Origin of the sequence: Klebsiella sp. 4_1_44FAA, from assembly GCF_000238715.1 — a bacterium.
Taxonomy (GTDB): domain Bacteria; phylum Pseudomonadota; class Gammaproteobacteria; order Enterobacterales; family Enterobacteriaceae; genus Klebsiella; species Klebsiella pneumoniae.
On record NZ_JH414802.1, the window covers coordinates 370,205 to 426,472 of the forward strand.

The window sequence follows — 56,268 nt, forward strand, 5'->3', positions numbered from 1 at the left end:
GCTGCCCTGCGGACGAATCCCCGGGGTCACCAGCTTAAACGCCTGCCCCAGCTCATGCTTAAAGCGCACCGCCTCCTGGGCTGAACACACCACCCCATCAAGGCCGCAGCGTTGGGTCAGCGCCGCCAGCTTCGCCGCGTAGTCAGCCGGAGATAAGGTAATGCCCAGATCCTGTAGATCGCTGGACTCCATGCTGGTGAGTACCGTGACAGCGATCAGCAGCGGCGCATCTTTGCCAAACGGCAGCAGCGCTTCGCGCGCGGCGGTCATCATTCGCGCGCCGCCGGAAGCATGGACATTCACCATCCATACGCCCAGCTCAGCCGCTGCAGCCACCGCGCGGGCGGTGGTGTTGGGAATATCGTGAAACTTAAGGTCCAGGAACACCTCAAACCCACGCTGATGCAGATCGCGGACAAACTGCGGGCCCAGCAGGGTGAACATCTCTTTGCCCACCTTCAGGCGGCAGTCGCGCGGGTCGATGCGGTCGACAAATGCCAGCGCTTTATCGCGATTATCATAGTCGAGCGCAACCACAACGGGAGAGGATGTGACAGCGCGGGAAGATGGGATAGCTGTAGACGTCATGACCAGACCTTAGTGTTGATGGGCGCCGGGGTGGCGCAAAAAAGGTAAACGGGCAGCATTCTACCTGTGAAGCGAACAAAATAACAGACTGCCGTACCTGCCCTGACCGGACGATGGCGCTGCCGGGGCCGCGCCTGGAGAGGAGTGAAGCGATAAGTATGTTGTAACTAACGGAGGGCTTTTTTTTGGCTTTACTGGCCGTCGAGACCGCGAATGGGTTTAATGGTCGCCCACGAGCGGCAGGACGGACAATGCCAGTAGAGTGTATGAGCGGTAAACCCGCATTTCTGGCAGCGATAGCGTGGTTTGCTGCGCACCTGCTCACCAACCATGTTTCGCAGCACCCCAAGGCTTTCTTTCGCCCGCCCTTCTTCCGCTTCGTTGAGATGGTAGTCCATCAGCTTATGGAAGACGCGCATGGTCGGGTGGCGTTCCAGCTGCCGGGTGACGTAGTTTTGCGCCGCTTCGACGCCTTCCCGCTGCTCAAGGATCTGCGCCAGCATCAGTTCGGCGGTCGCCCCGGCGTTCTCCTCCACGCAGCGGCGCAGAAAAACTTCCCATTCATCGGTTTTGCCGAGCTGCTGGTAGCAGGTCTGCAGCATCTCCAGCGTTTCACCCACCAGCTCTTTATCCTGATCGATAACCCGCTCGAGGCTCTCCACCGCTTTGGCGTAGTCGCCCTTTTCCATCCACACCCGGCCCATCATGATCGATACCCGGGCGCTGGTGCGGTCCGCGGCGGCGCCTTTTCTCAACAACGCCATCGCTTTATCCAGATCGTTGGCTGCCATCTGCTGCAGGGCCAGTTCGCACCAGAAGTTGGCGATTTCGCCACGATGTTTCTCTTTCCCCAGCTTCACCAGCCGTTCAGCCACTTCAATAGCCGACTGCCAGTCGCTGGTCGCCTGGTAAATCTGCAGCAGTTGCTGCAGCGCGCCGAGGCGGAAATCGGTCTCATCCACCAGCTGTTTGAACATGTCTTCCGCGCGGTCATACAGTCCGGCGGCCATATAATCCCGTCCCAGCTGCTGCACCGCCAACAGGCGCTGATCGTAGGTTAACGACGCGCTTTCCATCAGGCTCTGGTGAATTCGGATCGCGCGGTCGACTTCGCCGCGCGAACGGAACAAATTACCGAGCGTCAGGTGCGCCTCAACGGTACCGGTATCCTCTTTCAGCATATCAAGGAACAGGTCGACGGCTTTATCCTGCTGGTTGCTGAGCAGGAAGTTAACCCCCGCCACGTAATCTCGCGACAGGCGGCTAGCATCGTCCTGTTTGGACTGTTGTGCACTTCTGCGCCCCATGTACCAGCCGTAAGCGGCGGCAACGGGTAAAAGCAGAAACAACAACTCCAGCATAAGAGGTTATTCCTTCACCGCAGGCACGCCTGCGTCGACAGCCGCTGGGCTGACGGGGGCAATCTGATGCTCAAGACGCTTAATTTTCCGCTCCGCGCGCGCCAGTGAGACACGCACCCGCAGCCAGAACAGGCCGCAGATCAGCCAGCCAATGGCAAAGCCCGCGGCAAACAGCACCGCCAGCAGCGTCGATATGCGGAATTCACCCTGAGCGAGTAAATAGTTGAAAGTGACCTGTTGGTCATTCTGCGCCCCCAGCGTCACTGAAATGACGAAGATTGCTAACACCAGTAAGAAAATGAGTAAATATTTCACATGACTTCCCGTTATGTGGGTTGCGCGAAAAAAGCCCGCTTTCAGCCCTATAAAGTATCATTTTCGCCGCAGCGGTGGAATGAAAAAGCATGGCAACTCTTCAGGATATGCGGTCGGATGCCGCTAAAATCAACATTATTCCGCTTCAGGCATCCGTTTTTTAATATCCTGCGCCTCTTCTCCGGGCGGCGAGAGCGGCCCACAAAGGCGCTGCGTCAGCCAGCAGGCCACCGTGACCAGCAGCCAGGAGATCAGCGTGGCGACGATGAGATCCAGCGGCCAGTGCATGCCCAGCGCCAAGCGACTGCCCATCACCGCCGTCGCCCACACCAGCAGCACCGCGATTGTGCCCCAGCGGCGACGCGGCCACAGCAGCCCCGCAGCGAGTAACGCCCAGCTGGCGGCAAACATGGTGTGACCTGACGGGAAAGCAAACCCCGTCTCCTTCTGCCAGTGTTTGCGTAAAAATGACGGAATGTCCTGCGCCTGCGCCAGCTGTTCATGCACCAGTTTAGCGCGTTCTTTACGCTTTAACGCGTAGAATTGCGTCACCGGCACCTGCCTTGTGTTTTCCAGCCAGATGACGAACGGTCTCGGCTCCTGGACCCGCGCCTTGACCCAGGATTTCGCCCCCTGTCCCGCCAGGATAGCGGCGGCAAGGATAAGGAACAGGATCAACGCCGCGCGCAGCCGAAAGCGCAGACACCAGAGGAACCAGCCGCAAAGCACGACATGAGTGATAATTCCCCACGGCTGGGTCACCGTTTCCGTCACCCACCACAGGCTTTTCAACATGGCAACCGGCAGTCCAGGCTGCCACAGCCACCCGGAAAGCCAGACCGTGAGGGGCATAACCAGCAGCAGCGCCGCCGCGAGAGCAGTTCGTCGGGCTATCAACAGCATTTTCTCTCCTTCTCCTTGTAGATGAACATCATAGCGGAAAGTAGATCGTTTGTGCGCTTTCCACACGGCTAACCGTTCGCGATTAGGAGAACGTCCAGGCGTTGTGGCAAAATAGCGGGAAACAGAAAGCACAGTCAGGTGCTGACAGAATCTGGAGAATCACATGCAGCTTAAACGTGTGGCAGAAGCCAAACTGCCAACCCCCTGGGGCGATTTCCTGATGGTGGGTTTTGAAGAACTGGCAACCGGACAGGATCATGTCGCGCTGGTGTATGGCGATATATCAGGGCAGTCGCCGGTCCTCGCCCGCGTACATTCAGAGTGTTTGACGGGCGATGCCCTGTTTAGCCTGCGCTGTGATTGCGGCTTTCAACTGGAAGCGGCTCTGTCGCATATCGCTGAAGAAGGTCGGGGGATCCTGCTCTATCACCGCCAGGAAGGACGCAACATTGGTTTATTGAATAAGATCCGCGCCTACGCGCTGCAGGATCAGGGCTACGACACTGTCGAAGCGAACCATCAGCTTGGCTTCGCCGCCGATGAGCGCGATTTCACCTTGTGCGCCGACATGTTCAAATTGCTCAACGTTGAGCAGGTGCGGTTATTAACCAATAACCCGAAAAAAGTGGAAATTCTTACCGAAGCCGGGATCAACATTGTGGAGCGGGTGCCGCTGATCGTCGGGCGTAACCCGAAAAACGCTCACTATCTGGACACCAAAGCCGCCAAGATGGGCCATCTGCTGAACAGCAAGCCGACGGAATAAACCGGTGGAATAACCGAAAAAGGGCCAGCGATGCTGGCCCTTTGTTTCACAGCATATTACGAATAACGTAGTGCAGGATGCCGTCGTTGCGGTAGTAGGTGAGTTCTGTCGCCGTGTCGATACGGCACCGACAAGGGATCGCTTCCTGCGAGCCGTCAGCGCGAGTCAGGGTCACCGGCACCGTAGCGCCAGGCTGAAGCGACTGCAGATTGCTAATATCAATCCGCTCTTCCCCGGTCAACCGCAGCGTTTTGCGGGTGACGCCCTGCGGGAACTCCAGCGGCAAAATGCCCATTCCGATCAGGTTTGAACGATGGATACGCTCGAAGGACTCGGCGATCACTACCCGAATCCCCAGCAGGCGCGGCCCCTTCGCCGCCCAGTCACGGCTGGAACCTGAGCCATACTCCTTACCGGCAATCACCGCCAGCGGTGTGCCCTCAGCCTTGTACAGCATCGCCGCATCGTAAATCGCCATCGGTTCAGGATCCGGCAGATGGCGGGTCATGCCCCCTTCCATCCCTGGGACCATTTCGTTACGAATGCGGATATTGGCGAAGGTGCCACGCATCATCACCTCATGGTTACCGCGACGGGAACCATAGGAGTTAAAGTCGCGCCGGGCAACCCCATGCTCCTGCAGATAGCGGCCTGCCGGACTATCGGCTTTGATGCTCCCCGCCGGCGAAATGTGGTCCGTGGTGACTGAGTCGCCCAGCATGGCGAGGATCCGCGCGCCGCGAATATCCTCTACCGGCAGCGGCTCGGCGCCCATCTCGTCAAAGAACGGCGACAAGCGAATATAGGTCGAGTCCTCCTGCCAGTCGTAGGTATCTGACGCCTCCACCTTGATCGCCTTCCACTCCTCAGTGCCGGAAAACAATTCCGCGTACTCTTTGCGGAACATCTCGGTGGAGACCTGTTCCACCGCGCGGGCAATCTCCTCCCCGCTCGGCCAGATATCTTTCAGATAGACCGGCTCGCCATTCTTGCTCTGTCCCAACGGCTCGCGGGTGAGGTCGATATTCATGTTCCCCGCCAGCGCATAGGCGACCACCAACGGCGGCGAGGCCAGCCAGTTGGTTTTCACCAGCGGATGAATACGCCCTTCGAAGTTACGGTTACCGGAGAGCACTGCCCCGACGGTCAGATCGCCTTTTTTGATCGCTTCTTCGATAGGTTCAGGCAATGGACCGGAGTTACCGATACAGGTGGTGCAACCATATCCCACCAGATTGAAGCCGAGCTGGTCGAGGTAAGGCGTCAGGCCGGCATGGGCCAGATAATCCGACACCACTTTCGAGCCTGGGGCCAGGGAAGCTTTCACCCACGGCTGCGGCTGCAGGCCGCGTTCGACGGCTTTTTTCGCCAGCAGGCCGGCGGCCATCAACACGCTGGGGTTAGAGGTATTGGTGCAGGAGGTAATCGCTGCAATAGCCACCGCGCCATCCGGTAGCGAATAGTGATGCCCGTTCAGCGTATAGTCAACCGGCTGACGCTGACGCTGAAGGTGGTTAACCTCCAGCTCGCCGCTGGCGGCGAAGGCTTTCGGAACATCGCCCAGCGCCACGCGATCCTGCGGTCGCTTCGGCCCGGCGAGGCTCGCTTCGACGCTGCTCATATCCAGCGCCAGGGTACTGGTAAAGACCGGCTCATCGCCAGGCTGGCGCCACATGCCCTGGGCTTTAGCGTAGGCTTCCACCAGCGCGACCTGTTCTTCGCTACGGCCGCTGAGACGCATATAGCTGAGCGTTACGTCATCGATAGGGAAAAAGCCACAGGTGGCGCCATACTCCGGCGCCATATTGGCGATGGTCGCCCTGTCGGCAAGGGGTAAGGTATCCAGGCCGTCACCGTAGAATTCAACAAACTTGCCGACGACGCCATGCTGACGCAGCATTTGGGTAACCGTCAGTACCAGGTCAGTGGCGGTGATGCCTTCGCGCAGTTTGCCGCTGAGCTTAAAGCCCACAACATCGGGGATCAGCATTGACACCGGCTGGCCCAGCATAGCGGCTTCCGCTTCAATCCCGCCCACTCCCCAGCCCAGCACGCCAAGACCATTAATCATGGTGGTATGGGAGTCGGTGCCCACCAGCGTATCCGGCCACGCCATCCACTGGCCGTTCACCTCCTCGCTCCAGACCGCCCGGCCAAGGTATTCCAGGTTCACCTGATGGCAAATACCGGTGCCCGGCGGCACCACGCTGAAGCGGCTGAAGGCCTGCTGCCCCCAGCGCAGAAAAGCGTAGCGTTCGTGGTTCCGCTCCATTTCCAGGCGGACGTTGTCTTCGAAGGCCTCGTCGTCGCCGAAGCGGTCAACGGTCACCGAGTGGTCGATCACCAGGTCAACCGGCGATAGCGGATTAACCTTCGCCGTATCGCCGCCAAGGCGTTTCACCGCCTCGCGCATGGCGGCCAGATCCACTACCGCCGGCACGCCGGTAAAGTCCTGCATCAGGACGCGTGCCGGACGGTAGGCGATTTCCCGGTCGGCATGGGCCTGTTGCAGCCAGCCGGCCAGGGCGCGAATATCTTCTTCAGTTACCGAGTCACCGTCCTGCCAGCGCAGCAGGTTCTCCATCAGCACCTTCAGCGACTTGGGCAGTCGACTGATCTCGCCCAGCTGCTTCTCCGCCAACGGCAGGCTGTAGTAATGCCAGGTTTTATCGTTGACCTGCAGCGTGTCCTTACTGGCTTCTCGTAGGGTTGACGACATAGCTCCTCCTTTATCTCAGGGATGGCATACCCTGATTCTCCTCAGGGTCTCCATTAAAGATAACACATACTGAGCATAACACTTTGATAACAACCCAAATTGCTAAATACGACGAGACAGAGAGAGAGGAAACGGGAATTATCCGAGAGCAGGCGAAATAGCACCAAAATAGTGCAAAGAGGGCGTATGCCGATATTGTATTAGTACACGAGGACAAAAAAAGAGCTAATCGGCCAGCGGGCAGTGATTAGCTCTGGTGAGTGATTTCAGGTTGGATGAATCCAGCGGCAAAATATATTCTCCCTGTATTGCCGGTCACTGATTTTATATTACAGTTTCCTTTCACTGTCATAAAAATGACATGTATCTACAACGATGACCTACAGCTTTAGCTGACAATCCAGATGTTGCAGATGGTGAGCGCGATGATGCTCCAGAACATCGCCAACCCTACCAACACTACGCCCCATACGCGACTACGCAGAACGGGATCGATTTCGGTTTTGTCATTCTCGTATGACATCGCCAGTTTCATGTAATCGATATTACTTATCATATTGTCACCACCAATTGCTCAAATCATCAGGTACAGATAAATCTTAATTATGGATAAAAGATTAATCCAGTGAATTTAGGCCTGATGGAATATATTTAACCGGTTATTTGATCGCGGCGGGCATAATGAAAAACGTGTTGCCAAAAATTATTAATTTTGTGATTGGTTCGAGGTTTAAGTTGTTAAATACAGTCCATCATAGTTAATGGCACTCCTCGCAGGGAGTGCCATTATTATTTTCAGGGTTATTTTTCCGGAAGTTTTATATCTTTGAACATCGCTTCAATATCTTCATTCGAGCGTAAAGCCACCGCGGTATCTACCACGTCCCTGGTCAAATGGGGAGCAAAACGTTGAATAAAATCATACATGTAGCTTCGTAAGAAGGTGCTACGGCGGAAACCTATCTTAGTGGTGCTGTGGCTGAAAATACCGTTCGCATCCAGCTTCACCAGATCCGGGTCAGAGACCGGATCCACCGCCATGCTGGCGATTACCCCTACCCCCAGCCCCAGGCGAACATAGGTTTTGATGACGTCGGCATCGGTGGCGGTAAAAACAATGCGCGGCGTCAGGCCCGCACGGTTAAACGCAGTATCCAGTTCGGAGCGGCCGGTAAAACCAAAGGTATAGGTTACCAATGGATACTGGGCCAGTTCCTCTATGGACACCGAGCCCTTGGTGGCCAGAGGATGCTCGGGGGTCACTACAATCGACCGGTTCCAGTGATAGCATGGCAGCATCACCAGATCGTCATACAGATGCAGCGCCTCGGTGGCGATGGCGAAATCGGCATTGCCTTTCGACACAGCCTCCGCAATCTGAGTCGGCGAGCCCTGATGCATATGCAGCGACACCCGCGGGTAGCGTTCAATAAACCCCTTGATCACTCCCGGTAACGCATAGCGCGCCTGGGTATGGGTGGTGGCGACGTAAAGAGACCCTTTGTCAGGCCAGGTATGCTCTCCGGCGACAGATTTGATGGCATCGACTTTCGACAGCACTTCGCGGGCGATGCGGATGATCTCCTGCCCGGCCGGCGTCACCTGGGTTAAGTGTTTACCGCTGCGGGCAAAGATCTGAATGCCCAGCTCATCCTCCAGCATGCGGACCTGCTTACTGATACCCGGCTGGGAGGTATAGAGCCCTTCGGCGGTGGATGAAACATTCAGGTTATGGTTAACCACCTCAACGATGTAGCGAAGCTGTTGTAGTTTCATGGCTGATATCCGTTTGCGCGTAAAATGAAGCCGCTTAATACACTTTACGTTCAGGCAACTTGTCGCCGATGAAGGCCCTGGGCTCCCGGCAGTTGGCCATAGTGGCGCCGCAATGCATCCTGAAAGCGATGATGTATAAGACGTTTTAATAATAAAAAAGGCATTAACTATAACCACTATATCATTTATATCAACACTGTATAGACGCTAACGAAAAATAATATAGGTGGTTATAAGGGGAGGAAATTAACGCAAAGAGGGGAAGACGACACGGCAGAGAAATGCACTCTCTCTGCCGGTCGCCTGAGCAGGAAAAGCGCGCTTTTCCTGCCCGAACGAACGCCATTACTTTTTGGCTTCCGTCCACTTACCGTCGATAAAGAAAGCTGACCAGCCGGTCGCTTTGCCCTCTTTTTCGGACGCCACGTACTGTTGCTTGGTTTTACGGCTAAAGCGTACCAGCGTTTTATTGCCTTCCGGATCCTGCTGCGGCGCATCGGCGAGATAACGCAGTTTTTCCGGCAGACGATCGCGGAAGCGGTACAGCTCCTCCACCAGCGGCGCACGCGTTTCCCGTGATTTCGGGAAGGTGTTGGCCGCCAGGAAGACGCCCGCCGCCCCGTCGCGCAGCACAAAGTAGGCGTCAGACTTCTCACACGGCAGCTCCGGCAGCGGCACCGGATCTTCCTTCGGCGGAGCCACTTCGCCATTGCGTAGGATCTTACGCGTGTTCTTACACTCGTCGTTGGTACAGGCCATGTATTTACCGAAACGCCCCATTTTCAGGTGCATTTCAGACCCGCACTTCTCGCACTCCACCACCGGGCCGTCATAGCCCTTGATGCGGAATTCGCCCTCTTCAATCTCGTAGCCGTCGCAGGTCGGGTTATTACCACAGACGTGCAGCTTACGCTTAGGATCGATAAGGTAGCTGTCCATCGCCGTCCCACACTTCTGGCAGCGACGTTTGGCGCGCAGCGCGTTGGTTTCCGCGTCATCGCCTTCCAGCACGTTGAGGACTTCGTTCTCCGGCACCAGGTTGATGGTGGTTTTGCACCGCTCTTTCGGCGGCAAGGCATAGCCCGAACAGCCGAGGAAAACGCCGGTGCTGGCGGTACGGATCCCCATTTTACGGCCGCAGGTCGGGCAGTCGATGCTGGTGAGCACCATCGGGTTCGGCTGCATGCCGCCCTCTTCCGGATCTTTCTCTGCCGTCGCCAGCTGGGTGGTAAAATCGCCGAAGAAGTGGTTCAGCACCTCTTTCCACTCGGCCTGGTGGTTCGCAACCTGGTCGAGGCGATCCTCCATCTGCGCGGTAAAATCGTAGTTCATCAGATCGCGGAAGTTTTCTTCCAGCCGGTCGGTAACGATCTCGCCCATTTTTTCGGCGTAAAAACGACGGTTTTCCACCCGCACGTAGCCGCGATCCTGAATGGTCGAAATGATCGACGCGTAGGTCGACGGACGGCCAATCCCGCGTTTTTCCAGCTCTTTCACCAGCGAGGCCTCGCTGAAACGCGCCGGCGGCTTGGTAAAGTGCTGCGCAGGCGTCAGCTCCACCAGGCTCAGGCGGTCGCCCTGTTTGACCAGCGGCAGCGTCCGGTCTTCATCGCCCTTGCGCAGCGCCGGCATGACTTTTGTCCAGCCGTCGAAACGTAAAGTGCGACCGCGCGCTTTCAGTTTGAAATCACCCGCAGCCACGGTCAGCGTGGTGGAGTCGTACTGCGCCGGCGTCATCTGACAGGCGACAAACTGGCGCCAGATCAGCTGATAAAGCTTCTGCGCATCCGCTTCCATATCTTTCAGCGTTTCCGCCAGCACGTTCACATCAGACGGACGAATCGCTTCGTGCGCTTCCTGCGAGTTTTCTTTGCTGGCGTACTGGTTCGCGCTATCCGGCAGATATTTTTTGCCAAATTTGTCGCTGATGTAGCCGCGAACCATGTTCAGCGCGTCCTGACTCAGGTTGGTGGAGTCGGTACGCATATAGGTGATGTGCCCTGCCTCATAGAGTCGCTGAGCCATCATCATGGTCTTTTTCACACCGAAGCCCAGACGGGTGCTGGCCGCCTGCTGCAGGGTGGAGGTGATGAACGGCGCGCCCGGCTTGCTGCTGGTCGGCTTATCTTCACGCTCCAGTACGCTGTAGCTGGCTTTTTCCAGCAGCGATACCGCCGCCATGGTCTCATCGCGGCTGACCGGACGGAACGGCTTATCGTCCTTATGGGTCACCTGCAGCGGCAGGGCGTCACCGCCCGGCGTGGTGGTGCTGGCGTCGACTTCCCAGTACTCTTCCGGGACGAACGCTTTAATTTCACGTTCACGCTCCACCACCAGGCGGACCGCGACGGACTGTACGCGCCCGGCAGAAAGACCACGGGCGATTTTTTTCCACAGCAGCGGCGAAACCATATAGCCCACCACGCGGTCCATAAAACGACGCGCCTGCTGGGCGTTAACCCGATCGATATTCAGTTCGCCCGGCTTTTCAAAGGCCTGACGAATAGCGTTTTTGGTGATCTCATTGAACACCACGCGACTGTAACGCTGTTCATCGCCGCCGATGACTTCCCGCAGGTGCCAGGCAATGGCTTCCCCTTCGCGGTCAAGGTCGGTTGCGAGATAGATGTGGTCAGCTTTTTCCGCCAACTGTTTGAGTTCTGAAACTACCTTTTCTTTACCCGGAAGTACTTCATAGTGCGCATTCCAGTCATGCCATGGGTCCACGCCCATACGGTTAACCAGAGCACTACGTTCGTCCTTTTTAGGCTTTTTAGCCCCTTTGGTGGCGGTAGAGTCGGCGCTCTTTTTGGAAGCTGATCCACTGGTCGGCAAATCGCGGATATGACCGACGCTGGATTTCACCACGTAGTCATTACCCAGATACTTATTGATCGTTTTGGCTTTTGCCGGGGACTCAACGATAACGAGAGCTTTACCCATATTCACCTTTACCTAATTTGATTCATCCAGGAATACATCGCACATTCATACACCCTCCACTGGCGACTGCCTCATATGTTGCGGCACCGTCGGTGAATATCAACCCTGAACACCCGTTTCATCTCCGTAAAACCAGGCGCTTGAGTTTGCTGACTTTTTCTCGTCAGGTGACATAGCACGAAGAATTTTTGGCCGAATGTCAAGCAAATCTGTTGCCAGATCGCCGAAAGCGTCACACTGTACCTGATAAAATTCGTTACGCAACTTTATTAGCATGCAAAAGCAAATCCCGCCAGTAAACGGCTGTTTCTCCACTGGTTACCATTACCCTTGATTTATGCATGGAAAATTTGCCCCACGCCGCCGCGCGGCGTAAACTACGCGCGGAGAAAAAGAGGAGTCCGTTATGCAAGGTACAACCCAACCAATCGATCGCCAGACGCTGCTCGAAAAAGCCAACAAACTTATTCGCGAACATGAGGATACGTTAGCCGGTATCGAAGCCACCGACGTCGTTCAGCGCAACAATGTCCTGGTGTTTAGCGGTGAGTTTTACCTTGATGAGCAGGGACTACCGACGCCGAAGAGTACAGCGGTATTTAACATGTTTAAGTATCTTGCTCACGAGCTGTCGGACAAGTACCACCTGGTCGATTAAGACCGGTGAAAACAATAACGCGAGGCCCAGGCCTCGCGTTATGTTATTTACATCAGCGGTTTCTGACCGCGCTGCCACCAGCGCAGCAGAAGCCGATCGGCGCTCTCCGCCGCGCTACCGGTAAAGCGGTCGAGCATCTTCTTACGCTGTTGATAACGCACCCCGATCACCTCGTGGCTCTCCATCAGCCCCAGCAGCAGCTCATCGCTGGTTTCAACCGCATCCACCAGACCTTTTTCCAGCGCCTGCACCCCGTACCAGTGTTCGCCGGTGGCCACCTGCTCAATATCAAGTCCCGGACGCATCCGGTGGACGAAATCCTTGAACAAATGATGTGTCTCATTGAGATCCTCGCGGAACTTGCGCCGCCCTTCCTCGGTATTTTCGCCCAGCATGGTGAGCGTTCGTTTGTACTGCCCGGCAGTGTGCAGTTCGATATCGATATCTTTATTCTTCAGGAAGCGGTGCAGGTTCGGGATCTGCGCCACCACACCAATAGATCCGAGGATCGCAAACGGCGCCGAGACAATTTTGTTCGCCACGCAGGCCATCATATAGCCGCCGCTGGCCGCCACTTTGTCGACCGCCACCGTCAGCGGGATCTGCTTGTCGCGCAAACGCTGCAGCTGAGAGGCGGCCAGACCGTAGCCGTGCACCACCCCGCCGGGGCTTTCCAGGCGAATCACCACCTGATCGCGCGCTTTCGCCGCCGCCAGTACCGCGGTGATCTCTTCCCGCAGGCTATTGACCTCATGAGCATCCATACTGCCTTTGAAATCCAGCACCCAGGCGCGCGGCTTGCCTTCCGGCTCGGCATTGCCCAGCTTCGCCCGCGCTTTGGCCGCCTTCGCCTCTTGTTTTTGTCTTTTTCTTCTGCGCCTTATGCCACTGCTTCTGCTGCGGGCCGTCCAGCAGCGCCACCGCCAGCGATTCCTTCATCTCTTTATAATGCTCGCTAAGATTGGTCACCCGCAGCTCGCCGCGCTGCTTCTTGCGCTGAGCGAGGTTGACGATAATAGCGGCAATCACCGCGATGGCGACGACAACCGTCGCGATCTTGGCTAAAAATAAGCCGTACTGAGCAAGTAATTCCACGTTTTCACCTTGTGTAAAGCACTGACGTTGCTGCACAGTGTACCTCAGCCGCTGGCGAGAAGTCTTTGTGCTTTGTGTTCTCTGCGCAGCGGATTCCGTTTTTTTTCGCGCGGCTGAAATCGTTGCAAGATATTAATTTTGTGAATACTTTCCGCTTCGCCGATTGCAATGGCGGGCGCTTTCAGGCATAACAGCGCAAAAGTGAGATACCAAAGATGAAGCGCGATCGGGAACCGATCGCCCAAGGAGTTGCCGTGCATTATCAACCACAACGTCACTTGCTGAAAGATCGCATCATCCTGGTCACCGGGGCCAGCGACGGGATTGGTCGTGAAGCGGCCCTGACCTACGCGCGCTATAGCGCCAGCGTTATCCTGCTGGGTCGCAACGACGACAAACTGCGCACCGTCGCCCAGGAAATTGAGCGTGAGGGTGGTATTCCCCCTCGCTGGTTTACCCTCGACCTGCTCACCTGTACGCCCCAGGCGTGCCAGCAGCTGGCGCAGCAGATCAGCATGCACTATCCCCGCCTTGACGGCGTGCTGCATAACGCTGGCCTGCTCGGCGACATCTGCCCAATGGAAGAGCAGAAGCCGGAGGTCTGGCAGCAGGTGATGCAGGTGAACGTTAATGGCACCTTTATGCTGACCCAGGCGCTTCTTCCTTTATTACTCCGTTCGGAATCGGGCTCGCTGGTCTTCACCTCATCCAGCGTCGGTCGTCAGGGCCGCGCCAACTGGGGCGCCTATGCCGTTTCCAAATTCGCCACCGAAGGGATGATGCAGGTGCTGGCCGACGAGTATCAAAGCCGCCACCTGCGGGTAAACTGTATCAACCCCGGCGGCACTCGCACCGGAATGCGCGCCAGCGCGTTCCCGACGGAAGATCCGCTGAAACTGAAAACCCCCGCTGACATTATGCCCGTCTATCTGTGGCTGATGGGTGACGACAGTCGTCGCAAGACGGGAATGACCTTCGACGCCCAACCGGGACGTAAACCAGGAATTGCCCAATGAGTGATGAACGCTACCGCGAACGCCAGCAGCGGCTGAAAGATAAAGTTGACGCCCGGGTGGCGGCGGCCCAGGACGAGCGCGGCATTGTGATGGTCTTTACCGGCAACGGCAAAGGCAAAACCACCGCCGCCTTTGGCACCGCGACCCGCGCCGTCGGCCATGGCAAAAAAGTCGGCGTGATCCAGTTTATCAAGGGGACCTGGCCTAACGGCGAGCGTAATCTGCTGGAGCCTCACGGCGTCGAATTTCAGGTGATGGCCACCGGCTTCACCTGGAACACCCAGGATCGCGACAGCGACACCGCCGCCTGCCTGGCGGTCTGGGAGCATGCCCGCCGTATGCTCGCTGACGACCAGCTCGATCTGGTGCTGCTGGACGAGCTGACCTACATGGTGGCGTATGATTACCTGCCGCTGGAGTCGGTGCTGAGCGCCCTGCGTGAGCGCCCTGCCCATCAGTCGGTGATCATCACCGGCCGCGGCTGTCATCGCGATATTATTGAACTGGCCGATACCGTCAGCGAACTGCGTCCGGTCAAGCATGCATTTGATGCCGGGATTAAAGCGCAGATGGGGATAGACTACTGAGGGCCTGATAGCGCGGAAGGAAGTAAGCGTTCCGGCGGCAAGTCACCGGAACGCATAACATTAACCGTTAGTCTTATTGCGAGTACTGGAACGACGGTTGCTGTTGTTACCCTGGCGCGGATTAGCGCTGGTCTGGCTGTGACGCTTCACCGCCCGACGGATCTGATTGGCTTTCAACCGCCGACGGTCTTTCTCGACGGCAACCTTAGAGCTGGTTTCCGGCGTGAGCTCCACCAGCTCGCGCAGGTAGTTGGTCTGCGCCAGGTCCAGCTCGGTATAGCCGCCGCGCGGCAGGCCTTTCGGCAGCAGAATATCGCCGTAGCGCACGCGGATCAGACGGCTGACCTGCACGCCGACCGCTTCCCACAGGCGACGCACTTCGCGGTTACGCCCTTCGGTCAGGGTAACGTTATACCACTGGTTAATCCCTTCGCCGCCGGTGAATTTGATGGTTTTAAACGCTGCCGGACCATCTTCTAACTGTACGCCGCGCGACAGCTGGCGCAGCTTATCATCATCCACCTGGCCGAAAACGCGAACGGCGTACTCACGCTCGACTTCACGGCTCGGGTGCATCAGGCGGTTGGCCAGTTCGCCATCGGTGGTGAACAGCAGCAGGCCGCAGGTATTCACGTCCAGACGACCAACGGCAATCCAGCGCGCGCCGCGCAGTTTAGGCAGACGATCAAACACCGTCGGGCGTCCTTCCGGATCGTTACGGGTGCACAGCTCGCCTTCCGGCTTATAGTAAGCCAGCACGCGGCAGATCTGCTCGGCAGACTCTTTCACCGAGATCAGATGACCATCGATACGAATTTTTAAACCAGGGACAATTTCCACACGATCGCCGAGGGTGGCGATTTTGCCGTCGACGCTGACGCGGCCAGCTTCGATTTTCGCTTCAATTTCACGGCGGGAGCCGTGGCCGGCGCGGGCCAGCACTTTTTGCAGTTTCTCGCTCATTGAGCTTCCTTAAGGTGTCGCCTTCCCAGGCGTCTGGTATGCTTTATGAAACAATGAGGCCAAAAGCACAACTCATTGTTACGTATATACTTTTAACGTAAAGTCTCGTCGGCGCGTTCAGGATATCCACCGCGAGCCCGTATTCGTGGCCGAACATACTACACTAACTTCGTCGGGAAAGCTTCTGTTCGCCGCGCCCCGTCTTTAGTATGGAACAGATTTTCCTCATTCTCCTGTGCCCATTCACGCATACAGATCTTTATCGGACAGCGCCCCCCTCACTACGCGCGCTCCTCAGCAACGGCCGGGCGCTGGCCAAGCAGCCAGTCGCGAAAACAGCGGTTGGCAGGCGCCAGCAGCGCGGTCTCGTGGTAAACCAGATGATAGGCCAGCGGACAGGCGATGGGCTGCGCCAGAGGATTAACCAGCCGCCCCTGCGTCAGCGCAGGCGCTATGAATGAGCGTCGCAGCAATGCCATCCCCATACCGGCGAACGCCGCCTCCGTCACGCCGTTGGAATCAGTGAACACCGGCCCACGCCGCGCGATGTGCGGCGCCAGCCCCACGGCCTCACACCACAGCGCCCAGTCTTCACGATGTTCATCGTGCAGCAGCGGATACTGCAGTAGATCGCTCGCATCGGTGAGCGTCCGGCGCGGAGCGATCAGCTGCGGGCTACAGACCGGCATCAGGTCGTCATCCAGCAGGCGGTAAGCCTGCAGTTCCGGCCAGCCGCCGACACCATGACGCACGGCAAAATCGATCCCTTCACTCAGCAAATCCACTCGCCGGTTGGTGGTGCCGATCTGGATCTCTATCTGCGGATAGCGTCGTTCAAAATCAGCCAGCCGCGGCAGCAGCCACTGAATGGCGAAGCCGCTGGTACAGCTGATAGCCACCTTTTCTGGTCCCGGGGGCACCTGCAGACGCTGGGTGGCGGCGGCTATCTGATGAAACGCCGGCTGAACGGCCCGCAGGTAGATCTCTCCCACCGCCGTTAACTGTAACCGTCGCGGAGTACGGATAAATAGCGGGACATTCAGCGTCTCCTCAAGGCGGGCAATCTGCTGGCTGACGGCGCTGGGCGTGACGCAAAGCTCACTGGCGGCCAGCTTCAGGCTGAGCAGCCGTGCCGCCGCCTCAAAGCAGCGCAACGCATTCAGCGGCGGGAGTTTCATGGGTATGGAACCTCAGTTAAGAAAAACTTAATCATGTAAGCATAACGCGTTTGTCGCACGCTGCACGTGGGTTCTACAGTTGACTTCCTTCGTGACTACAAGGAGTCAATCATGCGTGTTATCGACTATGGCCGCCTGCTGCTGCTCGCCGCCCTCTGGGGCGCCAGCTTTTTGTTTATGCGCATCACCACCCCGGCCTTCGGGGCGTTGAACAGCGCTTTTCTTCGCGTACTGTTCGCCGCTATCGCGCTCGGTCTGTTACTCGGCGTGCAGGGTAAATGGAGCGGGTATCAGGGAAAATTCACATCCACTCTGCAGCTGGGGGTCATTAATTCAGGCCTTCCTTTTCTCATGTACTGCCTTGCCGCGCAATGGCTGCCGGCAGGGTACTCCGCCACGCTTAACGCCACGGCGCCGATGATGGGGGTGCTGATCGGCGCGTTATGCTTTGCAGAACCGTTAACCCTGCGCAAAGGCGGCGGCGCGATACTGGGCGCCATTGGCGTGGCGGTGATCGCGCGCCCGACGTCTGGCCTTAGCGCCGCCCTGCTGCTGCCGGGGATTGGCGCCTGCCTGACCGCGACCGCCTGTTACGGTCTGGCCGGCTTTCTGACCCGCCGCTGGATCCAGCAGCGAGGCGGCCTCGAGGCTGAACGCGTCGCGCTGGGTAGCCAGGTCGGCGCCACGCTGTTTCTGTTTCCTTTCTTTCTCTGGTCCTGCTGGCATGGGCCTGCCATAGACTGGCGGCAGAGTCTGCCGTGGATAGCGATAGTCATGCTGGGCGTGGTCTGCACGGCGGCAGGGTATATTCTCTACTTCCGCTTGATTGCAGATATAGGGCCGCTGCGTTCGCTGTCGGTGACCTTTTTGATCCCACCTTTTGCGGCGCTGTGGGGCTATCTCTGCCTCGGAGAGACGGTGGAGAAAGGATTGATTCTCGGCGCGCTGCTAGTTTGTGTAGCGCTATGGATGATTATCGTGCCGTCGGGGCGAAAACGCGGGGTACCGGACGGCGCATGATGCACCGCCCGGCAGATAGCCTTAGAGAAACGGCCTCACGTCGCCGACGCCTTCGCGCAGCACCACCGGGGTGTCTTCAGTGAGATCGATAACCGTGGTCGGCTGCTGCCCAAGGAAACCGCCGTGAATGATGAGGTCCACCACTTTCTCCAGACGATCTTTGATCTCTTCCGGGTCGGATTCGGTAAAGTCGCTGCCGGGCAGCATCAGCGACGTGGAGAGCATCGGCTCGCCTAAGGTCTCGAGCAACGCCTGAGCGATGGGGTTAGACGGGACGCGCATGCCGATGGTTTTACGCTTCTCCTGCAGCAGCCGACGCGGCACCTCTTTGGTCCCCTTAAGGATAAAGGTATAGTTGCCCGGCGTGTTGTTTTTCATCAGGCGAAACGCCACATTATCCACAAAAGCGTAGGTTGACAGCTCGGACAGATCGCGGCACATCAGGGTAAAGTTGTGGCCGTCCGGCAGCTGACGAATGCGGCAGATCCGCTCCATCGCCCCCTTGTCTTCAATTTTGCAGCCCAGCGCGTAGCCGGAGTCGGTAGGATAAACGATCACCCCGCCCTTACGCACAATCTCCACCGCCTGGTTAATCAACCGCGCCTGCGGGTTATCCGGATGGATATAAAAAAACTGGCTCATACTTCCCTCTCAATTTTTATTCGGCGGCCGCTTCCCAACTGTGCCAGACGCCTTCCACGCCGGCAGGAAGCCAGAGCTTACGGCCAAGTTCGATCCACGCGCAGGGCTGATGAAAATCGGATCCCTGCGACGCCAGAAGACCAAACTGCACGGCCAGGGTGGCCAGCTGGGCGCGTTCATGGGGCGCCTGCTGACACTGGGCCACTTCCATGGCATCACCGCCCTGCTCGCTAAAGTGGGCCAACAGCCGCTTCAACCACTTGGCGGAGAGATCGTAGCGCCCGGGATGGGCAATCACCGCCTTGCCGCCAGAATGATGAATCACATCAATCGCTTGTTTTATTGTACACCACTGCGGCGGCACGTAACCGGTTTTCCCGCGGGCAAGGTATTTTTTGAAGACTTCCGCCATGTTTTTCGCATGGCCGGCCTCCACCAGAAAACGGGCAAAATGGCCGCGGGTGACGGCGCCACCGTCCGCCAGTCGCAGCGCCCCTTCCCAGGCGCCGGGGATCCGCGCCTTCTCCAGGCGCTCGGCAATCATCTGACCGCGCTGCTGGCGCCGCGCTTTCTGCTCCTCCAGCAGGGCGGTCATCGTTGGGTGCGCAATATCAATATTCAGACCCACAATATGAATCTCGTGATTCTCCCAAAGGGTGGAAATCTCGACGCCGTTCACCAGGGTCAAGGGTAATCCGGCGCGGGCGATCTCCTCCCGGGCCGCCGGGATCGCCGCCACGCTGTCATGGTCGGTGATCGCCAGGGTGCCGACGCGCATCTCATGGGCGCGATGGACCAGTTCCTGCGGAGTCAGCCGCCCGTCAGAGGCGGTGGTATGGCTGTGCAGATCGTAAATCACTGCGTATTGGCTGTCGCTCAAAAGGACTCCTGCTGGACATCAACGTAAATAAGCGCATTATCATACCGACAGGCAGAGAAAATCTGCAAACAAGGGTTGACTTTATTCCATCGAACTAGTTAACTAGTACGCAAGTTCACATGAAGGGGTATCACGATGAAAATGCACTTTATCACTCTGCACAGCTGGTGGCGCACCTCCTGACGACGGGCGGCGTGATCGCGTTTTGCATTCAGCATACAGATACCCGGCCCGCCAATGAGCGGGCTTTTTATTGGACAAAAATAATACGAACAGGCGAGAACAATAATGCAAACATCCAAACCGGCACTCGAGCTTCTCACCAGCGACGCCATCTACCGGGAGAACCCGACGGCGTTATTCCACCAACTGTGCGGCGCCCGTCCGGCGACGCTGCTGCTGGAATCCGCTGACATCGACAGCAAAGATGACTTAAAAAGCCTGCTGCTGGTCGATAGCGCGCTGCGCATTACGGCCCTTGGTGACACTGTCACTATTCAGGCCCTCTCCGCCAACGGCGCGGCGCTGCTGGAACTACTGGACGGCGCGCTGCCCTCCGGGATCAACAATCAGCGCCAGCCCAACGGCCGCATCCTGACCTTCCCGGCCGTCAGCGCCCTGCTCGATGAAGACGCCCGTCTCTGCTCACTGTCGGTGTTTGACGCCTTCCGTCTCCTGCAGGAGCTGGTGAGCGTTCCGGACAACGAGCGCGAAGCGATGTTCTTCGGCGGCCTGTTCGCCTATGACCTGGTGGCCGGTTTTGAAGATCTTCCCCAGTTGCAAAGCGACACCGCCTGCCCGGACTACTGCTTCTATCTGGCGGAAACCCTGCTGGTCATCGACCATCAGACCAAGCATACCCGCATTCAGGCCAGCCTGTTCACCCCGCTGGAGAGTGAAAAACAGCGCCTGGAGCAGCGCCTGAGCCAGCTGCGTCAGCAGCTGAACGAGCCGCCGGCGCCGCTACCGGTTACCACCGTGGCCGAAATGCGCTGCGACGTTGACCAGAGCGATGAAGAGTACGGCGCGGTGGTGCGCAAAATGCAGCGCGCGATCCGCGCCGGGGAAATCTTCCAGGTGGTTCCTTCCCGCCGCTTCTCTCTGCCCTGCCCATCGCCGCTGGCCGCTTATGATGTGCTGAAGAAGAGCAACCCCAGCCCGTACATGTTCTTTATGCAGGACAATGATTTCACCCTGTTCGGCGCCTCGCCGGAAAGCTCGCTGAAGTATGATGCCGTCAGCCGTCAGATTGAGATCTACCCCATCGCCGGCACCCGGCCACGCGGCCGCCGCGCCGACGGCTCGCTGGATCGCGACCTCGACAGCCGCATCGAGCTGGAAATGCGCACCGATCATAAAGAGCTTTCCGAACACCTGATGCTGGTGGACCTGGCGCGTAATGACCTGGCGCGCATCTGCACCCCGGGCAGCCGCTATGTCGCTGATTTAACCAAGGTTGACCGCTACTCCTTCGTGATGCATCTGGTCTCCCGTGTAGTAGGCGAATTGCGTCAGGATCTCGACGTCCTCCACGCCTATCGCGCCTGCATGAATATGGGCACCCTCAGCGGCGCGCCGAAGGTCCGCGCCATGCAGCTGATTGCCGCCGCCGAAGGTAAACGCCGCGGCAGCTACGGCGGCGCGGTGGGCTATTTCACCGCCCACGGCGACCTCGACACCTGCATCGTCATCCGTTCCGCCTACGTGCAGGAAGGTATCGCTACCGTCCAGGCCGGAGCCGGCATTGTGCTCGACTCGGTTCCCCAGTCGGAAGCGGATGAGACCCGAAATAAAGCCCGCGCGGTGCTGCGCGCCATTGCCCAGGCCCATCACGCGAAGGAGATTTTCTGATGGCTGACATTCTGCTGCTCGATAATATCGATTCCTTTACCTATAACCTGGCAGACCAGCTGCGCGCCAACGGCCATAACGTAGTGATTTATCGCAACTCCGTTCCGGCGCAGGCGCTGATTGAGCGTCTGGGCACCATGGACAACCCGGTGCTGATGCTCTCCCCGGGCCCGGGTACGCCAAGCGAAGCCGGCTGCATGCCGGAGCTGCTGACCCGTATGCGCGGCAAGCTGCCGATCATCGGCATCTGCCTCGGCCACCAGGCCATTGTCGAAGCCTACGGCGGCTATGTCGGCCAGGCGGGCGAGATCCTCCATGGCAAAGCCTCCAGCATTGAGCACGACGGCCAGGCGATGTTTGCCGGTCTGGCTAACCCGCTGCCGGTGGCGCGCTACCACTCGCTGGTCGGCAGCAATATTCCCGCCGGGCTGACGATTAACGCCAATTTCAACGGTATGGTGATGGCGGTGCGTCACGATGCGGACCGGGTGTGCGGCTTCCAGTTCCATCCGGAATCGATCCTTACCACTCAGGGCGCGCGGCTGCTGGAGCAGACCCTGGCCTGGGCGCTGCAGAAGCTGGAGCATACCAACACCCTCCAGCCGATCCTTGAGAAACTGTACCAGGCGGAAACCCTGAGCCAGCAGGAGAGCCACCAGCTGTTCTCCGCCGTCGTGCGCGGCGAAGTGAAGCCTGAGCAACTGGCCGCCGCGCTGGTCAGCATGAAAGTGCGCGGCGAGCAGCCGCAGGAAATTGCCGGCGCCGCTACCGCGCTGCTGGAAAACGCCGCGCCGTTCCCGCGCCCGGACTACCTGTTTGCCGACATCGTTGGCACCGGTGGCGACGGCAGCAACAGCATCAATATCTCCACCGCCAGCGCCTTTGTCGCTGCGGCCTGCGGGTTAAAAGTGGCGAAACACGGCAACCGCAGCGTCTCCAGTAAATCAGGCTCTTCTGACCTGCTGGCGGCCTTCGGCATTAATCTCGATATGAACGCCGATAAATCCCGCGCCGCGCTTGATGAGCTGGGCGTCTGCTTCCTGTTCGCGCCGAAGTACCACACCGGTTTCCGCCACGCGATGCCGGTCCGTCAGCAGCTGAAGACTCGCACCCTGTTCAACGTGCTGGGCCCGCTGATCAACCCGGCGCATCCGCCGCTGGCGCTGATTGGCGTCTACAGCCCGGAACTGGTGCTGCCGATCGCCGAGACCCTGCGCGTGCTGGGTTATCAGCGCGCGGCGGTGGTGCACAGCGGTGGGATGGATGAAGTTTCACTGCATGCGCCTACGGTGGTGGCCGAACTGCATAACGGGGAAATTAAAAGCTATCAGCTGACTGCCGACGACTTCGGCCTGACGCCTTACCATCAGGCGCAGCTGGCGGGCGGCACCCCGGAAGAAAACCGTGACATTCTGACGCGCTTGCTACAAGGTAAAGGTGAAGCCGCTCACGAAGCCGCCGTCGCCGCCAACGTCGCCATGTTGATGCGTTTACACGGGCATGAAGATCTGAAAGCTAACGCTCAGCAGGTACTGGATGTGCTGCACAGCGGCGCGGCCTATGACAGAGTGACCGCCTTAGCGGCAAGAGGGTAAATAATGCAAACCGTTTTAGCAAAAATCGTTGCCGACAAAGCGATTTGGGTGGAAGCCCGCAAACAACAACAACCGTTAGCCAGTTTTCAGAATGAGATCGTCCCGACGCAGCGCAATTTCTATGACGCGCTGGCCGGCACCCGCACCGCGTTTATTCTCGAGTGCAAGAAGGCCTCGCCGTCGAAGGGGTTGATTCGCGAGGATTTCGATCCGGCAGCGATCGCCAGCATCTACAAGCACTACGCCTCGGCGATCTCGGTGCTGTGTGATGAGAAATATTTCCAGGGCAGCTTCGATTTCCTGCCGATCGTCAGCCAGGTCGCGCCGCAGCCGATCCTGTGTAAGGACTTCACCATCGACCCTTACCAGATCTACCTGGCGCGCTACTATCAGGCCGACGCCTGCCTGCTGATGCTCTCGGTGCTCGACGATGAACAGTATCGTCAGCTCTCGGCGGTGGCTCACAGCCTGAATATGGGCGTGCTCACCGAAGTCAGCAATGAAGAGGAACTGGAGCGCGCCATCGCCCTGAAGGCGAAGGTGGTGGGCATTAACAACCGCGACCTGCGCGATATGTCGATTGACCTTAACCGCACCCGTCAGCTGGCGTCGCGTCTCGGCCCGGATGTCACGGTGATCAGCGAATCCGGCATCCATACCTATGCCGAAGTGCGCGAGCTGAGCCACTTCGCCAACGGCTTCCTGATCGGCTCCGCCCTGATGGAGCAGGCGGATCTGGAAGCGGCGGTTAAACGCGTGCTGCTCGGCGAGAACAAAGTGTGCGGCCTGACGCGCCCGCAGGATGCCCAGGTGGCCTGGGAGTCCGGCGCCATTTACGGTGGGCTGATCTTCGTCCCGACCTCGCCGCGAGCGGTGAATGACGCCCAGGCCAAAGCGGTGATCGCCGCTGCGCCGCTGCAGTACGTCGGCGTCTTCCGCAATGCGCCGCTGGAGGAGGTGGTCGTCCGCGCGCAGGCTCTGGGGCTGGCCGCCGTGCAGCTGCACGGTGATGAAGACCAGGCCTATATCGACGCGCTGCGCGACGCCCTCGCGGACAAAGTCCGCATCTGGAAAGCGCTTAGCGTCGGCGAAACCTTCCCGGCCCGTACGCTCCACCATGTCGACAAGTACCTGCTCGACAACGGCCAGGGCGGCAGCGGCCAGCGCTTTGACTGGAGCCTGCTGCAGGGCCAGGATCTGCGCAACGTCATGCTGGCGGGCGGCCTCGGCGCCGATAACTGTGTGGAAGCGGCCAAAAGCGGCTGTGCCGGACTCGATTTCAATTCAGGCGTAGAGTCGCAACCCGGGATTAAAGACGCCAGCAAGCTGGCCTCGGTATTCCAGACGCTGCGCGCATATTAAGGAGCAATAATGAGCACTTTACTGAACCCCTACTTCGGCGAATTCGGCGGCATGTATGTGCCGCAGATCCTGATGCCCGCCCTGCGCCAGCTGGAAGAAGCCTTTGTCAGCGCGCAGAAGGACCCGGCCTTTCAGGCGGAATTCACCGACCTGCTGAAAAACTCGCCGGTCGTCCGACGGCCCTGACCAAATGCCGGAATCTGACCGAAGGCACCCGCACCACCCTGTATCTGAAACGCGAAGATCTGCTGCACGGCGGCGCGCACAAAACCAACCAGGTGCTGGGCCAGGCTCTGCTGGCCAAACGGATGGGCAAAACTGAAATTATCGCCGAGACCGGCGCCGGTCAGCACGGCGTCGCCTCAGCGCTGGCCAGCGCCCTGCTCGGCCTGAAATGCCGTATCTACATGGGTGCCAAGGACGTCGAGCGCCAGTCGCCGAACGTGTTCCGTATGCGCCTGATGGGCGCCGAGGTGATCCCGGTGCACAGCGGCTCCGCCACGCTGAAAGATGCCTGTAACGAGGCGCTGCGCGACTGGTCCGGCAGCTACGAAAAGGCGCACTATATGCTGGGCACCGCCGCCGGTCCGCACCCGTTCCCGACGATTGTGCGTGAATTCCAGCGCATGATTGGCGAAGAGACCAAAGCGCAGATCCTTGAAAAAGAGGGCCGCCTGCCGGACGCGGTGATCGCCTGCGTCGGCGGCGGATCAAACGCCATCGGCATGTTCGCTGATTTTATCGAGGAAACCAACGTCGGCCTGATCGGCGTGGAGCCCGCCGGACACGGTATCGAGAGCGGCGAGCACGGCGCGCCGCTGAAGCATGGCCGCGTTGGGATCTACTTCGGTATGAAGTCGCCGATGATGCAGACCGCCGACGGCCAGATCGAAGAGTCTTACTCCATTTCCGCCGGGCTGGACTTCCCGTCCGTTGGGCCGCAGCACGCGTTTCTGAACAGCACCGGTCGCGCTGACTATGTGTCGATCACCGACGACGAAGCGCTGGACGCGTTTAAAGCGCTTTCCCGCCACGAAGGGATTATCCCGGCGCTGGAGTCCTCTCACGCTCTGGCCCACGCGCTGAAGATGATGCGCGAGAACCCGGAAAAAGAGCAGCTGCTGGTGGTTAATCTCTCCGGCCGCGGCGACAAAGACATTTTCACCGTACATGACATCCTGAAAGCGCGAGGGGAAATCTGATGGAACGCTATGAGACGCTGTTTGCCCAACTGAAAAATCGCCAGGAAGGCGCCTTCGTCCCCTTTGTCACCCTTGGCGATCCGGGACCGGAGCAGTCGCTGAAAATTATCGATGCGCTGATCGAAGGCGGCGCCGATGCCCTTGAACTGGGGATCCCTTTCTCCGACCCGCTGGCGGACGGCCCGACCATCCAGGGCGCGGCCCTGCGCGCCTTCGCCGCGGGAGTGACCCCGGCGCAGTGCTTTGAGATGCTGGCGGCGATCCGCCAGAAGCATCCGACCATCCCAATCGGCCTGCTGATATATGCCAACCTCGTCTTCAGCCCGGGCATCGATGCGTTCTATGCCCAGTGCGCCCGCGTCGGCGTCGACTCGGTGCTGGTGGCCGACGTGCCGGTGGAAGAGTCCGCCCCGTTCCGCCAGGCGGCGATGCGCCATAACATCGCGCCGATTTTCATCTGCCCGCCCAATGCGGATGACGATTTACTGCGCCAGATTGCCTCTTATGGCCGCGGCTACACCTATCTGCTGTCGCGCGCCGGAGTGACGGGTGCGGAAAATCGCGCCGCGCTTCCGCTGCACCACCTGGTGGAGAAGCTGGCGGAATATCACGCCGCGCCGCCGCTGCAGGGCTTTGGTATCTCCGCGCCGGAGCAGGTGAGCGCCGCTATTGACGCCGGAGCCGCCGGGGCTATCTCCGGTTCCGCCATCGTCAAAATCATCGAACGCCACCTCGATGAGCCGCAGACCATGCTCGACGAGCTGAAAGCCTTCGTCCAGAGCCTGAAGGCAGCGACCAAAACCGCCTGACCATCAGCCGCCTGGCATCGCGCCAGGCGGCGATTTCCACGCGTTACCTTCCTTTCCATGTCATCTTGCACGCCAACACATCAGACGGACCGATGATCGACACCTTGACGCCAGGCGATGCGCTTTAGCGTGGAAATGGATGGCGGGCGGATACCGAAGATTTGAACTATGTTGAAAGGGAAAAATATCGCTCTCCCTGGCACAGGAGAGCGATACAGTCAGGCAATCAATATTGCCCGAATATCATTGACGTTGGTTAACGTCGGGCCGGTGATCAGCAAATCATTAAGCGCGTGAAAATAGCAGTAACTATCATGGCCATCCAGATATTGCACTGCATTAAGACCGCTCAGCTTGCCGCGCGCAAGCGTATCCGGGAAGACGATCGCACCTGCGGCATCTTCTGTGCCATCAATACCATCGCTATCTCCCGCCATGGCCCAGATACCGTGTTCCCCCTGGAGCGCACAGGCCAGACTGAGTAAAAACTCGGTATTGCGGCCCCCTTTTCCAGGCTGAGTGTTGTTTACTGTCACCGTGGTTTCGCCACCTGACAACAGCACAGCAGGCCCTGAAATCGGGTGACCATACTGCTTCGCCGATCTCGCCATACCGGCCATGACCACCGCCACTTCCCTGCTTTCACCTTCTATAGCATCCCCCAAAATAAGGGGGGTGAACCCATGTTGTCGTGCGGCCAGAGCCGCCGCCGCTAACGCCATCGCCGGCGTGGCGATAAGCCTGACCTCGCCTGTCGCGGCGTTTTCCACCGGGCCGGCCGGCTGGTTTAGCCGTTCGCTAACGGGCTTCGGTATCGCAATGCCATACCGCTGCAGTACCCGGAGCGCATCACGTGGTGCGCTGTTATCGGCAACGGTGGGGCCAGACGCTACGTCCGTCGGATTATCGCCAGGCACATCGCTGATAATCAGTGATACGATGCGCGCCGGTTGCGCCATGGTCGCCAGCTTTCCGCCTTTCACCGCTGAGAGATGACGACGTACCAGATTCATCTCTTTGATGCTGGCCCCGCTATGGAGCAGGGCCCGGGTGATGGTCTGCTTATCTGCCAACGTTAACCCCGGGGCGGGCAGCGCCATCAGCGCCGACCCTCCCCCTGAAATCAATGCCAGCACCAGATCATCGGCAGTTAAACCGCGCAGCGTCTCCACAATCAGCATTGCGGCAACCTCGCTCATGGCATCTGATACGGGATGAGCCGCCTCAATAATGCGGATGCGGCCCGCAGGAACCGCGTAACCGTAACGCGTCACCACCACGCCCGACACCGCCACATCCGGCCAGGCCGCATCCACGGCAGCCGCCATTGCCGCGGACGCTTTACCCGCACCGATCACCACACAACGGCCGCGAGGTTTTTCCGGCAGGTTAGCCAGGGTCACCGGCCCGGCGCGGGCACTGTTGACCGCATGTTGAAAGATATCCTGCAGGATCTCTGCAGCCTGTTCGTTATTCATGTTTATGCGGTCTCGGCAATGTCAGCTTTAGCGTCAATGTAGTGCACCACGGCGCGTGTCACCTCCGCGGTATTGGCTGAGCCACCGACATCTGGCGTCAGAATGCCTTTTTCACACACATACTCAATGCTTTCCATAATCAGCGCAGCGGCATGGCGTTCGCCCAGATGTTCAAGCATCTGTACCGCGGTCCAGAAAGTGGCAATGGGGTTCGCAATCCCTTTGCCGGTGATATCGAATGCGGAACCATGGATCGGTTCGAACATGGAAGGGAAGCGGCGTTCAGGATCAATATTCGCGGTCGGCGCTACGCCCAGACTACCCGCCAGCGCGCCAGCCAGATCGGAAAGGATATCGGCGTGCAGATTGGTGGCAACGATGGTATCCAGGGTTTGGGGATGCAACGTCATACGGTGCGTCATGGCATCGACCAACATTTTGTCCCACTGCACATCCGGGAATTCCTGCGCCACTTCAGCGGCAATCTCATCCCACATCACCATACCATGGCGCTGGGCGTTGGATTTGGTCACCACGGTCAGCAGTTTACGTGGACGAGACTGTGCCAGTCTGAAGGCATAGCGCATAATGCGTGTCACCCCAACACGGGTAAAGATTGCCACTTCGGTACCGACTTCTTCAGGTAAACCACGGTGGGTACGGCCGCCGTTACCAGAATATTCACCTTCGGAGTTTTCGCGCACGATGACCCAGTCAAGATCGCCAGGCCCGCGGTTGCGCAGCGGTGAAGTGACGCCCGGCAGAATTTTGGTGGGTCGCACATTGGCGTACTGGTCAAAGCCCTGGCAAATAGGCAGCCGCAGGCCCCAGAGTGTGATGTGGTCAGGGACATCCGGGGCCCCCACCGCGCCGAAGTAAATGGCATCAAATGCTTTCAGCATGTTCAGCCCTTCTTCCGGCATCATCACGCCATGTTTTTTGTAATAGTCTGACCCCCAGTCAAAGGTCTCTATATCAAATTTCAGTTGCGGATCGTGGCGCGTCAGCGCGTGCAAGACTTCAATACCTGCCGAAATGACTTCCGGTCCGATACCGTCCGCAGGGATGGCAGCAATTTTGTAGTGACGCATCGTTACTTCTCCAGTTAATGAGTATGAGGATGTGGAAGCTCTGCCGTCGGCGATTTGTTCGCTCTGGCAGAAAGAATCATGACCACGAGGGCCGAGAGCGCCAGCAATCCGGCGACAAAGTACAGGCCCCAGCTGTAGCTACCGGTTTGCTCGCGGATCACGCCAATCATCATCGGGCCAACGAAACCGCCGAGGTTGCCGATGGAGTTGATAGCGGCAATGCCAGCGGCCGCAGCCGGGCCGCTGAGGAACAGGGTTGGCATGCTCCACAAAGGGGGTTTTGATGCGCTAATCCCCACGGTGACCAGCGTTAAGGCGACCATTACGGTAAACAATGTGCTGACATTACCGGCGTATATCAGCCCGGCAACCGCCAGCAGGCAGGCGCCAATGACGTGCCAGCTGCGCTCTTTGGTTCGATCGGAATGACGCGCCCAGAGGATCATGGCGATGACGCCGATCACCGCCGGAAAGGCGTTCAGGAAACCAATCTCCAGCGAGGAAGCACCGAAACTGCGAATGATTTGCGGGGACCAGATGCCAAGCGTATACAGCCCGGCTGAGGTACCGAAATAGACCAGCGCCAGCGCCAGGACGCGTATATCCGCTAGCCCTCGCCATGCGCTGGAATGGCTCTGTTTTGCCGCCCGTGCCCGCTCCTCGTCTTGCATGGCGTTTTCCAGCCAGGCACGCTCTTGATCAGTCAGCCATTTGGCCTTGGCCGGACGATCCGTCAGGAAGAACAGAACCACAACACCGAGCACCAGCGCCGGCAAAGCTTCCAGTACAAACATCCACTGCCAGCCGGCGTAGCCAAGGAAGCCATGCATCTCCAGCAGTGCGGCCGAAACCGGCGATCCCAGTGCTGTCGACAGGGGAGCTGCGGCCATAAAGATGGCAGTGACCTGCGCACGCCTGGCGGCAGGAAACCAGTAGCTGAGATAGAGAATGATCCCCGGGAAGAAACCGGCTTCCGCCACGCCGAGCAGAAAACGCAGAATGTAGAAGCTCGTCGTGCCCTGCACAAAAGCCATGCAGCCAGAGACGAATCCCCAGGTAATCATGACGCGGGCGATCCAGATGCGGGCGCCCACTTTATGAAGAATTAAGTTTGACGGTACCTCAAACAGAAAATAACCCAGGAAGAAAATTCCAGCGCCCAGACCAAAAACGGTGGGTGAAAATCCCAGATCCTGATTCATGGTCAGGGCGGCAAAGCCAATGTTGACGCGGTCAAGGAAGGCAATGAAGTACAGCAGCATGATGAAAGGAATAATGCGCAGGGTAACCTTACGCATCACCTTCTTTTCGAGGTCGTTTTTCATGACGGGATGCTCCATAGTGATGTAGGGTTGTTATCGTTTTGTAATAATCCCAGTATGAAGTTTTGAACCGCTTTATCATCGGCTCGGCTTTATATAAATAATTTGTATAATCAGGTTTTGGTGAAAAAATGGATATAAATCAGCTACGTTGCTTTGTGGTGTTAGGTGATGAGCTTCACTTTGGCCGGGCTGCCCGTAAACTCGAAATGATGCCTGCGTCACTGAGTCGCTTTATTAAGCTACTGGAAGATGATTTGGGGATCAGGCTACTGAATCGATCGACCCGCAACGTGTCGCTAACACCTGAAGGCGCCGCCTTTTTAAATGAGGCCAAAACGGTCATTGCTGATTTCGATGCGCTACGGCAGCGATTCCGGAAAAATAGCCTGTTGCAGAAAAGAACGTTGCGGATCGGGGCTATCGACAGCGCAGCCAAAGGATTACTTCCTGAATTGCTTAATCTTTTCGTCAGGCGTTTTCCTGAAGCAGATATTCATCTTACAGAAGATAAATCTCACAAACTTATCCCCCGACTCATTTCAGGGTGGCTGGATGTGGTTTTTGTGCGCCCGCCGGAACACATTGATGCCATGCTGACAACGCGATTTATTGCCAATGAAACTTGCGTGCTCGCCGTGCCCACTAACCACCGGCTGGTCAGTTATGATGAAGTCAGTATCGATGACTTTCGGCACGAGCCTGTTATCTTGCCGGAAAGACGCACCCGGCGTCACAGCCATGACCTGACAATGAATATTTTCAAAGAGGGGGGCAGCATGCCTGTCATCGCGCAGTATGCTGAAGAGAAGCAGACTATCCTGAGTTTTGTTGCCGCAGGACTCGGCATTGCTCTGGTGCCAGCGTCCTATAAAGACATGAATGCCGACGGCGTGAAATACCTTGCGCTCACGCCGAAAAAGCATGTCGAAGGGCTCCCCCTCAGCGCGATGTGGCATCAGGGAAACAACACTCTCTATGTGAGATCCCTGCTGGAGATACTTTCCGACAACATCGACGAACTGACCCGTGAGTTGTGACGCAAAAGCTAATTGTTGCGCCAGGCGGCAACACACGAGAATTTAGCCTGGTTGCTGCAAACTGTCGGCGTATTTGCGCGTTAAGCGAAACAGCGCCTGCACTTCATCTTCCGGCCACTGCGCCAGCACCTGATTCATTAACCGCCGCCGCGCTACCGCAATACTGTCGATCATCTGTTGTCCGCTGGCGCTAAGCGTCACTTCGCTGATCCGTCGATCATGACGGTTCGGTTGCTTACAGGCGAGTCCCTGGGCTTCCAGTTTTTTCACCTGGCGGCTGACGGTGGTGTAATCGCGCCCTAAATGATCCGCCAGTTCAACCACCCCCACCGGGCCATGGCGCCCTACCGCCACAAGCAGCGGAAACAGCATCTGTTCCAGCTGGACGCCGGCTGCCTGCAGGATCTGCTCATCGCGCAGCGGCTGGTTCATTACGCTGATGATATCCAGCAGCGCGCCGTGAAAGTCGGTAATGTCGTAGTCATTATGTGCATCTTGCATGTATTAATTTTCCGCGTATAGTGCTGCAAAACAATATGTGTATTTTACACATAATTCCCGACAGGAGATAATTTATGAAAGCAGCCGTGGTTTTTGACCTCGCAGAAGGCCCGGTTTGGGCCGATTTTATCGACCCGCAGCCCGCGCCCGGCCAGACGCTCATTGACGTCCGCGCCGCCGCGATAAGCCATGTGGTTAAGGCCCGGGCATCCGGACGCCATTACAGCTTCGACGGCAATCTGCCCTTTGTGCCCGGTATCGATGGCGTCGGCACCACACCTCAGGGCCAGCGCGTCTACTTCGCCTTCCCCACCGCCCCCTTCGGCAGTATGGCGCAGCGGGCGCCGGTCGCCCTGCAGAATTGTCTGCCGCTGCCGGATGCGCTCGATGATATCCAGGCGGCGGCGATGGCCAACCCCGGTATGTCCGCGTGGGCAATCGCTGGTGACACGCGCCCAGCTTCAGGCCGGCGAAACGGTGCTGATTAATGGCGCCACCGGCAGCGCCGGTCAGTTGGCGGTGCAGATTGCCCGCTATCTGGGGGCGAAAAAAATCATTGCAACCGGGCGCAATGCGCAGTCGCTCGCGGCGCTGGACGCCGATGAGTGTATTCAGTTAACCGCTGATGATAAAACCTTGAGCGGGCAATTTTCAGCGGTCAGCGCCGCGCAGATCGATGTGGTCATCGATTACCTGTGGGGACATAGCGCGGAATTATTATTGCCGGCACTGGCGAAATATACCCCTGCCGGCAGTCCGGTGCGCTATGTGCAGGTGGGTTCCCTGGCTGGCGCCGATATCGCGTTAAATGGCGCAGTGCTGCGTTCCGCCCCGCTCCTGCTGATGGGCAGCGGGATCGGTAGCCTGTCGGTATCGCAGCTGCTGGCGGCGACCGGCGAAATGCTGCAGGCGGCGGTGCCGGGGAAATTGACCATCGCCACCACCCCGCGGCCACTGCAGGAGATCGCGGCGGCCTGGCCGCAGGACGACAGCCAGAAGCGCACGGTTTTCACCCTAGGATAAAAAATCGCTTCCGCACAAAAGATGGGGTTGATATCTTAAATGAGAAATATTATCTTTCTCATCACTGAATAGTTGAGTAAATCACTCGGGTATTCAGTACGACATTGCTCACATTGCTTCCAGTATTTTTGCCCGCACTTGTGCGGGCTTTTTTTTACTCGCGACACACCTCACGCACCCGCTGCCGCAGCCAGCGGTGGCCGGGGCCTGCTCCAGACGCGGATGCCACGCCTGCGAAACCGTAATCACCTCGGTACTGACCGGCAGCGGATCGAGGGCCGCCAGCAAATTAAAATCGGGATCGTTCATTATCGCTCCAGTCGCCAGACAGGGCGTTTGCTGCAAGATATGAGTGCACTGGCGGCGTCTTCCGCCCGATCTCGGGCCTGATTATAGTGAAGACCTCCTTTCTGCAGCGAGAGACATCATGAAATCCGATCAGCACAACACTATCCTCATCGTCGGCGCCTCGCGCGGCCTTGGCCATGCTATGGCGACGACGTTCCTGCAGCACGGCTGGGAGGTCATCGGCACCGTGCGCGATTTATCATCCCACACGCCGCTCCACGACCTGGCCAAGACGCATCCCCTGCGGCTACGCCTGGCGACGCTCGACATCCGCGATGAAGCCCAGCTGGCCGCGCTGCAGGCGACGCTTCCCCCGGCAAGCCTCGATATGCTGTTTGTCAATGCTGGCACCACCAATCGTGACCCATCGCAGACCATTGGCGACGTCTCCACCGAGGAGTTTTACCAGGTGATGCTCACAAACGCCCTGGCGCCGATGCGGGTTATCGAGCGCCTGCAGCAGGCAGTTAAACCGCAGGGGCTGCTCGGCGTGATGTCCTCCGGCCAGGGGAGTCTGACCAATAACCTTACCGGCCAGCGGGAACTCTATCGCGGGAGTAAAGCTGCGCTGAATATGTTCATGCGCAGCTTCGCCGCTCGCCCCTCCTCGGCCTCCCATCCGCTGGTGGTGATGGCCCCGGGATGGATCCGCACCGAGCTCGGCGGGGCAGATGCCCCGCTGACCATCGAAGAGACGATCCCACGCCTGGTGAACGTCCTGCTCGACAAACGGCAACGTCCGGGACTGGAGTATCTCGATTACCAGGGCCGTACCGTGCCCTGGTGATCCGTGCCGGAACAACCATCATATGGCCGCCCGGAAGTTAACCCCGCCCGGCGCGGCTTGCTACCGACCTTATTCTGCAGCACATTCCCTATATTTCCGCTTTATCGTTCAAAAAATGTGAATTATGTAAATCGAAGTGAAGAAAGTTGTTTTAAGGTTAACTTTTCTATGTAAATATTAAGGCAAATGATAACTATTCTTTTTATCATTTATAGAATCACACCGGGTCAGCGCAAGCCAGACGACGAATAACGTCGCTTTTGCGCGGTGTGATATGTGCTCATAACAAAAAATAAGCCTGCATTTATCATGGAAAAAAACGCTTCTCTGCCTTTCGGCAGTTTCAACTCATTGGCATTGTTTACAGGTCTGTGTCTGGGAGCCTCGCCGGCAGCAGGCATCGCAGCGGAAAATTCGGTCAAAAATAGTGAAGAGACGCTGGTAGTGGAAGCCGCTCCGCCTTCACTCTACTCCCCCGGCGCTTCCGCCGATCCCAAGTTCAATAAACCGCTGGTCGATACCACCCGCACCATCACCGTGATCCCGGAACAGGTGATTAAAGATCAGGGCGTCACCAACCTGACTGACGCCCTCAAAAACGTTCCCGGCGTGGGGGCGTTTTATGCCGGGGAGAATGGCAGCTCAACCACCGGGGATGCCATCTTTATGCGCGGCGTGGATACCTCTAACAGCATCTATGTGGACGGCATTCGCGACATCGGCAGCGTGACGCGCGATACCTTCAATAGCCAGCAGGTGGAAGTCATCAAAGGGCCCGCCGGCACGGACTATGGCCGCAGCGCGCCCTCCGGCTCGATCAATATGATCAGCAAGCAGCCGCGCCTTGACTCCGGGATCGACGGCTCGGCCAGCATCGGCAGCGCCTGGTCGCGCCGGGGCACTCTCGACCTGAACCAGGCGTTTAGCGACAACGCTGCGTTCCGTCTGAACCTGATGGGGGAAAAAACCCATGACGCTGGTCGGGACCGCATTGAAAACGAACGCTATGGCATCGCACCGTCGCTAGCCTTCGGCCTTGATACCCCAACTCGTCTGTATCTGAACTATCTGCACGTCCGGCAGAACAACACCCCGGATGGCGGGATCCCTACCGTCGGCCTGCCGGGCTATTCGGCGCCTTCGCCGAAGTATGCCGCACTCAACTCCACCGGGAAGGTCGATACCAGCAATTTCTATGGCACCGACTCCGATTACGATAAATCTACTACCGACAGCGGTACCCTGCGCTTCGAACACGATCTGACGGAGAATACCACCGTGCGCAATACCACCCGCTGGTCGCGAGTGAAACAGGAGTATCTTTTGACCGCGGTGATGGGCGGCGCGAACAATATCACCGCCCCCGATATCAATGACGTCAACACCTGGAGCTGGTCGCGTCTGGTTAATACCAAAGATGTCAGCAACCGCATTCTGACCAACCAGACCAATATCACCTCGACCTTCGATACTGGCTCGATAGGCCATGACGTCAGCGCCGGCGTGGAGTTTACCCGGGAAAACCAGACCAACTATGGCGTTAACGCCAGGACCGCGCCGGCGGTGAATCTCTACCATCCGGTGAGCAACCTGTCGATTGGCGGGCTGGACAGAAACGGGGCGAACGCCAACGGCCAGACCGATACCTTCGGGATTTATGCCTTTGATACGCTGACGCTGACCGAGCGGATTGAGATCAACGGCGGGCTGCGTCTCGACAATTACCATACCAAATATGACAGCGCCACCGCCTGCGGCGGCAGCGGACGCGGGGCTATCGCCTGCCCGCCCGGACAGTCGACCGGCAGCCCGGTCACCACTGTCGATACCGCTAAATCCGGCAATCTGGTTAACTGGAAAGCCGGGGCGCTGTACCGCTTAACCGAGCAGGGCAATGTCTACGTCAACTACGCCATCTCACAGCAGCCGCCGGGAGGCAGCAGCTTCGCCCTGGCCGCCAGCGGCAGCGGCAACAGCGCTAACCGAACCGACTTTAAGCCGCAGAAGGCAAAATCCAGCGAGCTGGGCACCAAGTGGCAAATCTTCGACAACCGTCTGCTGCTCAGCGCGGCATTATTCCGCACCGATATTGAAAACGAAGTGGCCGCCAACGATGACGGAACCTGGTCGCAGTACGGCAAAAAGCGCGTGGAGGGGTATGAACTCTCCGCGACCGGAAACCTGACCCCGGACTGGACGATTATCGCCGGCTACACTCAGCAGCATGCGACAGTGACGGAGGGACAGAACGTTGCACAGGATGGATCTTCCGCCCTGGCCTACACCCCGAAACATGCCTTTACGCTGTGGACGCAGTATCAGGCCACCAGCGATCTGTCCGTCGGCGGCGGTGTGCGCTATGTCGGAAGCCTGCGCCGGGGCAGCGATGGTGCGGTCGGTACCCCGGATCACACCGAGGGCTACTGGGTTGCCGACGCCAAACTGGGCTATCGGGTCAACAGCAACCTCGATCTGCAGCTCAATATGTATAACCTGTTTGATACCGATTACGTGGCCTCCATCAACAAGAGCGGCTATCGCTATCATCCGGGCGAACCCCGGACCTTTATGCTGACGGCGAACGTCCATTTCTGAGTCTGCGCGTGGGGCCGTTGCGCCCCACCTTTTAGAGAGAACACCGCGATGATGTATCACATTCCTGACGTGCTATCGACAGACCAGGTGGCGGAATTTACCCGGCAGCTGGCGCAGGCCGAGTGGGTCGACGGGCGGGTTACGGTGGGTAGCCAGGGGGCGGCCGTCAAACAGAACCAGCAGATCGATACCCGAACGCCGCTGTATGCCCGCCTGCAGGCCGCTGTGCTCGATATGCTGCGCGGCCATCCGCAGTTTTTTTCCGCCGCGCTGCCGCGGACGATTTCCGCGCCGTTGTTTAACCGCTATGGGCCAGGGGAGACCTATGGTTTTCACGTCGATGGCGCCGTTCGCCAGAACGGCGAGGCGGGCTGGATGCGCACTGATCTGTCAGCGACGCTGTTCCTTTGCGATCCGGAGAGCTATGAGGGTGGCGAACTGGTGATTGAAGACACCTATGGCCAACATCGGGTGAAGCTCCCGGCCGGGCATCTGGTGCTCTATCCCGCCAGCAGCCTGCACTGCGTCACCCCGGTCACCCGCGGCGTCCGCCAGGCCTCTTTCCTGTGGATCCAGTCGATGGTCCGCGACGATAAGCAGCGTGCGATGCTTTACGACCTGGACCGCACCATCCAGTCTCTGAAGGCCCGCTTTGGCGACGGAGAAGAGGTCCTCTCCCTGCTCAACATGTATCACAACCTGCTGCGCCAGTGGACGGAAGTGTGATCCGCTGTTGATGACAGAGGCTTGCGGCAGACAGGTGTGACGAGACAATGAACTGGCCATCCGTTGGCCAGTTTACAGAAGAATTTAGAACCGATAGCCTGCGGAGAACATAAACACCCACGGATCCAGACGGGTGCTGACTTTCTGGTCCACGCCGCCGGCTTTGAATTTCACATCGGTATCGATATCCATGTACCACACCGACATATTCAGCAGCCAGTCGCGGTTTATCAGATAATCGAGGCCGACCTGCCCCGCCGCGCCCCAGGAGTCCTTCAGGCTCAGATCGGAAAGCCCGGCCGCCTTGCCGGTATCGTTAAAGTCTTCATTAAAGAAGGTGGTGTAGTTGATACCGGCCCCCACGTACGGGCGCACCTTGCTTTGCGCATCGCCAAAGTACCACTGCGCCATCAGGGTGGGCGGCAGCTGATGGACGGTGGCGATAGTCCCGGTTGGCCCGGTGCCGACCTTATGGCGGAATGGCGTCGCGGCAAGCAACTCCACGCCAATGTTATCGGTCGCCATATAGGTAAAGGTTAAACCCAGCTGGGTATTGTTACTGACGTTGAAACTGCCAAGGCTGCCTAACACATTGTCAGAGCCCTCCGTCGGTCGGACGGTGGCGGTCCCGGCACGAATGAAAAACTCCCCCGCCTCATGCGCCCAGACGCTGCCGGTAGAAAGCGTGCCAAGAATCAATGCCGCCGCTGCTAACTTCTTCATATCCACTTCCTCATTATGGTTTTTCAGCGCGGCCAAATATACCTATAACGAGTTACGTTTGATCTGTTTTAGATCACACTAAGTCCTCAGATTTAACATTTATTGATCCAGATTAATTTTTGCTACCGATCGCAATGCCTTGAATTGTTCGCACATCAATTTTCACTTTTCGCGCAAAAATTTATTTCTGCCCCTCTTGCCGTCGCTGAGGCGGCTGGATAAGTTAACTGCCGACAATCTGTGTTGATGCGTTTTTTTCAGGTGTAATTATGAGTGAAATCAACCCGTGCATGACGTGCGGTGCCTGTTGTGCGTATTTTCGAGTCTCTTTCTACTGGGCGGAAGCCGACGATGCGGGCGGCCTGGTGCCCTCCGCGCTGACCGAACCGCTGACCCCTTTCCTGCGCTGCATGAGCGGCACCAACCAGCGCCAGAGTCGCTGCGCGGCCCTGTCTGGCGATATCGGCGACGCCGTTCACTGCACTATTTATGAAAACCGGCCTTCGCCGTGTCGCGAATTCGCCATGTCCGGGGAAAATGGCGAGGAAAACGATGCCTGCAACCGGGCGCGGGCGCGCTACGGCCTGCCACCATTGCGGCCTCTTTACAAAGATATACCTGCCCTGACCGGCGCAGAGAGTGCTACGACGGAACGATTTGCGGTACAATCGCCGGCTAGTTAACACCTGCGACACTCAAGGAGAATGCATGTCTATCACGGCGAAGTCCGTCTACCGTGACACCGGGAATTTTTTTCGTAATCAGTTCATTACTATTTTACTGATTGCGCTGTTGTGCGCGTTTATTACGGTAGTACTTGGCCATGCCTTTTCACCCAGCGACGAGCAGCTGTCGATACTCAGCGAAGGCGATAACCTCGCCGGTAGCGCCGGGCTGTTCGAGCTGGTGCAGAACATGACGCCGGAGCAGCAGCAGGTTCTGCTGCGCGCCTCGGCGGCATCAACCTTCTCGGGTCTGGTAGGTAATGCGATCCTCGTCGGCGGCATCCTGCTGCTGATCCAGCTGGTCTCCGCCGGTCATCGCGTTAGCGCCCTGCGCGCCATCGGCGCCTCGGCGCCGGTGCTGCCCAAGCTGCTGCTGCTGATCCTGTTCACCACCTTCCTGGTGCAGATGGGGATGATGCTGGTGCTGGTGCCCGGCGTGCTGCTGGCCATCGTGCTGGCCTTTGCGCCGATCATGCTGGTACAGGACAAAATGGGCATCCTCGGCGCCATGCGCAGCAGCATGCGCCTGGCGTGGGCCAATCTGCGGCTGGTGGCGCCGGCTATTATCGGTTGGCTGGTGGCGAAAACCCTGCTGTTACTGTTTGCTTCCAGCTTTGCCGCCCTGACGCCAAACGTCGGCGCGGTGGTGATTAATACCATCAGCAACCTGATTTCCGCCCTGTTGCTGATCTATTTATTCCGCGTGTATATGCTTATCCGCAGCTAATTTTAACCAGGACCGGGGCCTTCCCCGGTCCGTCCTGAAAGACGGGATCGATGTATGAAGCAGTTTCTGGATTTTTTACCGCTGGTGGTCTTCTTTGCCTTTTATAAGCTTTACGATATCTACGCCGCCACCACGGCGCTGATTGTGGCGACCGCCGTCGTGCTGATCTACAGCTGGGTGCGCTACCGGAAAGTGGAAAAAATGGCGCTGATCACCTTCGTGCTGGTGGCCGTCTTCGGCGGGTTAACCATCTTCTTCCATAATGATGAGTTTATTAAATGGAAGGTGACGGTGATCTATGCCCTGTTCGCCGGCGCGCTGCTGTTCAGCCAGTGGGTGATGAAAAAGCCGCTGATCCAGCGCATGCTGGGTAAAGAGCTGAGCCTGCCGCAGCAGGTCTGGTCGCGACTTAACCTGGCCTGGGCGGTGTTCTTTATTCTCTGCGGGCTGGCCAATATCTATATCGCCTTCTGGCTGCCGCAGAATATCTGGGTTAACTTTAAGGTCTTTGGTTTAACCGCCCTCACGCTGGTCTTTACCTTGCTGAGCGGGATCTACATCTACCGTCATATGCCGCAGGACGACCACCACTAACCCCTCCGCCGGCGCGCCATCGCGCGCCGCGCTCGCCCCCTATAAGCTTACTGCACTGGCAAACATTCCCTGCAACCACACAACCTCAGCGCATACGCTGACAGCTTCCCGGCCACACTGTGTAGGCTCTCTTCACGATTTCTCTCAACTGCATAAAAAGTTGCGGTAATTGTGAGGATTTTATGGAGATTCATCTCGTTACACTGTAATGATAATTGTTATCATTAATATTCTCGATCTCATTTTGCATTGTTTTGAAAAGGATATTTACATGAGATCGCCGCAATATTCTGTGCCCACGACCCTGGCGCTGGTCATATCCAGTCTCCTCGCCCCTAACGCCTTTGCTGAAGAATCAGAACAAGATACCGAAACGATGATTGTGCGCAGTACGGCGGAAGAGGCGCTTAAGCAACAGCCCGGGGTGTCGATTATCACGGCTGAGGATATTGCTAAGCAGCCGCCGGTCAACGATCTCTCAGACATCATCCGTAAAATGCCCGGGGTGAACTTGACCGGCAACAGCGCCAGCGGCAGTCGGGGCAACAACCGCCAGATTGATATCCGCGGCATGGGGCCGGAGAACACCCTGATCCTGATAGATGGGGTACCGGTCACGTCACGTAACGCGGTTCGCTATAGCTGGCGCGGCGAACGCGATACCCGGGGCGACAGCAACTGGGTACCTGCCGAAATGGTCGAACGGATTGAAGTTCTCCGCGGTCCGGCAGCCGCGCGCTATGGTTCCGGCGCGGCGGGCGGAGTGGTCAATATCATTACCAAACGTCCGACCAACACCTGGCACGGTTCGCTGTCTTTCTTCACCAACCAGCCGGAAAACAACAAAGAAGGCACAACCAATCGCGCTAACTTCAATCTCAGCGGCCCACTGGCCGGCGAGGCGCTGACGATGCGCCTGTATGGCAATATCAATAAAACGGAACCCGACGCCTGGGATATTAACCATGCGCAAAACGGCTCTTACGCTGCGGGGCGCGAAGGGGTCCGCAATAAAGACATTAACGCGCTACTGTCATGGAAAATGACCCCGCAACAGATCCTCGATTTCAGCTACGCCTATAGCCGTCAGGGGAATATCTATGCTGGTGATACCCAGTACAGCAACGGCAATCTTAGCCCGAACGGGCTGGTGGACTCCCTGTACGGCCACGAAACAAATCGCCTCTATCGCCAGTCCTGGGGACTCACCTACAACGGTCTATGGGATTGGGGTCAGTCCAAAGCCGGTGTTTACTACGAGAAAACCAACAATACCCGCCTGCAGGAAGGCTCTACCGGCCGCGTCGAAGGCATGATCAACAGTGAAGATTATGCCACCAGCCGTCTGGAATCCTGGCGTACTACCTCGGAATTCAATGTGCCTTTCTTCTGGCTGGCGGACCAGACGCTGACGCTGGGAATGGAATGGAACCATGATCAGCTCGACGACCCGGCATCGATGCAGGCCACTAACAGCAACGGCGAGACTATCCCTGGGACCTCGGGCGACCCTACGCAACGCAGTACCAAAAACAGCGCCACCCTCACCGGTATCTATCTGGAAGATAATATCGAAGCCGTGCCCGGCACCAACCTGATCCCCGGCATTCGCTTCGATTATCATAATCAGTTTGGCAGTAACTGGAGCCCTAGCCTCAATCTGTCCCAGGAGCTCGGCGATATGTTCACGCTGAAGGCCGGTATCGCGCGCGTGTTTAAAGCGCCAAACCTCTATCAATCCAGTAAAGGCTATTTGCTCTCCACCCGCGGCAACGGTTGTCCAAACACGATCGCTGAAGGCAGCTGCTACCTGCTGGGTAACCCTGACCTCGACCCGGAGATCAGTATCAACAAAGAGATCGGTATCGAATTTAACCTTAATGGTTACGCTGCCGGAGTCACCTGGTTTCGCAACGATTACAAAAACAAAATCGTCTCCGGAACAGAGGTACTGGGCTATACCTCCAGCGGCAATAATATTTTGCAATGGCAGAACGGCGGCAAAGCCGTGGTCGAGGGGCTGGAAGGAAATCTGCTGATCCCGGTGCTGAGAGATGTCCTCAGCTGGCGGACCAATGCCACCTGGATGCTCAAATCTGAAAGTAAAGAGACTGGCAACCCGCTGTCGGTTATCCCGAAATATACCGTTAACACGATGCTCGACTGGCAGGTAAACGACGCCCTGTCTGCGAATGTGAACTGGACGCTTTATGGCCGTCAGAAGCCGCGTCAGTATGCGGAGATCCGCAACGAAACCGGAACCCTTGCCACCACCGAGGTTGGCGCCTATTCCATCGTGGGTATTGGTACTCAGTATCAGCTAAACCGGGATATTCGCCTGAATGCCGGAATAAGTAATCTATTTGATAAACAACTGTATCGCGAAAATGCCGGCGCCTCGACCTACAATGAGCCTGGCCGCGCGTATTACGCCGGCGTTACCCTCTCCTTCTGAACCACCGCGCCCGCGCCAGCGGGCGTATTCCCCTATTCTCACTGCGCTATTTTCATAGTAGCATCCCGCTGATCGTCTTTGACCACAGCAGAGTAGAGCATGACAACAACAGATCTCGCCCCAAAGGGCGAAATGGTTTTACGCACCCTGGCAATGCCGGCGGATACCAATGCCAACGGGGATATTTTTGGCGGCTGGCTGATGTCGCAGATGGATATTGGCGGCGCCATTATGGCCAAAGAGATCGCCCAGGGTCGCGTGGTGACCGTGCGGGTGGATGGGATGACCTTTTTACGTCCGGTCGCCGTTGGCGACGTGGTGTGCTGCTACGCCCGCTGCGTGAAGCGCGGCAACACCTCGGTGACAATCAATATCGAAGTGTGGGTGAAAAAAGTTTCTTCAGAACCGATTGGCCAGCGCTACAAGGCGACGGAAGCGCTGTTTATCTACGTTGCCGTTGATAATCAGGGAAAACCACGTCCTCTGCCAGCGGAATAAGAAGGTGCCCGGCTTGCCGGGCACCTGACTTACAGAAAGCCCAGCAGCGAAAAGAAGAAGTAACCGATGACAATCACGATCACCGGCAGCACGTACAGTGGGAAATACTGCACCAGGATCGTATGGCGCGGTACCACAATGCGTTCAGCGAGCTGCTCGCGGGTTAACCCATCTGCGCCTTTAGCCTGTTCGAGGATCAGCTGATCCTCAATCCCCTCGCGGAGAAATTTCGCCTGCCGCGCCATTCGCGCGCCGGAAGCCTGCAGGGCCATGCCGACAAACACCAGAATGAAGATGATCCAGAAGCCGATGTTCAGGCTATGGTGAAAATCCGGCAGCGGCGAGTTGTACCAGAAAAAGTTCAGGAACGGCGTGTTAAAGCGCATCATCTCAATCATCACGTGCGCAAAATCCATCATTACCGCATCAATGCCGGGTTTCTTTTCACTGTGCTCATACATAAATTTGAGCACAGAAATCAGCGTCGACAGCACGGCGGGAATAAAGATAACCCATCCTAAAATGCGTTTGATAACCGCTATGCGTCCAGCTTGTTGGTACGTCATGAGTTCCCCTTGTTAAAGACGCGTTGGTGGTTCGCCTGCTGCCTGTTGCGTGGCGCTGGCTTCCCTCGCTCCCCCGAGTATGTCGGGTATAAGTCTATCTGCCACGGCGAATTTCGCCCAATAATGCGCGGTATGATATACCATGATTGCCGATTCGTTTATCTGATTACGCAACAGGAGAAGGACATATGTCAGCGAAGCGCCGCATTGAGGCCGCGATATTTGATATGGACGGGTTGCTGATTGACTCGGAGCCGCTCTGGGATCAGGCGGAGGTCGAGGTCATGGAGAGCCTGGGAGTGGATACCCGTCGCCGCGATGAACTGCCCGACCTGCTCGGTCTGCGAATCGACCTGGTGGTGGATCTGTGGTACGCGCAGCAGCCGTGGCACGGCGTAGACCGGGCGGAAGCTACCGCGCGCATCATTCGTCGCGCCATTGAGCTGGTGGAAGCCTCACGCCCGCTGCTGCCGGGCGTACGCGAGGCAGTGGCCCTGTGTAAAGCTCAGGGCTTAAAGGTGGGCCTGGCCTCGGCCTCGCCGCTGATGATGCTGGAGAAAGTGCTCGATATGTTTGAACTGCGCGACCAGTTTGATGCTCTCGCCTCCGCGGAGCATTTACCCTGGAGCAAACCGCACCCGCAGGTCTACCTCAACTGCGCCGCTGCCCTGGGAGTCGACCCGCAGCGCTGCGTCGCGCTGGAGGATTCGGTCAACGGCATGATCGCCAGCAAAGCCGCGCGCATGCGGTCTATCGTGGTGCCGGAAGCGGAGAACAGCCGCGACCCGCGCTTTGCGCTGGCGGACGTCAAGCTTCCGTCACTGCTGGCACTCACTGCTGAGAACTTGCTCGGCTAAGACCGCTGGCGGGTGTAACAATCGCTGTCACGCCGCTGGCAACAAAATCAAAACATTGTTTCATTTTAATTGTAATTTTGTTTTCCTCCCTCTATGCTGGTCACAGGTGGCGTCATCGTACGCCAGTAGATCAGCTGACAGAGGTGAATATGGTACTGAACGCCTTCGACCTGACGGGTAAGGTCGCCATCGTGACCGGTTGCGATACCGGCCTGGGACAGGGAATGACGCTGGGCCTGGCGCAGGCCGGGTGCGATATCGTCGGCATCAACCGTAAAATTCCCCATGATACGGCCGCCCAGGTGCTGGCGCTGGGCCGCCGCTTTCACGCCATTCAGGCGGATCTCAGCCAAGAGAATGATATGAGCGGTCTGGTCGACCAGGCGGTGGCGGCGATGGGCCGGGTCGATATTCTGGTCAACAACGCCGGAATTATCCGCCGCCATGATGCCCTGACCTTCACGGAAAGCGACTGGGACGCGGTGATCGACCTGAATCTCAAAGCGGTTTTCTTTCTCAGCCAGGCGGTCGCCAGGCAGTTCATTCGCCAGGGGGAAGGCGGGAAAATCATTAACATCGCCTCGATGCTCTCGTTTCAGGGCGGGATCCGCGTCCCCTCCTATACCGCTTCGAAAACCGGCGTGCTGGGTTTGACCCGTCTGCTGGCCAACGAATGGGCTGGCCAGGGTATCAACGTCAACGCCATAGCGCCCGGGTATATGGCCACCAACAACACCCAGGCGCTGCGCGAAGATGAAGAGCGTAACCAGGCGATCCTCGAGCGCATTCCCGCTGGTCGCTGGGGAGCGCCGAAAGACCTGCAGGGGCCGGTGGTGTTTCTCGCCTCATCAGCAGCTGACTATATTAACGGCTATACGCTGGCCGTCGATGGCGGATGGCTGGCGCGCTGAGAGTTTGTGACAAAGAGTTACACCGTCACCTCTTCCGTACACTGTATAAAAACCCTATACTGTATGAATCGACAGTTTAGGGTGTGTTATCATGACGGCGGAAGGCCATCTCTTCTTTTCAATCGCCTGCGCAGTATTTGCCAAAAACGCAGAGTTAACGCCGGTGCTGGCGCAGGGCGACTGGTGGCATATTGTGCCCTCGGCGGTATTGACCTGCCTGCTGCCGGACATCGATCACCCCAAGTCGTTTCTTGGCCAGCGGCTGAGCTGGATCTCAAAGCCCGTGGCGCGGGCCTTTGGCCACCGCGGCTTCACCCACAGCCTGCTGGCCGTCTTTGGCGCGCTGACGCTGTTCTATCTGAAAGTGCCTGACAGCTGGATTGTCCCGGCAGACGCTCTCCAGGGCCTGGTGCTGGGCTATCTCAGCCACATTCTCGCCGATATGCTCACCCCCGCCGGTGTGCCGCTGCTGTGGCCCTGTCGCTGGCGCTTTCGGCTGCCGATCCTTGCGCCGCGCAAGGGCAATCAGCTCGAACGCGCCTTGTGTATGGCGCTGTTCGTCTATGCCGTCTGGATGCCGCAGACGCTGGCGGATAACAGCGCGATACGCTGGTCATCCGGGGTGATCAATTCCCTGCAGATCACCTTCAATCGCTTTATAAGTCACCAGAGTGGGCGATAAAGCGGCGGAAAACGCCATTTGGTTATAACCCATTCCATTTGAATATAAGTCCTTGATAACGCCTTCTGCTAACCTTGCCGTCATAAGAGCTGGTTATCCACCAGCCCAGGTTATAAAAATATCAGGAGAACGGGGATGAACTTTCCATTAATAGCGAACGTAGTCGTGTTCGCCGTATTACTGTTTGCGCTGGGGCAAACACGCCATAAACAGTGGAGCCTGGCCAGAAAAGTGCTGGTCGGTCTGGCGACTGGCGTGGTATTTGGTCTGGCGCTGCAGCTGATCTACGGGTCTGACAGCCAGGTGCTGAAGGATTCCATCCAGTGGTTCAATATCGTCGGCAACGGTTACGTCCAGCTGCTGCAAATGATTGTTATGCCGCTGGTCTTCGCCTCCATCCTTAGCGCGGTGGCCCGCCTGCACAATGCCTCGCAGCTGGGGAAAATTAGCTTCCTGAGCATCGGTACTCTGTTGTTCACCACCCTGATCGCCGCCCTGGTTGGCGTGCTGGTGACCAATATGTTCGGCCTCACCGCCGAGGGTCTGGTCCAGGGCAGCGCGGAGACCGCCCGTCTGAACGCCATCCAGAGCAACTATGTGGGGAAAGTAGCGGATCTCAGCGTCCCGCAGCTGATCCTTTCCTTCGTGCCGAAGAACCCGTTTGCTGACCTGACCGGGGCTAACCCAACCTCCATCATCAGCATCGTCATTTTCTCGGCGTTCCTCGGCGTCGCAGCGCTTAAGTTACTGAAAGAGGATGTGGAAAAAGGCCAGCGCGTGCTGACCGCGATCGATACCCTGCAGGGCTGGGTAATGAAGCTGGTTCGTCTGGTCATGCAGCTGACCCCTTACGGTGTGCTGGCCCTGATGACCAAAGTGGTTGCCGGGTCGAATTTGCAGGACATCATCAAGCTTGGCGGCTTCGTGGTAGCCTCGTACATTGCGCTGGGTATTATGTTTGTCGTCCACGGCCTGCTGCTGGCGATTAACGGCGTCAGCCCGCTGAAGTACTTCCGTAAAGTCTGGCCGGTGATCACCTTCGCCTTTACCAGCCGCTCCAGCGCCGCCTCCATTCCGCTGAACGTTGAGGCGCAAACCCGTCGTCTCGGCGTACCGGAGTCGATTGCCAGCTTCTCCGCCTCCTTTGGCGCCACCATCGGCCAGAACGGCTGCGCCGGTATCTATCCGGCAATGTTGGCGGTGATGGTCGCGCCGACCGTGGGCATCAACCCGCTGGATCCGATGTGGATTGCCACCCTCGTGGGCATCGTCACCGTCAGCTCGGCGGGCGTCGCCGGGGTGGGCGGCGGCGCGACCTTCGCCGCGCTGATCGTCCTGCCGGCGATGGGCCTGCCGGTGACCCTGGTAGCCCTGCTCATCTCCGTCGAACCGCTGATCGATATGGGGCGTACCGCGCTGAACGTTAACGGCTCAATGACCGCCGGGACGCTGACCAGCCAGTGGCTGCGCCAGACCGACAAATCGATCTTCGATAGCGAGGAAGAAGCCGAACTGGCGCATCGCTAAACGGCAAGCACAAAAAAAACCGCTGATCATTCAGCGGTTTTTTATTTCTGCAGCCGACTCAGGCTTCAATCTCACCTTCCTGACGCACCTGGTTAGCCCAGCGCTGCGCCGACTCCGGCACGCTGAATGCCGGTGAGCGACGGAAATGCTCCCCCATCAGCAGAAAAGCGACATACTTCCCGCGCAAAATCCAGACATCGCGAAAATGGTCCATTTTCACGGCATGTTCCGGGGGCGCAGGCTCCACGCGCGGCACGTAGCTAATGACAGGGCGATTTTGTTGGCGCAATGGTTTCATAACAAATGGATTCACTAAACATAGCGGGAAACAGAAACCTCTATCATAGCCGATTGTGGCCCCGTTCGTCGCCCCTTCGCCGCCGATGCGCATTTTAGGATAACTCCCTGCCCCCTCGCCGGGCGCAGACAGCGTAATGTTCTATAGTTAGAAGGGTTTTGGTCTATCAACGACCACTTTTAGCAATGAAAGCAGGAGACGAGTAATGTCTGATAAGCACCCGAACCCTCACCAACAGCAGGCACCGGTCCACGACAGCGAGGAAGCGCAGCCGGGTCTCGATTCGCTGGCGCCGGACGATCGGGAGTGGCGCCCCACGCCGAAACCTACCGCTCCGGGCGTCGAACCCACCGCCCCAGGCAGCCTGAAAGCGCCCGATACTCATAACAGCAAACTGGATTCCCTGGAGGCGCAACGCAAAGGGGGGGAAGATTTTCCGCTGACCACCAACCAGGGCGTGCGCATTGCTGACGATCAGAATTCGCTGCGCGCCGGTAGCCGCGGCCCAACGCTGCTGGAAGATTTTATCCTGCGGGAGAAGATCACCCACTTTGACCACGAGCGTATTCCGGAGCGTATCGTTCATGCCCGCGGCTCTGCCGCCCACGGCTACTTCCAGCCCTACAAAAGCCTGGCTGCGTTAACTAAAGCCGATTTTCTTTCGTCAGCCGATAAAATCACCCCGGTGTTTGTACGCTTTTCCACCGTGCAGGGCGGCGCGGGGTCGGCGGACACCGTCCGTGATATTCGCGGCTTCGCTACCAAGTTTTACACTGACGAAGGGATTTTTGACCTGGTGGGCAACAACACACCGGTCTTCTTCATCCAGGACGCGATGAAGTTCCCCGACTTTGTCCACGCCGTGAAGCCTGAACCCCACTGGGCCATCCCACAGGGGCAGAGCGCCCACGATACTTTCTGGGACTATGTTTCCCTGCAGCCGGAAACGCTGCACAACGTGATGTGGGCGATGTCGGATCGCGGCATCCCGCGCAGCTATCGCACCATGGAAGGCTTCGGGATCCACACCTTCCGTCTGATTAATGCCGAGGGCAAAGCCACCTTCGTTCGCTTTCACTGGAAACCGGTCGCCGGCAAGGCGTCGCTGGTGTGGGATGAAGCGCAGAAGCTGACCGGCCGCGACCCCGATTTTCATCGCCGCGATTTATGGGAGGCCATCGAAGCCGGGGACTACCCGGAATTTGAGCTTGGCCTGCAATTGATCCCCGAAGAGAATGAATTTGCTTTTGACTTCGACCTGCTCGATCCCACCAAGCTGATCCCCGAGGCGCTGGTGCCAGTGCAGCGGGTTGGCAGAATGGTCCTCAACCGCAACCCGGATAACTTCTTTGCCGAAAATGAACAGGCGGCCTTCCATCCCGGACATATCGTCCCGGGCATTGATTTCAGCAACGATCCGCTGCTGCAGGGGCGTCTCTTCTCTTACACCGATACGCAAATTAGCCGCCTGGGTGGGCCGAACTTCCATGAAATCCCCATCAACCGTCCGACCTGCCCGTATCATAATTTCCAGCGTGACGGGATGCACCGGATGGACATTGACACCAATCCGGCCAACTACGAGCCCAACTCGATTAACGACAACTGGCCGCGCGAGACGCCGCCTGCCGCCAAACGCGGTGGCTTTGAGTCCCTCGCCGAGCGCGTCGACGGCGAAAAAATCCGCCAGCGCAGCCCTTCGTTCGGCGAATATTACGCCCAGCCGCGTCTGTTCTGGCTGAGCCAGACGCCGATTGAACAGCAGCATATTATCGATGGTTTCAGCTTCGAACTCAGCAAAGTGGTCCGCACCTGGATCCGCGAGCGGGTGGTCGATCATCTGGCCCACATTGATACTAAGCTTGCGGAAGCGGTTGGGGCGAACTTAGGGATCGAACTGAGCGACGATCAGCGCAACATTACCCTGCCCGCCCCGGTCAATGGCGTGGAGAAAGACCCCAGCCTCAGCCTCTACGCCGATGCCGAAGGAGATGTGAAAGGTCGCGTGGTGGCAGTCCTGCTCAACGAACGCACCTCAGCGCAGGATCTGGTTCAGCTCCTGCAGGCGCTGCAGGCCCAGGGCGTGCACAGCAAGCTGCTCTACTCGCGAATGGGCGAAGTCATTGCCGACGATGGTTCTCCGCTGCCGATCGCCGGCACCTTCGCCGGTTCCCCTTCGCTGACGGTGGATGCGGTGGTGGTGCCCGGCGGCGACCTCAGCGCCCTGAGTCAGAGCGGTGACGCGCGCTATTACCTGCTGGAAGCCTATAAACATCTGAAGCCGATCCTGCTGGCAGGGGATGCGCGGCAGCTGACGTCCGTTCTGCATGTTCCGACCCAGGGTGAAGAGGGGGTCATCGTCACCGATGCGCTCGACACGCCAGCGGCGGACAAACTGCTCGCCCTGATGACGGCCCACCGCGTGTGGTCGAGAAGCCCGAAAATCGCCGCTATTCCGGCGTAGTAAAAAGCCCGGCACGCTGTGCCGGGCTTGATTCACTTTCCCTTTCCCCCGTCGGGCTTACACGTCGCGGTAGGTTCCCAGACGATAACCCCGGTCGGCCACCGCCGCTTTCAGCGAGGCAGATGTCAGCACATCAAGCTCATCCAGTCGCGGATAGCAGTAGGCGCTGCCCATAATGATCCGATCGACATAAGCCGGATGACACATCACCTCCAGGGAGCGCTCCCCGCGGGCGATGGAGGCATCCAGCGTCTGCAGAAACAGTTCCTCAGAGACCGCTTCGCCGTAAAACTCGCTGCTGAAGCCGGCGCTGCTGCGCGCCGCCTGCTGGTCGAGCCCACTCTGCGCCGCCACCTGGCGGTCAATGCGTAACGCAATGCCCTTCTCGCGGGCAAAGGCCGCGACGATGGGATAAATCTGGGCGAACATATGCACATGGTGATGGCTGTCGATATGCGTCGGCTCATGGCCGAAGAGTTCGACAAAACGACGGTACTGACACGCCAGCTCGTGGGCGATCTCTTCCAGCGGCAGGCTATCTTCTTCCGCCTGCTGCCAGATCCATTTGCCCAGACGGCCATCGCGGGTTAATCCCGGCATGGCCGACAACGGCTCGCCCAGCGTCAGCACAAAGTGCATACCGACCGCCAGCTCCGGAGTACTGCGGCTCAGCTGGGCGGCGTGGTCAATGGCCGCGCCGTTGACCAGCGCGGTGGTCGATGTCACCACGCCGTTGCGACAGGCCTCGATAATGCCGTAGTTCTGCCCTTTACTGAGGCCGAAGTCGTCGGCATTGACGATCAATACGCGTTCCATTTGCTACTCCCGTTACGATTTTAGTTTTTCGATCGTCGCCGCAAAGTTCGGCAGCCATTTTTCATGCGCCAGAATCATCTCCCGCGCCAGCTGTTCGGCGTCACGATCGGAATGGATCAGCGGGCTTAAGTTCAGCGCCAACAGGACATCGTTCAGCTCACCGCTGATCGCCGCCTGGCTGGCCGCTACTTCGAACCCCTTGATGGTGTAGATAAGCCCTAACACCTTCTCATCGAAATGAGTAATGCGCGGCGTCGGCTTCGCGCCGTCGCGGCCTAAGGTGCAGCTCATCTCTACCGCCCAGTCCGCCGGGATATTATCGACATGGCCATGATGCGGGATATTCACATAGTGCTCAGTCTGCTTGTCGTTATAGATGGCATTGATTACTTCGCAAGCGGCATCAGAGTAATAGGCCCCGCCGCGCTGCTCCAGCTCCTTCGGCTTAACGTTAAGATCCGGGTTTTTATACAGCTCGAACAGCTGTTTCTCCACCTTCTGCACCACCTGGGCGCGCGCACCGCCTTTGTAGTACTCGCCCATCTCAATCGCCAGCATCTCTTTTGGCTTAAAGTAGTAGAGCAGGTAAGAGCATGGGATCAGCCGCAGGGAGCGGATCAGCCCTTCGCTAAACGGCAGGTCGAAGATGTTTTTCACCGAGTTCGCGGTCAGACGGCCGGAGGCCACGCCGTCCAGCAGTTCATCGAAGCGCGAGACGCCGTTAACCAGCACGTCGCGGACGAACACCAGGTGGTTCAGACCAAACAGGTCGATATTCAGCTCATCGCTCGGGCTCAGCTGCAGCACGTCGGTGATGAACATCTTCATGCCGATAGGAATGTTGCACACGCCAATAAAGCGTTTGAAATTGGTGTGGCGATAGACCGCCTCGGTGACCATGCCCGCCGGGTTGGTGAAGTTGATGATCCATGCGTCGGGGCAAATTTCCTGCACATCTTTCACGATGTCGAAAATCACCGGGATGGTGCGCAGTCCTTTAAACAACCCGCCCGCCCCGTTGGTCTCCTGACCCAGGTAGCCGTGACTCAGCGGGATGCGCTCATCTTTTTCACGCGCCTTCAGCTGGCCCACGCGCAGCTGGGTGGTGACGAAATCTGCGCCCTGCAGCGCTGCGCGGCGATCCAGCGTTTTATAGACTTTCATCGGCACGCCGGCCTTTTCCACCATCCGCTCGCACAGCGCGTGGATAATATCGAGCTTCTCCTGTCCCTCTTCGACGTCTACCAACCACAGTTCGCTTACCGGCAGTTCATGATAACGTTTCAGAAATCCTTCCAGTAATTCCGGGGTATAGCTGCTGCCGCCGCCAATAGTGACTACTTTTAATTTCTGGCTCATCTTTTTCTCCCTTAGGCGCTGCGCCTGGACGCAGGCCGCTCTCCGCAACAATGCGGACAGTTAACTTGAATGATTTTCGGTATAAACCTGGCGGCGAACGCCGCGCGGGTTTAATTAATACTGGTCAAATGTTTGCGATAACTGCTCGGCGTAAACGACGTCAGTTTTTTAAAGGTTTTAATAAACAAACTCGGGCTGCTGTACCCTGATTCATATGCAATATCCGTCACTGAATAATTGGTAATTTCCAGCTGTTTTTTGGCAAAGTTGATACGGATATCATTAATTATCTGCATCGGCGTTTTACCATAATAGCGCTGGGTCGCCCGGGTTAAATATTCCTGCGTTTTTTCCGGATAAGCGAACCATATTTTCGAGAGCGCCTTCACCGAATTTCAGCTTATCATGCATGGCTTCCACGGTATTTTTTAACCATTGCGGCGTCACGTCGGCAACCGGCTCTTCACGATAGTGGCGTAAACGGTTAATGACATAAAAGGAGACCAGCTCGATAAATTCGTCAAATTCCGTTTCGCGAAAATTGAGTGAGGCGATGACCGACTCAACGTAGCCGAGAAAAGCGCTCTGCACGGCGTAGACTTGCGAAGCCACCAGACCAAACGGCAGCAGCGGCAGGTAGTGTTTCTCAAAGAAGCGTCTGCTGATGCCGACGTTAAGGATGCGCGTCGCCCCGAACTCGTAAAAGCTCTGGTGGTGCGAGCCCATCGGGATAAAGACGAAATCCCCGCGCTCCAGCAGCACCCGTTTGCCATTGATCTCCTGGTAATAGCGCCCGGTTAACACCACGGTAAATTCGTAGTAATCATGCTGGTGAAGCCCGCTCACGCTTTCCGTTTTATTATAGATGACCACATGAAAGTTCTTCCCGTTGAACAGCTGTTGTTCTCTGGCGGTACTGATCTCGGTGGTCATCATTCTGGGCTGCCTCATCGTCGCGATGGCCTATTGTACCTTCTCGTGCAGCTCAATCAATTCGGCCACCAGCTCACGAGCCAGCATGGAGGTCATCAGATGGTCCTGGGCATGCACCAGCACCAGGCTGACCTTCATTTTCCCTTCGCCCTCGTCGCTTTCGATAAGCTGGGTCTGCACGCGATGCGCCTCGCTCAGCGCCTGGCGCGACTGCTCCATCATCGCTTTCGCTGCGGCAAAGTCGCCCTGCTTCGCCTGCTTCAGCGCGCCATAGGCCAGGCTACGGGCTTGTCCGGAGTTGATAATCAGCCCCATCACTACCTCTTCGAGGTCATTTTCCGGGGTCTCTACCGCGTCGATGTTGTCCAGATCAAACATAATATTTCCCTCATTTATCAGGCGGTACGGGACGCTGCCCGTACCGCGCGGTATCAGAATTTCAGTGCGTTAGCGATGTCTTCTTCGCTCTCTTCCTGCTCGATAACGGTCTGCGCTTTATTCGACAGCACCACAAACGGCAGGTAGACCAGGGTAGCGACGCCAAGGTTGAACAGGGCCACCAGCAGGGCGGCAACGCTGCCGTTACTGTTAAAGAACGCTCCCAAACCGGTCGGCATAGTCCACGGCGCCAGGTTTGTCACCGGTGGGATAATCCCCAGGCTGTAGGCCGCCAGCGTAATGGCCGCCAGAATCGGCTGAACCAGCACGAACGGGATGAACATCACCGGGTTCATGATGATCGGCAGACCAAACAGAATCGGTTCGTTAATCTGGAAGATGCCTGACGGCAGCGCCAGCTTAGCAACCTGACGATGGTCAGCGCGGCGAGAAGCGATAAAGATGGCGATAATCAGACCCAGCGTCGCCCCGGAGCCACCCAGCAGGATGTAGGAGTCGAGCATCGGCTTAGCCCAGAAGTGGAACTGTTTGCCCGCTTCGATGGCCGCATCAACAGAGCCGTACTGGTTGTACAGCGCGATGTTTTCCAGCGCCCACGGCGTCATGATGCCGTTATCCAGGGCGGTAAGCGCCAGAGAACCGTGCACACCGAAGAACCACAGCAGAGAGTTAAAGATAACGTATGCCCAGCCAACCACGCTGCCCATCGCCGCCAGCGGCGTCGAGATAGAGTCCATGATGATCTGGTGGAAGTTGCTGCCATAGCTCGCCAGGGCCCACGAGATAATGCCGAAGATGGAGAGGATCAAGAAGCCCGGGATCAGCGCTGAGAAAGAGCGTGATACCGACCCCGGCACGCTGTCCGGCAGTCTAATCACCCAGTTGCGACGGATCACGAAGGTGAACAGTTCCGCAACGACCAGACCGATAATCATCCCGGAGATGATGTTCTGCCCGCCCAACCAGTTGGCGCCCACCGCATAGGCTTCGCCCACGCTATACGGGGTCACGGTCATGAAGGCCGCCACCGCCAGCAGGCCAGCTGCCATCGGGTCAACTTTGCGCTCTTCCGCCAGCGCGGAGCCGATAAAGAACGGCGCCATTAGCGACATAATCCCGAGGGTGCCGTTATAGACGTTTCCGCCGATAGCCTTAAAGCCGTTTAAGGTTTCAATGGTGGAGGCATCCAGGCGAATGCCCATGGAATAAAAGAAAGAGCCTTCGCCGAAGCTCAGAAAAACGTTGTTAATTAACACAAACATGGCCCCGGCGAGGGTCAACGGCATTAATTTAATAAATCCATTTTTTATTGCATTAATATGCGGCTGCTTTCCTATTTTCACTGCAAAAGGAAGGAGTACCTTTTCAAGCGAATCGATCACTTTACTCATAGTCAATACCCTTAAAAGCCGCAATAAACTATTACGGCGATGATGTATGAAATTACTCTTTGACGGGAAAATAAACTCATTATTTTTTGACGTCCGGCAACAGTCAGCCGCCAGGCGTCAAAATACACCGAGTTTTAAAAGTTAAAATTATTGTGCTGCAGCTTTCTTAATAGCCGCGACGGCGGCTTTCAATACCCCTAAACCATCAACTTTGCCATAGAGAAGGGAGTCGATAACTTCAACCGGTTTATTCGGCAGCAGGCGCTGAATTTCCGGTAACATATACGCAATTTGTGGCCCTAATAATACTACGTCGGCTTCCGGCCCTTTTTCGCCCGCGAGGGTTTCGGGATAGGCTTCAATAATGACCGGGACTTCATATTTTTCCGCCTGCGCCCGCATTTTGGAGACCAGCAGTGACGTGGACATGCCTGCCGAGCAGAAGAGATAAATGTGTTTCTTTTCCATGAACGCTTCCTCAATGTGTGAGACCAGGGCCTTCAGTAACCGCTGAGAGCCGGTAAGACTGGTAACATCCGGTTAATTCTGTTTATGAGTTGAGTATACGGCAAGCTGAGCCGCCAGGATAATTCGCTGTTGAACAGAATTGTCTCTCATTGACCTCCGGTTTTGACTACCCTCACATTTTCATCCAAATAATTCGCGCAATTAAATAAGTATCATGACTCACAAAAAAGCCCGACCAGTGGTCGGGCTTACGTAGAAGTCAGTAAACAGTAGGAAGCTTACCTGGCGTTGCGCGGGTCGGTATCATACTCGGCGCAGGTCTGGTAGCCGGAGTTCATGACGTGACCCGTTTCGTCGAGGGCCACAAAGTAGGTTTCAACTTTACCATCTCGTTGACCGAGGATATAGGTCTGGCAGGTGCCGCGGGCATGGACCATGGTGACTTCCGTTGAAGGTTTGCCGGCGATCTGCATCACCTGCTGACGCGACATCCCTTTCTTCACATCTTTCACCACCGGCTGGGTAAACTGGTCTTTGGTACGATCGTAAGCGGTACAGCCCGCCAGTAAGGTTAACGCGACGGTGACGCCCAGTATTCCTGCTAAGCTTTTGTTCATTTTGGTTCCTCTTTTCTACTGTGTAACGATAAGCCTGGAATAAATAGTGTTATTTTTCAAGCCGAACAGCGAAATCATGTCAGGTTATGTTATTGCGTAAACAGGATTGTTCTGCCGA

51 protein-coding genes, 4 pseudogenes and 1 other annotated feature are annotated in these 56,268 nt (G+C 57.6%); of the genes and pseudogenes, 25 read left to right on the forward strand and 30 right to left on the reverse strand.

The genetic code is table 11. The annotated features are described in order from the left end of the window. The 4 genes from pyrF to pgpB form a co-directional block, all read right to left on the reverse strand. Positions 1-588: orotidine-5'-phosphate decarboxylase (gene pyrF / locus HMPREF1024_RS0126945; RefSeq protein ID WP_009309097.1), on the reverse strand; the 588-nt coding region annotated here is incomplete at its 3' end. A 191-nt stretch (positions 589-779) separates the two neighbouring features. Next, positions 780-1,949, reverse strand: coding sequence for a lipopolysaccharide assembly protein LapB (gene lapB / locus HMPREF1024_RS08740; protein WP_002901781.1), 1,170 nt, complete (start codon positions 1,947-1,949; stop codon positions 780-782). Between the two features lie 6 nt (positions 1,950-1,955). Then, positions 1,956-2,264: a LapA family protein gene (locus HMPREF1024_RS08735; RefSeq protein ID WP_002901780.1), complete on the reverse strand. Its 309-nt coding sequence runs from the start codon at positions 2,262-2,264 to the stop codon at positions 1,956-1,958. A gap of 135 nt (positions 2,265-2,399) precedes the next feature. Next, positions 2,400-3,167, reverse strand: a complete 768-nt coding sequence (gene pgpB / locus HMPREF1024_RS08730) for a phosphatidylglycerophosphatase B (protein ID WP_002901779.1) — start codon at positions 3,165-3,167, stop codon at positions 2,400-2,402. 163 nt (positions 3,168-3,330) lie between these two features. On the opposite strand from pgpB, the gene ribA reads away from it, so the two are divergent. Beyond that, positions 3,331-3,933: a GTP cyclohydrolase II gene (gene ribA / locus HMPREF1024_RS08725; protein WP_002901778.1), complete on the forward strand. Its 603-nt coding sequence runs from the start codon at positions 3,331-3,333 to the stop codon at positions 3,931-3,933. Positions 3,934-3,979: 46 nt separating this feature from the next. Here the strand turns inward: ribA and acnA are convergent, their stop codons facing one another. The 4 genes from acnA to topA all read right to left on the reverse strand — a co-directional run bounded on the left by acnA (position 3,980) and on the right by topA (position 11,371). Beyond that, positions 3,980-6,652 carry an aconitate hydratase AcnA gene (gene acnA, locus HMPREF1024_RS08720; RefSeq protein ID WP_009309098.1) on the reverse strand — a complete coding sequence of 891 codons (2,673 nt, stop codon included), beginning with the start codon at positions 6,650-6,652 and terminating at the stop codon, positions 3,980-3,982. A gap of 388 nt (positions 6,653-7,040) precedes the next feature. Further along, positions 7,041-7,208, reverse strand: a complete 168-nt coding sequence (locus HMPREF1024_RS08715; RefSeq protein WP_002901776.1) for a YmiA family putative membrane protein — start codon at positions 7,206-7,208, stop codon at positions 7,041-7,043. 245 nt (positions 7,209-7,453) lie between these two features. Then, on the reverse strand, positions 7,454-8,428 hold the full coding sequence (gene cysB, locus HMPREF1024_RS08710; protein ID WP_002901772.1) for an HTH-type transcriptional regulator CysB: 975 nt from the start codon (positions 8,426-8,428) through the stop codon (positions 7,454-7,456). Between the two features lie 345 nt (positions 8,429-8,773). Next, on the reverse strand, positions 8,774-11,371 hold the full coding sequence (topA, locus tag HMPREF1024_RS08705) for a type I DNA topoisomerase (protein WP_002901763.1): 2,598 nt from the start codon (positions 11,369-11,371) through the stop codon (positions 8,774-8,776). Between the two features lie 406 nt (positions 11,372-11,777). On the opposite strand from topA, the gene HMPREF1024_RS08700 reads away from it, so the two are divergent. Next, on the forward strand, positions 11,778-12,029 hold the full coding sequence (locus HMPREF1024_RS08700) for a YciN family protein (RefSeq protein ID WP_002901761.1): 252 nt from the start codon (positions 11,778-11,780) through the stop codon (positions 12,027-12,029). 47 nt (positions 12,030-12,076) lie between these two features. Here HMPREF1024_RS08700 and sohB read toward each other — a convergent pair. Both sohB and HMPREF1024_RS0126965 read right to left on the reverse strand, forming a co-directional pair. After that, positions 12,077-13,124 (reverse strand): annotated as a pseudogene (gene sohB / locus HMPREF1024_RS0126960) (protease SohB). Positions 13,125-13,168: 44 nt separating this feature from the next. Beyond that, on the reverse strand, positions 13,169-13,384 hold the full coding sequence (locus tag HMPREF1024_RS0126965) for a hypothetical protein (RefSeq protein ID WP_004148112.1): 216 nt from the start codon (positions 13,382-13,384) through the stop codon (positions 13,169-13,171). Between HMPREF1024_RS0126965 and HMPREF1024_RS08695 the strand changes: the two genes are divergently transcribed. Continuing rightward, on the forward strand, positions 13,379-14,140 hold the full coding sequence (locus HMPREF1024_RS08695; RefSeq protein ID WP_004196459.1) for a YciK family oxidoreductase: 762 nt from the start codon (positions 13,379-13,381) through the stop codon (positions 14,138-14,140). The two genes, HMPREF1024_RS0126965 and HMPREF1024_RS08695, sit on opposite strands and share 6 nt — an antisense overlap. Then, entirely contained in the window at positions 14,137-14,727 is a 591-nt protein-coding gene (gene cobO, locus HMPREF1024_RS08690; protein WP_002901749.1) for a cob(I)yrinic acid a,c-diamide adenosyltransferase, read from the forward strand. The genes HMPREF1024_RS08695 and cobO overlap by 4 nt, the downstream gene beginning before the upstream one ends. A 60-nt stretch (positions 14,728-14,787) precedes the next feature. On the opposite strand, the gene rluB is transcribed toward cobO, so the two are convergent. Next, the gene (rluB, locus tag HMPREF1024_RS08685; RefSeq protein ID WP_002901746.1) at positions 14,788-15,690 is read right to left on the reverse strand and encodes a 23S rRNA pseudouridine(2605) synthase RluB; all 903 of its coding nucleotides are present in this window, start codon (positions 15,688-15,690) and stop codon (positions 14,788-14,790) included. 281 nt (positions 15,691-15,971) lie between these two features. Continuing rightward, the gene (gcvA, locus tag HMPREF1024_RS08680) at positions 15,972-16,868 is read right to left on the reverse strand and encodes a transcriptional regulator GcvA (protein ID WP_004224275.1); all 897 of its coding nucleotides are present in this window, start codon (positions 16,866-16,868) and stop codon (positions 15,972-15,974) included. Between the two features lie 111 nt (positions 16,869-16,979). Here gcvA and HMPREF1024_RS08675 point away from each other — a divergent pair, with 111 nt between their 5' ends. Then, positions 16,980-17,888 carry a DMT family transporter gene (locus HMPREF1024_RS08675; RefSeq protein ID WP_009309101.1) on the forward strand — a complete coding sequence of 303 codons (909 nt, stop codon included), beginning with the start codon at positions 16,980-16,982 and terminating at the stop codon, positions 17,886-17,888. Positions 17,889-17,909: 21 nt separating this feature from the next. Here the strand turns inward: HMPREF1024_RS08675 and HMPREF1024_RS08670 are convergent, their stop codons facing one another. Together HMPREF1024_RS08670 and rnm are read right to left on the reverse strand one after the other, a co-directional pair. Then, positions 17,910-18,530: an L-threonylcarbamoyladenylate synthase gene (locus HMPREF1024_RS08670; RefSeq protein WP_002901738.1), complete on the reverse strand. Its 621-nt coding sequence runs from the start codon at positions 18,528-18,530 to the stop codon at positions 17,910-17,912. Between the two features lie 16 nt (positions 18,531-18,546). Beyond that, entirely contained in the window at positions 18,547-19,410 is an 864-nt protein-coding gene (gene rnm, locus HMPREF1024_RS08665; RefSeq protein ID WP_002901735.1) for an RNase AM, read from the reverse strand. Between the two features lie 159 nt (positions 19,411-19,569). After that, positions 19,570-19,665, forward strand: a sequence feature (Trp leader region). A gap of 33 nt (positions 19,666-19,698) precedes the next feature. Here rnm and HMPREF1024_RS08660 point away from each other — a divergent pair. The 5 genes and pseudogenes from HMPREF1024_RS08660 to trpA all read left to right on the forward strand — a co-directional run bounded on the left by HMPREF1024_RS08660 (position 19,699) and on the right by trpA (position 26,229). Further along, positions 19,699-21,261 carry an anthranilate synthase component 1 gene (locus tag HMPREF1024_RS08660; protein WP_004176488.1) on the forward strand — a complete coding sequence of 521 codons (1,563 nt, stop codon included), beginning with the start codon at positions 19,699-19,701 and terminating at the stop codon, positions 21,259-21,261. Further along, entirely contained in the window at positions 21,261-22,856 is a 1,596-nt protein-coding gene (gene trpD / locus HMPREF1024_RS08655; RefSeq protein WP_004148109.1) for a bifunctional anthranilate synthase glutamate amidotransferase component TrpG/anthranilate phosphoribosyltransferase TrpD, read from the forward strand. Before HMPREF1024_RS08660 ends, trpD begins: the two co-directional genes overlap by 1 nt. Before the next feature lie 3 nt (positions 22,857-22,859). Next, positions 22,860-24,218 carry a bifunctional indole-3-glycerol-phosphate synthase TrpC/phosphoribosylanthranilate isomerase TrpF gene (trpCF, locus tag HMPREF1024_RS08650; protein ID WP_009309102.1) on the forward strand — a complete coding sequence of 453 codons (1,359 nt, stop codon included), beginning with the start codon at positions 22,860-22,862 and terminating at the stop codon, positions 24,216-24,218. Between the two features lie 9 nt (positions 24,219-24,227). Beyond that, positions 24,228-25,420 (forward strand): annotated as a pseudogene (trpB, locus tag HMPREF1024_RS0126970) (tryptophan synthase subunit beta). Next, positions 25,420-26,229: a tryptophan synthase subunit alpha gene (gene trpA, locus HMPREF1024_RS08645; protein WP_009309105.1), complete on the forward strand. Its 810-nt coding sequence runs from the start codon at positions 25,420-25,422 to the stop codon at positions 26,227-26,229. Before trpB ends, trpA begins: the two are co-directional and overlap by 1 nt. Before the next feature lie 218 nt (positions 26,230-26,447). Here trpA and HMPREF1024_RS08640 read toward each other — a convergent pair whose 3' ends face one another. Genes HMPREF1024_RS08640 through HMPREF1024_RS08630 form a run of 3 tightly spaced genes read right to left on the reverse strand, consistent with a single transcriptional unit; the run spans position 26,448 to position 30,123 of the window. Beyond that, complete coding sequence (locus tag HMPREF1024_RS08640; protein ID WP_004179454.1) at positions 26,448-27,707, reverse strand: glycerate kinase; 1,260 nt, start codon at positions 27,705-27,707, stop codon at positions 26,448-26,450. Positions 27,708-27,709: 2 nt separating this feature from the next. Beyond that, a complete protein-coding gene (locus HMPREF1024_RS08635) occupies positions 27,710-28,798 on the reverse strand; it encodes a tartrate dehydrogenase (protein WP_002901724.1) in 1,089 nt (362 codons plus the stop codon). 14 nt (positions 28,799-28,812) lie between these two features. Further along, positions 28,813-30,123 carry an MFS transporter gene (locus HMPREF1024_RS08630; RefSeq protein WP_009309106.1) on the reverse strand — a complete coding sequence of 437 codons (1,311 nt, stop codon included), beginning with the start codon at positions 30,121-30,123 and terminating at the stop codon, positions 28,813-28,815. A gap of 128 nt (positions 30,124-30,251) precedes the next feature. Here HMPREF1024_RS08630 and HMPREF1024_RS08625 point away from each other — a divergent pair, with 128 nt between their 5' ends. Next, positions 30,252-31,160, forward strand: coding sequence for a LysR family transcriptional regulator (locus HMPREF1024_RS08625; RefSeq protein ID WP_004183698.1), 909 nt, complete (start codon positions 30,252-30,254; stop codon positions 31,158-31,160). A gap of 42 nt (positions 31,161-31,202) precedes the next feature. Here HMPREF1024_RS08625 and HMPREF1024_RS08620 read toward each other — a convergent pair whose 3' ends face one another. Continuing rightward, positions 31,203-31,661, reverse strand: a complete 459-nt coding sequence (locus HMPREF1024_RS08620; RefSeq protein WP_004210757.1) for a MarR family winged helix-turn-helix transcriptional regulator — start codon at positions 31,659-31,661, stop codon at positions 31,203-31,205. Between the two features lie 74 nt (positions 31,662-31,735). Between HMPREF1024_RS08620 and HMPREF1024_RS0126975 the strand changes: the two are divergent. Continuing rightward, a pseudogene (locus HMPREF1024_RS0126975) lies at positions 31,736-32,684 on the forward strand (zinc-binding alcohol dehydrogenase family protein). A gap of 108 nt (positions 32,685-32,792) precedes the next feature. On the opposite strand, the gene HMPREF1024_RS08615 reads toward HMPREF1024_RS0126975, so the two are convergent. After that, on the reverse strand, positions 32,793-32,993 hold the full coding sequence (locus HMPREF1024_RS08615) for a hypothetical protein (protein WP_004151911.1): 201 nt from the start codon (positions 32,991-32,993) through the stop codon (positions 32,793-32,795). Between the two features lie 118 nt (positions 32,994-33,111). Between HMPREF1024_RS08615 and HMPREF1024_RS08610 the strand changes: the two genes are divergently transcribed. The 3 genes from HMPREF1024_RS08610 (at position 33,112) to ybiX (ending at position 37,140) form a co-directional block, all read left to right on the forward strand. Then, on the forward strand, positions 33,112-33,819 hold the full coding sequence (locus HMPREF1024_RS08610; protein ID WP_004176498.1) for an SDR family NAD(P)-dependent oxidoreductase: 708 nt from the start codon (positions 33,112-33,114) through the stop codon (positions 33,817-33,819). 309 nt (positions 33,820-34,128) lie between these two features. Further along, positions 34,129-36,414, forward strand: coding sequence for a catecholate siderophore receptor Fiu (locus HMPREF1024_RS08605; protein WP_009309109.1), 2,286 nt, complete (start codon positions 34,129-34,131; stop codon positions 36,412-36,414). Positions 36,415-36,462: 48 nt separating this feature from the next. Beyond that, positions 36,463-37,140 (forward strand): PKHD-type hydroxylase YbiX, encoded by a 678-nt coding sequence (gene ybiX / locus HMPREF1024_RS08600; RefSeq protein ID WP_004140326.1) that lies wholly within the window; start codon positions 36,463-36,465, stop codon positions 37,138-37,140. Between the two features lie 84 nt (positions 37,141-37,224). Here the strand turns inward: ybiX and ompW are convergent, their stop codons facing one another. Beyond that, positions 37,225-37,863 (reverse strand): outer membrane protein OmpW, encoded by a 639-nt coding sequence (gene ompW, locus HMPREF1024_RS08595; protein ID WP_002901634.1) that lies wholly within the window; start codon positions 37,861-37,863, stop codon positions 37,225-37,227. A 269-nt stretch (positions 37,864-38,132) separates the two neighbouring features. On the opposite strand from ompW, the gene HMPREF1024_RS08590 reads away from it, so the two are divergent. The 5 genes from HMPREF1024_RS08590 to yciA all read left to right on the forward strand — a co-directional run bounded on the left by HMPREF1024_RS08590 (position 38,133) and on the right by yciA (position 42,862). Beyond that, positions 38,133-38,546, forward strand: coding sequence for a YkgJ family cysteine cluster protein (locus tag HMPREF1024_RS08590; RefSeq protein WP_002901633.1), 414 nt, complete (start codon positions 38,133-38,135; stop codon positions 38,544-38,546). Between the two features lie 25 nt (positions 38,547-38,571). Next, positions 38,572-39,315, forward strand: coding sequence for a YciC family protein (locus HMPREF1024_RS08585; protein WP_009309110.1), 744 nt, complete (start codon positions 38,572-38,574; stop codon positions 39,313-39,315). 54 nt (positions 39,316-39,369) lie between these two features. Further along, positions 39,370-39,909 (forward strand): septation protein A, encoded by a 540-nt coding sequence (locus HMPREF1024_RS08580; RefSeq protein ID WP_002901631.1) that lies wholly within the window; start codon positions 39,370-39,372, stop codon positions 39,907-39,909. A 271-nt stretch (positions 39,910-40,180) separates the two neighbouring features. Next, on the forward strand, positions 40,181-42,364 hold the full coding sequence (locus HMPREF1024_RS08575) for a TonB-dependent siderophore receptor (RefSeq protein WP_004179434.1): 2,184 nt from the start codon (positions 40,181-40,183) through the stop codon (positions 42,362-42,364). Positions 42,365-42,463: 99 nt separating this feature from the next. Next, the gene (gene yciA, locus HMPREF1024_RS08570; protein ID WP_002901629.1) at positions 42,464-42,862 is read left to right on the forward strand and encodes an acyl-CoA thioester hydrolase YciA; all 399 of its coding nucleotides are present in this window, start codon (positions 42,464-42,466) and stop codon (positions 42,860-42,862) included. Positions 42,863-42,891: 29 nt separating this feature from the next. On the opposite strand, the gene HMPREF1024_RS08565 is transcribed toward yciA, so the two are convergent. Next, entirely contained in the window at positions 42,892-43,428 is a 537-nt protein-coding gene (locus HMPREF1024_RS08565; RefSeq protein WP_002901627.1) for a YniB family protein, read from the reverse strand. Positions 43,429-43,616: 188 nt separating this feature from the next. On the opposite strand from HMPREF1024_RS08565, the gene hxpB reads away from it, so the two are divergent. The 4 genes from hxpB (at position 43,617) to HMPREF1024_RS08545 (ending at position 47,405) form a co-directional block, all read left to right on the forward strand. Next, positions 43,617-44,285, forward strand: coding sequence for a hexitol phosphatase HxpB (hxpB, locus tag HMPREF1024_RS08560; RefSeq protein WP_004140335.1), 669 nt, complete (start codon positions 43,617-43,619; stop codon positions 44,283-44,285). Positions 44,286-44,434: 149 nt separating this feature from the next. Next, positions 44,435-45,196: a 2-dehydro-3-deoxy-D-gluconate 5-dehydrogenase KduD gene (kduD, locus tag HMPREF1024_RS08555; protein WP_009309111.1), complete on the forward strand. Its 762-nt coding sequence runs from the start codon at positions 44,435-44,437 to the stop codon at positions 45,194-45,196. A gap of 91 nt (positions 45,197-45,287) precedes the next feature. Next, complete coding sequence (locus HMPREF1024_RS08550; protein WP_002901611.1) at positions 45,288-45,878, forward strand: metal-dependent hydrolase; 591 nt, start codon at positions 45,288-45,290, stop codon at positions 45,876-45,878. Between the two features lie 135 nt (positions 45,879-46,013). Further along, positions 46,014-47,405, forward strand: a complete 1,392-nt coding sequence (locus HMPREF1024_RS08545; RefSeq protein ID WP_004151918.1) for an L-cystine transporter — start codon at positions 46,014-46,016, stop codon at positions 47,403-47,405. 58 nt (positions 47,406-47,463) lie between these two features. On the opposite strand, the gene cedA is transcribed toward HMPREF1024_RS08545, so the two are convergent. Beyond that, on the reverse strand, positions 47,464-47,718 hold the full coding sequence (gene cedA, locus HMPREF1024_RS0126980; protein ID WP_008807754.1) for a cell division activator CedA: 255 nt from the start codon (positions 47,716-47,718) through the stop codon (positions 47,464-47,466). Positions 47,719-47,908: 190 nt separating this feature from the next. Between cedA and katE the strand changes: the two genes are divergently transcribed. Continuing rightward, positions 47,909-50,167 (forward strand): catalase HPII, encoded by a 2,259-nt coding sequence (gene katE / locus HMPREF1024_RS08540; RefSeq protein ID WP_002901554.1) that lies wholly within the window; start codon positions 47,909-47,911, stop codon positions 50,165-50,167. A 57-nt stretch (positions 50,168-50,224) separates the two neighbouring features. Here katE and chbG read toward each other — a convergent pair whose 3' ends face one another. The 8 genes and pseudogenes from chbG to osmE form a co-directional block, all read right to left on the reverse strand. Beyond that, a complete protein-coding gene (gene chbG, locus HMPREF1024_RS08535) occupies positions 50,225-50,983 on the reverse strand; it encodes a chitin disaccharide deacetylase (RefSeq protein WP_004176512.1) in 759 nt (252 codons plus the stop codon). 12 nt (positions 50,984-50,995) lie between these two features. Continuing rightward, entirely contained in the window at positions 50,996-52,342 is a 1,347-nt protein-coding gene (locus tag HMPREF1024_RS08530; RefSeq protein WP_004209901.1) for a 6-phospho-beta-glucosidase, read from the reverse strand. Positions 52,343-52,452: 110 nt separating this feature from the next. Further along, positions 52,453-53,278, reverse strand: a pseudogene (gene chbR, locus HMPREF1024_RS0126985) (transcriptional regulator ChbR). Between the two features lie 27 nt (positions 53,279-53,305). Continuing rightward, the gene (chbA, locus tag HMPREF1024_RS08525) at positions 53,306-53,653 is read right to left on the reverse strand and encodes a PTS N,N'-diacetylchitobiose transporter subunit IIA (RefSeq protein WP_004140356.1); all 348 of its coding nucleotides are present in this window, start codon (positions 53,651-53,653) and stop codon (positions 53,306-53,308) included. Between the two features lie 53 nt (positions 53,654-53,706). Then, positions 53,707-55,065: a PTS N,N'-diacetylchitobiose transporter subunit IIC gene (chbC, locus tag HMPREF1024_RS08520; protein ID WP_004148091.1), complete on the reverse strand. Its 1,359-nt coding sequence runs from the start codon at positions 55,063-55,065 to the stop codon at positions 53,707-53,709. Between the two features lie 11 nt (positions 55,066-55,076). Continuing rightward, positions 55,077-55,193: a hypothetical protein gene (locus tag HMPREF1024_RS31380; protein WP_004217133.1), complete on the reverse strand. Its 117-nt coding sequence runs from the start codon at positions 55,191-55,193 to the stop codon at positions 55,077-55,079. 19 nt (positions 55,194-55,212) lie between these two features. Further along, the gene (gene chbB, locus HMPREF1024_RS08515) at positions 55,213-55,533 is read right to left on the reverse strand and encodes a PTS N,N'-diacetylchitobiose transporter subunit IIB (protein WP_002901547.1); all 321 of its coding nucleotides are present in this window, start codon (positions 55,531-55,533) and stop codon (positions 55,213-55,215) included. Positions 55,534-55,811: 278 nt separating this feature from the next. Next, entirely contained in the window at positions 55,812-56,150 is a 339-nt protein-coding gene (osmE, locus tag HMPREF1024_RS08510; RefSeq protein WP_002901544.1) for an osmotically-inducible lipoprotein OsmE, read from the reverse strand. Between the last annotated feature and the right edge of the window lie 118 nt (positions 56,151-56,268).

What these genes read in the sequence shown, in the direction of transcription:
- lapB (WP_002901781.1), bottom strand. Translation starts at nt 1,949, where the DNA reads ATGCTGGAGTTGTTGTTTCTGCTTTTACCCGTTGCCGCCGCTTACGGC.
- pgpB (WP_002901779.1), bottom strand. Translation starts at nt 3,167, where the DNA reads ATGCTGTTGATAGCCCGACGAACTGCTCTCGCGGCGGCGCTGCTGCTG.
- ribA (WP_002901778.1), top strand. Translation starts at nt 3,331, where the DNA reads ATGCAGCTTAAACGTGTGGCAGAAGCCAAACTGCCAACCCCCTGGGGC.
- acnA (WP_009309098.1), bottom strand. Translation starts at nt 6,652, where the DNA reads ATGTCGTCAACCCTACGAGAAGCCAGTAAGGACACGCTGCAGGTCAAC.
- HMPREF1024_RS08715 (WP_002901776.1), bottom strand. Translation starts at nt 7,208, where the DNA reads ATGATAAGTAATATCGATTACATGAAACTGGCGATGTCATACGAGAAT.
- cysB (WP_002901772.1), bottom strand. Translation starts at nt 8,428, where the DNA reads ATGAAACTACAACAGCTTCGCTACATCGTTGAGGTGGTTAACCATAAC.
- topA (WP_002901763.1), bottom strand. Translation starts at nt 11,371, where the DNA reads ATGGGTAAAGCTCTCGTTATCGTTGAGTCCCCGGCAAAAGCCAAAACG.
- HMPREF1024_RS08700 (WP_002901761.1), top strand. Translation starts at nt 11,778, where the DNA reads ATGCAAGGTACAACCCAACCAATCGATCGCCAGACGCTGCTCGAAAAA.
- HMPREF1024_RS0126965 (WP_004148112.1), bottom strand. Translation starts at nt 13,384, where the DNA reads ATGCACGGCAACTCCTTGGGCGATCGGTTCCCGATCGCGCTTCATCTT.
- cobO (WP_002901749.1), top strand. Translation starts at nt 14,137, where the DNA reads ATGAGTGATGAACGCTACCGCGAACGCCAGCAGCGGCTGAAAGATAAA.
- rluB (WP_002901746.1), bottom strand. Translation starts at nt 15,690, where the DNA reads ATGAGCGAGAAACTGCAAAAAGTGCTGGCCCGCGCCGGCCACGGCTCC.
- gcvA (WP_004224275.1), bottom strand. Translation starts at nt 16,868, where the DNA reads ATGAAACTCCCGCCGCTGAATGCGTTGCGCTGCTTTGAGGCGGCGGCA.
- HMPREF1024_RS08675 (WP_009309101.1), top strand. Translation starts at nt 16,980, where the DNA reads ATGCGTGTTATCGACTATGGCCGCCTGCTGCTGCTCGCCGCCCTCTGG.
- HMPREF1024_RS08670 (WP_002901738.1), bottom strand. Translation starts at nt 18,530, where the DNA reads ATGAGCCAGTTTTTTTATATCCATCCGGATAACCCGCAGGCGCGGTTG.
- HMPREF1024_RS08660 (WP_004176488.1), top strand. Translation starts at nt 19,699, where the DNA reads ATGCAAACATCCAAACCGGCACTCGAGCTTCTCACCAGCGACGCCATC.
- trpD (WP_004148109.1), top strand. Translation starts at nt 21,261, where the DNA reads ATGGCTGACATTCTGCTGCTCGATAATATCGATTCCTTTACCTATAAC.
- trpCF (WP_009309102.1), top strand. Translation starts at nt 22,860, where the DNA reads ATGCAAACCGTTTTAGCAAAAATCGTTGCCGACAAAGCGATTTGGGTG.
- trpA (WP_009309105.1), top strand. Translation starts at nt 25,420, where the DNA reads ATGGAACGCTATGAGACGCTGTTTGCCCAACTGAAAAATCGCCAGGAA.
- HMPREF1024_RS08640 (WP_004179454.1), bottom strand. Translation starts at nt 27,707, where the DNA reads ATGAATAACGAACAGGCTGCAGAGATCCTGCAGGATATCTTTCAACAT.
- HMPREF1024_RS08635 (WP_002901724.1), bottom strand. Translation starts at nt 28,798, where the DNA reads ATGCGTCACTACAAAATTGCTGCCATCCCTGCGGACGGTATCGGACCG.
- HMPREF1024_RS08630 (WP_009309106.1), bottom strand. Translation starts at nt 30,123, where the DNA reads ATGAAAAACGACCTCGAAAAGAAGGTGATGCGTAAGGTTACCCTGCGC.
- HMPREF1024_RS08625 (WP_004183698.1), top strand. Translation starts at nt 30,252, where the DNA reads ATGGATATAAATCAGCTACGTTGCTTTGTGGTGTTAGGTGATGAGCTT.
- HMPREF1024_RS08620 (WP_004210757.1), bottom strand. Translation starts at nt 31,661, where the DNA reads ATGCAAGATGCACATAATGACTACGACATTACCGACTTTCACGGCGCG.
- HMPREF1024_RS08615 (WP_004151911.1), bottom strand. Translation starts at nt 32,993, where the DNA reads ATGAACGATCCCGATTTTAATTTGCTGGCGGCCCTCGATCCGCTGCCG.
- HMPREF1024_RS08610 (WP_004176498.1), top strand. Translation starts at nt 33,112, where the DNA reads ATGAAATCCGATCAGCACAACACTATCCTCATCGTCGGCGCCTCGCGC.
- HMPREF1024_RS08605 (WP_009309109.1), top strand. Translation starts at nt 34,129, where the DNA reads ATGGAAAAAAACGCTTCTCTGCCTTTCGGCAGTTTCAACTCATTGGCA.
- ybiX (WP_004140326.1), top strand. Translation starts at nt 36,463, where the DNA reads ATGATGTATCACATTCCTGACGTGCTATCGACAGACCAGGTGGCGGAA.
- ompW (WP_002901634.1), bottom strand. Translation starts at nt 37,863, where the DNA reads ATGAAGAAGTTAGCAGCGGCGGCATTGATTCTTGGCACGCTTTCTACC.
- HMPREF1024_RS08590 (WP_002901633.1), top strand. Translation starts at nt 38,133, where the DNA reads ATGAGTGAAATCAACCCGTGCATGACGTGCGGTGCCTGTTGTGCGTAT.
- HMPREF1024_RS08585 (WP_009309110.1), top strand. Translation starts at nt 38,572, where the DNA reads ATGTCTATCACGGCGAAGTCCGTCTACCGTGACACCGGGAATTTTTTT.
- HMPREF1024_RS08580 (WP_002901631.1), top strand. Translation starts at nt 39,370, where the DNA reads ATGAAGCAGTTTCTGGATTTTTTACCGCTGGTGGTCTTCTTTGCCTTT.
- HMPREF1024_RS08575 (WP_004179434.1), top strand. Translation starts at nt 40,181, where the DNA reads ATGAGATCGCCGCAATATTCTGTGCCCACGACCCTGGCGCTGGTCATA.
- yciA (WP_002901629.1), top strand. Translation starts at nt 42,464, where the DNA reads ATGACAACAACAGATCTCGCCCCAAAGGGCGAAATGGTTTTACGCACC.
- HMPREF1024_RS08565 (WP_002901627.1), bottom strand. Translation starts at nt 43,428, where the DNA reads ATGACGTACCAACAAGCTGGACGCATAGCGGTTATCAAACGCATTTTA.
- hxpB (WP_004140335.1), top strand. Translation starts at nt 43,617, where the DNA reads ATGTCAGCGAAGCGCCGCATTGAGGCCGCGATATTTGATATGGACGGG.
- kduD (WP_009309111.1), top strand. Translation starts at nt 44,435, where the DNA reads ATGGTACTGAACGCCTTCGACCTGACGGGTAAGGTCGCCATCGTGACC.
- HMPREF1024_RS08550 (WP_002901611.1), top strand. Translation starts at nt 45,288, where the DNA reads ATGACGGCGGAAGGCCATCTCTTCTTTTCAATCGCCTGCGCAGTATTT.
- HMPREF1024_RS08545 (WP_004151918.1), top strand. Translation starts at nt 46,014, where the DNA reads ATGAACTTTCCATTAATAGCGAACGTAGTCGTGTTCGCCGTATTACTG.
- katE (WP_002901554.1), top strand. Translation starts at nt 47,909, where the DNA reads ATGTCTGATAAGCACCCGAACCCTCACCAACAGCAGGCACCGGTCCAC.
- chbG (WP_004176512.1), bottom strand. Translation starts at nt 50,983, where the DNA reads ATGGAACGCGTATTGATCGTCAATGCCGACGACTTCGGCCTCAGTAAA.
- HMPREF1024_RS08530 (WP_004209901.1), bottom strand. Translation starts at nt 52,342, where the DNA reads ATGAGCCAGAAATTAAAAGTAGTCACTATTGGCGGCGGCAGCAGCTAT.
- chbA (WP_004140356.1), bottom strand. Translation starts at nt 53,653, where the DNA reads ATGTTTGATCTGGACAACATCGACGCGGTAGAGACCCCGGAAAATGAC.
- chbC (WP_004148091.1), bottom strand. Translation starts at nt 55,065, where the DNA reads ATGAGTAAAGTGATCGATTCGCTTGAAAAGGTACTCCTTCCTTTTGCA.
- chbB (WP_002901547.1), bottom strand. Translation starts at nt 55,533, where the DNA reads ATGGAAAAGAAACACATTTATCTCTTCTGCTCGGCAGGCATGTCCACG.
- osmE (WP_002901544.1), bottom strand. Translation starts at nt 56,150, where the DNA reads ATGAACAAAAGCTTAGCAGGAATACTGGGCGTCACCGTCGCGTTAACC.